This window comes from Marinimicrobium alkaliphilum (assembly GCF_003259155.1).
Classification (GTDB): domain Bacteria; phylum Pseudomonadota; class Gammaproteobacteria; order Pseudomonadales; family Cellvibrionaceae; genus Marinimicrobium_A; species Marinimicrobium_A alkaliphilum.
Genome location: NZ_QGMQ01000005.1, coordinates 288,357 through 346,027, shown reverse-complemented (window position 1 = coordinate 346,027; position 57,671 = coordinate 288,357). Strand labels below are relative to the sequence as shown.

Below are 57,671 nucleotides of genomic sequence, written 5' to 3'. Positions count from 1 at the left end.
GTCACCTCGCCCAGGCTCGCCACTTCATCGAGGAAGGCGTTCAGGCCGGTATCCGGCACTTCCAGGGTGATGTAAATACGTTCCTGGTGGCTATGGCTGTTGTTGATCCAGCCCTGAGCGTCACTCACCACACGGGTGACCCGCTCGTTGGTCGCCTCGGGATCGGTCACCGCAAGGGTCATGGTGGCCGAGCGCGCTACCAGCCGATCACTGCCACCGGGGGACGACATGTCCGCCGACGCCATCATCGCCCGGGATTCCGGCGCGCCCTGGTTGTAGTGCTGGGTGCTGCTGCAGCCGAACAGGGTAAGGCTGAACAGGGCGAGCCAAAGCAGGGGGTTTTTCATGGAGGTCGATTCCTTATTACTGGCTGAAAGCACGGTCTTTGTGACCGACATTATCCCGAATAGTTGTGCTGCTACAATACCCGCTTCTTCCAGCAAACACGACAGGACCTGGCAGCATGATGTTACTCGGCGTGGACACCGGCGGCACCTTTACCGACTTTGTGCTTTACGACGCTGGGCGGCTGCGGATTCACAAGGTGCTGTCGTCCCCCGACGCGCCGGAGCGGGCGATTCTGCAAGGCATTGATGATTTGGGCCTGGATCAGGCCATAGCCGACGGTCAACTCGTGGTGATTCACGGCAGTACGGTGGCCACCAACGCCGCGCTCGAGGGTAAAGGTGTACGCACTCTGCTGATCACCAATGCCGGACTGACCGATATGCTGAGTATTGGCCGCCAGACCCGGGCTGAGTTGTATCAACTTTTGCCCGGACCCCAGCCGATTCCCGTCCCCCGCGACGATTGCCTGGGTGTGGACTGCCGGGTCGATGCCGAGGGCAAGGTGCTCACGGCACTTACCCAGGAAGAGATCGACCGGGTGGCCGCGCGGGTGCGCGAGAAGGCGCCCGAGGCGGTGGCGATCAACCTGCTGTTTTCCTTTTTGAATGACGCCGATGAAAAAGCCCTGGCTGAGGCGATGCCGGAGGGGGTGTTTACCAGCCGGTCGTCCTTTGTATTGCCCGAGTACAAGGAGTACGAGCGTGGCATTGCCACCTGGCTCAATGCCTATTTGGGCCCGCGCGTGCAGGGTTATCTGAGCCGTTTGCAGTCCGGGATCAGCCCCGCACCGCTGGGGGTCATGCAATCCTCCGGCGGTACCATTGATGCCGAGCAGGCCGGGCAGCGGGCCGTGAACCTGTTGTTGTCCGGCCCGGCCGGCGGGTTGGCGGCGGCGCACTTTATCGGGCAACTGCTGGGCCCGGACGAGAAGCTGCTGACCTTCGATATGGGCGGCACCTCCACCGATGTCGCGCTTATTGATGGCGAGCTCAAACTCACCAACGAGGGTCGCCTGGGCCCCTGGCCGGTGGCGGTGCCCATGGTGGATATGCACACCATCGGTGCCGGTGGCGGCTCCCTGGCGCAGGTGGATGCGGGCGGCCTGTTGCAGGTCGGCCCCCAGTCGGCCGGTGCCAGCCCCGGGCCGGCCTGTTACGGCAAAGGCGGTGCGCAGGCGACGGTTACTGATGCCAATGCGGTGCTGGGGCGGTTGCACCCGGACTACTTTCTCGGCGGTGCCATGAGCCTGGATCTGGACGCGGCCCAGTCGGCCGTGGACGCCATCGCCCAAGGCCTGGGTATCGATCGCGAGCGGGCGGCACTGGGCATCGTCGAGCTGGCCAATGAACATATGGTGCGCGCCCTGCGAGTGATCTCGGTGCAGCGCGGTTACGATCCCACGGATTTTCGCCTGTGCTGCTTTGGTGGCGCCGGCGGCCTGCATGTGTGTGCCCTCGCCGAAGCCCTGGGTATGAACAAAGCACTCGTGCCGATTCACGGCGGGGTTCTGTCGGCGTTGGGCATGTTGGTGGCGCCGCGGGAGCGGCAACTGTCGCGCACCCTGCAACAACCGCTGGCGGCGCTGGACAGTGAACAGCTTGAGCGTGAGCTGGCGGCGTTAGCCGCCGATGGGCGTGCGCAACTTGAACGGGAGGGCGTGGAGCCCGACGCGATCCACGCCAACCCCAGCCTGGATTTGCGTTACCAGGGCCAGACTTACACCCTCAATGTGCCTTACACGACTTTGGCTGCTGCGACCGAGGCTTTTCACGAGGCTCATCGTCAACGTTATGGCCATCGTCTGGATATGGCGGTTGAACTGGTGAATGTGCGCCAGCAGGTGCTTGCGCCCAGCGCCGCGTTGACCTTGCCCAGTGGTGATGAGGGGAGCGCGCCGGTGCCGTTGGAAATTCGCGAGTTGCCGGCCATTGGTGCTTGCCCGGTGTATCAGCGGGATCAGTTGCCGTCGGGGGCTTTGGTGACTGGGCCGGCGTTGGTTTGCGAGACAGTGTCGACGACCTTGATTGGGGTGGGGTGGTCGGCTGAGGTGGATGGGTTTGGGAATTTGTTGTTGTCCGGGTTGGGTGCCTCAGGTGTCGGATTACGCCCTGCGGGCTAATCCGACCTACGCAAACATTTCCGACCTACATGGGGCATGTTTGGATATGGTCGGTTTGAATTTAAGGTGGCGGGTGGTTATATTGGTGGGATCGTTGATTCGCAATATGAGAGGCACCTGTTATGCGTAGAACCCTTGTACTGGCTGCGGCCGCGTTGTTTGTGAGCGCTTGCCAACAGGAGCCGGAGAGCCCCGCCGAACCGCCGTCACCCGACACCTTGAAGGGTGCCTATCACGAGGCCTTTCTGTTTGGCACTGCGGTCAATCCGGCCATTACCTCCGGTGAGGATCAGATTGCGCACGATCTGACGGTCAAGCACTTCAACAGCATCACGGTTGAGAACGTGATGAAGACCGAGGAGATCAACCCGGAGTATGGGGTGTATAACTTCGGTCCCGCTGATGAGTTTGTGGAGTTTGGCGAGCGCCACGGGATGCAGATCGTTGGCCATACCCTGGTGTGGCACAACCAGACCCCCGAGTGGTTCTTTCAGGATGAGGACGGTGAAGCGCTGACCCCCGCGGCGCAAGCCGAGCGTATGCGGCGCCATATTGAAGTGGTGGCCGGGCGTTACGCCGGCCGGGTACACGCCTGGGATGTGGTGAACGAGGTTATCGCAGACGATGGTTCCTATCGCCCGACCACCTGGGTCAATGCCATTGGCAGCGGCGACGAGATGGTGCGCCTGGCGTTTAAATACGCGGAAGAGTATGCGCCGGACACGGAACTCTATTACAACGACTTTAACGCCTGGCGACCCGAAAAACGCGACGGTATTGTGCGCATGGTCAAGATGCTGCAAGACCACGGTATCCGTATCGACGGCATTGGCATTCAGGGCCATTGGGGTATGAATTATCCGAAGACCGAATACATTGAAGCGGCGATCGAAGCCTACGCCGAGTTGGGTGTGAAGGTCATGATCACCGAGATGGATGTGGATGTGTTGCCGCTCACCCGTGAGGGTCAGATTATCGGCACGGGCATGCTCCATCCGCAATTCCAGAACGAGGAGTTTATGGACTATTACAACCCCTGGCCCGATGGCTTGCCGGCGGATGTGGAACAGCAGTTGGCCGATCGTTGGGCCGAGCTGTTCGAGATTTTCTATCGCTATCAGGATGTGATCGATCGGGTGGCCGTCTGGGGTGTGACGGACGATATGTCGTGGAAGAATGACTACCCGGTTGAGAATCGTACTAACTACCCCTTGTTGTTTAATCGGGATGGCAGTGCGAAGACGGCGGTAGAGGCTATTTTGGGGATTCCCGGGCGGGAATGAGGTTAATGGATGGAAAGGAAGGGGGCTGTTGCCCCCTTTTTTGTGGTCAATTTTTGGGTTGGGTGCCTCAGGTGTCGGATTACGCCCTATGGGCTAATCCGACCTACTGGATACACTGTGCCGTTTCTGTCGGGTTACGCCCTGCGGGCTGATCCGACCTACGGGGGCTTCCTTTTACTCGCAGGGTTCGCCGCGTAAGGCTCGTTTAACGCCAAAGAACGCGGGCTTGGCCTGCAGGTTATCGTCAAACAACACCGGATAGACCTGGTCGTATTGGGCACCGGTTGCGGAGGCGAATGCACCCATCAGCCAGCTGTCGTCGTCGGTCAGCCCCCAAACGGTGAAACCACCCCGCAGCTCGGCAGGAACGACATCCAGATAGGCCTCGGCAATCTGACAGAAACGTACGCCCTGGGCGTCGGCCAGGGCCTGATCAAACTCCGGCAGCGGCGGTGGCGTGGAGCTGCCATAGGGGTTGACGATGGCAATGTCCAACTCGGTGACTTTGACTTTCAGGTCACGATCTACCACTTCCTGAAAGGCATTGCGAAATTGCGCAATACTCGGGTAATCCATGTAGGCGTGCATCTGAAACCCGATACCGTCGATCACCTCCAGCTCTTTCAGGCGATCTGCAATTTCCAGGGTCTTGTTGAGGCGCGCGGTATTGGCCGTGTTGTCAAAATCGTTGTAGTAGAGGTCCACATCCGGGTTGGCCGCTCGGGCAGCCTGGTAGGCCACTTCAATATATTCCGGTACCTGACCTGCTTCCGGCGGCGCAAAGTTGTAGAAAATCGACCGGCGCCAACCGTCTGATGAGTTGGTCTGAACCGCTTCGTTCACCACGTCCCAGCTCACCACGGTGTCGTCAAACAACGCCATGACACCCTCGACATGCTCGGTCAAAAGCCCCTGCCAATCGTCCCCTTCGTAGTCACGAAACACGTTCGGAACCTGATAATCCGCATGCCAGACCAGTGCGTGGCCGTGCACTTTGATGCCATTGGCGCGGGCAAAATCAACCAACGGGCGCGCAGGCGCGTCGGTAAAACCACCACTGTTGGTGCGCATGTAAGACATTTTCATGACATTGGTCGCGGTCACTTCGGAAAAGTGTCGGGCGACCAGGGCCTGTCGATCAGCGGCATCGGGCGCGGTAAACAGGCTGAAGGGTTCCCAGTTGGCGACCTGAACCGCAACCCCTACAGGGAAGTCCGCCTGGACGTAGAGACTGTCCTGGGTACCGTCGCCCTCAGCCTGGGAGCTGGCGCTGGAGCTTTGGCTGCTCTCGGCGCTGGAGCTCTCGCTGCTCTCAGAGCTGGAAGAGCTGCTGCCCGCATCCGGATCATCCAAGGCGCTACTACTGCTGCCGCAGGCGCTCAACAGCGCAACACACAGAGCCAGGCTGCCAAAACGGCCCAGGGGGGAGGTGAGGGGGTTACTTGGAGTAATTTTCATCAGTATCCGACCATTGGGTTGTGTTGGGGGAAACGGGGTTCGGGCACCCGCTTTCTTGTAGTCATATGCACTATATGATGACGGCAGGATACTTTCAAGTGAATAAAGGCGCAATGATCAACGCCCCGTTAGACCCCCTGGTGTGATGCAGGTCGTGCGGCGGTCCCCGGGAAACGGGGCACCCGAAACGCGAAAACCGGCGAATCGCCGGTTTTCAGAGAGGGAAACAGCGTAAGAAAGAATTACTTGCGGACAAACGCCAAAAAGGCGCCCACAACCACCGCCACTGCACCACCGATAATGAACCACATGGTTTCATCGGTAAAACGACCCGTCACTGCTTCGGTAACCTGATCATCCAACGATTCCGACGACTGCCAACCAAAGTAGAGCAAAATAACACCCACAACCAACAAGATTAAACCCGCTAACTTTGGCGCTCCCATAATAACTCCTCATGTTAATGATGGTTCTTTAAGGTTAGCGTATCCGGCCATATCCGCCAGTTTAGTGCACCAAAGACAGGCGCTTACAGCCGCGATGATTCAGCATCTGGCATGAAAACGGCGCCAAACAGCGAATCAGGCACAGAACTCGGCCATAAAAGCGCTTGGCATAAGTATTGCGGTGTAACGGATGAAGGTAGGCAACGCAAACGGAGTATGACCATGTCAAGCATGCACGCCCCCATCCCCGAGCTTTCATCCGATGCCGAAAAGTTGTTTGTGGTTCTCGACCCCAACGACACCGAGCATCTGGCCCTGAAGCGCGCCATCATCACGGCGCAGTTGCGCGAACCGCAACCGCGCCTGCACGTTTTTATTGCGGTTGACCCCGACGGTAAAAACGGCAGAACCCAGACGCCTCAGAATCTGTTGATTGGTGAGCATTGGCTGGCCGAACATATCCGCCAGCCGCTGGCGGAAAAAAACCTGATGCACGAGATTGAGTTTTCCTGGAGCAATGTCTGGCTGGATACCATTTTGGACGCCGCCAGGCGCTTTGGGCCCGATATCATTCTGCTGCCGGTGCACGAGCGCAGCCGCCGACCACTGCGTTTAAGCGAACGCAAATGGGGTTTGCTCAAACGCGCTTCCAGCCCCGTGCTGTTGGTGCGCCCGGGCGCCGAGGCCAAACGTCGCACCATTCTCGCGGCGGTTAACTTTCAGGCGACCACCGCTGCCCAAAAGGCGTTGAACCAACGCATCCTGATGCATGCCGGACGCATCTCACAACGCTATGACGCGGAACTGCATGTGGTCAACGCCTATTTCGATTCGATGAGTTATCCGTCGCCCGGTGACCTGATCAAGAAAACCGGACTGCCCTGGGAACGCATACACATCGATCAGGGTTACACCGATGAAGTGGTGGCACGGGTAGCCGAGCGCATTGATGCGGATATTCTGACGCTGGGCACGCTTAACCAGAAGGGTGGTCAGGGCAGTTTCCGTCGGGGCAATACCGCGTCGCGCGTGATCGACGCGGTGGACATCGATACCCTGATCGTCAATTGAGTCAGAGCAGTGTCGGGGTGCGACTTTCGAGCTGCAACAGCTGCGACTTGATGGATAGCCCACCGGCAAAGCCCACCAGCTTGCCGCTGGTGCCAATGACCCGGTGACAGGGAACCACGATGGCAATGGGATTGGCGCCGGCGGCGGCACCGACAGCCCGGCTCGCTTTGGGCGAGTCGATCGCGCGAGCAATATCGCCGTAGCTGCAGGTTTCACCGTAGGGTATGGTTCGCAATGCGGACCATACCCTGCGCTGGAACTCGGTTCCCTCCGCCGCGAGGGGTAGATCGAAGGCTCGCCGTCGACCGGAAAAGTACTCGGACAACTGCCGGGCACAGTCACGAAATCGACCATCATCCCGTTGCCAACCGGCTTTCACCACCGAGGGCGCGCGTTCGCCCACAAACGCAATGTGAGTCAGGTAGTCACCATCGCCCGCAATCAGCAGTTGCCCGACCGGTGCGGCGACATAGGTAAAGTAGGCCGCCGCTTGACGTGAAAGGGTCATTGCCATAAACCGATACGCTCGCTGTGGTCCAATTGTCGTTTTAGAAACCGCCGGGTTTTACGCTGGCGCGTAGAGCTGTCGCGCAACCAATAACTGAAGGTCGCAAGATAGATACTGGTCAGGGCCAGCTCCTGGCTGATGCGCTTGAGATGCGTTGCCTTGAGTTCAGCCGCCTCCCGAAACCACTGCACCGTTCGACTGACCCGCAGAACGCCCGCCGCCTGCAGATGAATATGACCGGGCTCAAATTTGTACAACAACATCTGGCCGGTGAGCTTTCGGTGCGGCGCCAGGGCATCCAGCCAACATAACAGAACCTGTTCTACCCGGTCCCGTGGGGAGAACGATGACCAGACGGGGTTGGGCACCTGATCGAGCAGCGCTCGATCAGCCCGGTCAAACCAGGCCTCGACGATATCGTCTTTTTGGGGAAAATGTTCATAAAGCGTTCCCAGCGGTACATCCAGCGCCCGGGCAACGGCGTCGAGGCTGAGCTTTTCCCAGCCGCACCGATGACCGAGTGCCAATGCCTGATCAAGAACCTGTGCGCGGGTGGTCACGTCGATGTCCTCGCAAGCTCTAAATCGAACTGATGGTTTTCACTTTTTCGCGATCCAGCACAGCTTTGGCGCTGCGCAATTGATCACGGTCGCGCGCATGCACGGCGACCACATATTTACCCTGGCGCAGGGCTGATTGGGACACCATGATATAGGGTGCGTGATCCGGGCGCAGAGTTACCAACCCCGCGAACATCAACCCCAGAATAAAACTGAAGGCCACGATCAGCAGCGCCGCCGGCATCGCATTGTGAACGATAAACCCGACATCGGCTGCATACAGAATCCAGAAAAACACCCCGCCGAGCACTGCCCCGATCAGCCCCAACCACAGATGTGACAGCAACAGGGTACGCCAGATGCCTTTGCTCTCCGGCTCAAGTTCAGCACCTGGGTGAGGATCGTCCGGACCGACCACGAAGATCTGATTTTTGCGTACGTCAGTTTCGTTCTGGACTTTATCCGCCGCCGCTTCCGCCGCCGACCTGCTCTCGAAGATGCCGGCGACCTTGTGGTCAAACTTTTCACCGGATACCTGTGTCACGTCACTCATCGCACACCTCCTTATACCTCGGGGACTTTCAGCGTAAAGTACCACGTGCACCTTCCAGTGTAGACCATGACGGGCTTTTAGCGGTGTGCTATATTTTGGCTCCCGGATAAGGTACGCCAGCGCTGGCGGCCAATCCCGTCAAGGACGAGGCGACTTATGCATTTATCTCTCCCGAGCCCGCGAGCCGGCGCCCCGAAGAACCCCGTTCGACGCCTGTGGCGTTGGCTGGCGTTACTGGCGCTACCCCTGAGTGTGTCGGCGAGCGCCGAACGCGTCGGCGACGTCGATTTTCGCGCCTGCACCCTGAGCGCCGAAGGCCGCGAGCGTCAGGCGCAATGCGCCGAACTCACCCTGCCGGAAAACTACGACGTTCCCGATGGCCCCAGCCTCGCACTGTCTATCGTGCGCCTGCCCGCGCGCCGGCCGGACCCGGACGCACCCCGCTCACCGTTGCTGCTCCTTGCCGGCGGGCCAGGACAGGGCGCGAGCGAGGCCTACCTGCACGTTACCCGGGCCTTTCCCCAGCTCGCCCGGGCGCGGGATTTTTACCTGATCGACCAGCGTGGCACCGGGCGCTCCAACCGCCTGGCCTGCCCGGATACCGATCCGGATGCACTGCTCCACGGCGACCTGGACCCGGAACAGGTTCGCGCCCTGACCGAGGCGTGCCTGGCACAGCTGCCCGGCGATCCGCGCTACTACACCACCAGTGTCGCACTGCGGGATTTCGAAGCCGCCCGCGAAGCGCTTGGTATCGCTCAATGGAACCTGTTCTCGGTGTCCTACGGCACCCGGGTTGCGCAACACTACATGCGCCGACATCCGAAGGCCGTGCGCACTGCGGTGCTCGACTCCCCCGTTCCCAGCGAACACACCCTGGGGCCCGAAATCGCTGAGTTGAGCCAGAAGGTGCTGGATACGCTCTACCGGCGCTGCGACCAGGATGAGGCCTGCCAGAAGGCTTTCCCTGATCTGCGGTCGCACGTCGACAACCTGTTCGCGCGCCTGGACGACGCCCCCATTACTTTGAGCGCCGAGCGCTTTGCCGACGGTGAGCTGATCGAACTCACCCTGACGCGCATGCATCTGGAAGCCCTGGTGCGGCTGTACCTTTACCACACCCGATCCCTGGCGCTGCTGCCGCCGATCCTGTACGAGGCCGCGGCCAATGAGCGCTTCGCGCCCCTGGCGCGGGCGGCCATCCGCCTGACTGACGATTTGGGTGACGCCATGGCCTTTGGCATGCACAACGCGGTGGTGTGCACCGAGGACGCACCGTTTTTCCCCGATGCCGACAATGATTCCCCGAGCTACCTGGGCGGCCGTGTCATGGAAACCCTTCGGGAAGTCTGCCGTCACTGGCCTATCGGGTTGATGGATGAAGACTTGAAGGCCCCGTTGAACAGCGCGATCCCGACCCTGCTGCTGTCCGGCGAGTACGATCCCATCACGCCCCCGGCTTATGCTGAGCTCGCCATGACCGGGCTGAGCAACGCCAAACACCTGAGCCTCAAGGGGCAGGGGCACTTTGTCAGCACTGCGGGGTGTATGCCTCATGTGCTGACCCGCTTTATCGATAGCGCCAGCCCAAGCGGCCTGCAATTGCCCTGCCTGGAGCGGATCGAAAGCGCGCCGCTGTTCATCAACTTTAACGGACCCTCGCCATGATTGAAGCCCAGGCACTCGCCAAGCGCTTTCCCCAGAAAGGGCGTAAAGCACCCCTGGTGGCGGTAAGAGACGTCTCCCTGCGCGCCGAGGATGGCAACATCACCGGCCTGCTGGGCCCCAACGGCGCGGGCAAGTCCACGACCTTGCGCATGCTCACCGGGTTGATCCCGCCGGACAGCGGCAGCGCCCGGGTGGACGGCTGGGACATCGGTAGCGATGCCCTGAAGGTGCGCCAGAACATCGGCTACCTGCCTCACAATGCCGGCATATACCCCCGCTTGAGCGCGCGCGAGAACATCGTCTATTTCGCACAACTTTCAGGTATGGGGAAAACGCAGGCCGAAGCCCGTATCGACGAGCTGGTCGAGCTGCTGGGTATGGATGACATCATCGACCGGCGCACCGAGGGCTTTTCCCAGGGGCAGCGCACCAAAGTCGGCCTGGCCCGGGCGCTGGTACACGAGCCGCAAACCCTGGTGCTGGATGAACCCACCAACGGGTTGGATGTGATGGCGACGCGCAAGCTGCGCATGGTGTTGCGGCAACTGCGCGACCGGGGCCACTGCATTCTGGTGTCCAGCCATATCATGCAGGACGTCACCCTGCTGTGCGATCAGGTGGCCATCATCAACGAAGGTGTCATCGCCATGGAAGACAGCGTTGCCGGTATTCTCGAAAAAACCGGCCAGACGGATTTTGAGGACGCCTTTGTGGTGGCCATTGGCGAATCACTGGAGAACCGCTAATGCGACGGATCGGCATCATCGCCCGCAAGGAAATTCGCGATAACCTGCGCGACAAACGCTCGATGTTTTTTGCCTTGGTGTACGGCTCACTGTTGATGCCGGCATTGATTCTCGGGCCGCTTATTTACTCACTCCAGGAAGCCTTCACCGAAGGCTACGAGCAACCCAAAAAAATTCATGTAATCGGCGAGGAGCGGGCACCCAACCTGATCCGACACCTGCACGGGCGCAACATCGATGCCGACCCGGCGCCGGAAAATTTTCGCGAACAGTTGCGCAATGAAGAGCTGGACATTGTGCTGGACATTGCTGAGCACTACCCCGAGCGTTTCAGCAGTGGGCAGCCCGCGCGGGTGACGCTGCACTACAACCGCGACAACGGCAGTTCCCAGAGTCTGTTCTGGCAAATACGGGCCGAGCTGGAAAGCTACAGTCACAGCTTGGCCGCGCAACGGCTGTTGGTACGCGGTCACAACCCGGAAATACTGGAAACCCTTGAGTTGGTGGAGTCGGATGTCTCGCGCGAAGAAGTGGGCGCTGGCATGATCGCCACGATGCTGATGTTTATGGTGACGCTATCCATGACCATGGGCGGTTTCTATCTGGCGGTGGACACCACTGCCGGGGAACGCGAGCGGTTGTCGCTCGAACCGCTGCTCAGCCTGGCCGTGTCCCGGTTGGACATTGCCCTGGGCAAATGCCTGGCGATCATCGCTTTTGTGTTTCTCGCCTATATCGGCCCACTGATCAGCACCAGCGTGCTGCTACCGTTTATTCCCGAAGGCTTTTTCGGTAATGCCGGTCGCCCGACACTCACTACACTGGCCACCCTCTTTACCGTCAACCTGCCCCTGGTGCTGATGATCGGTACCTTCTTAATGGCCGTGGCCGTGCATGCCAAGAGCATCAAGGAAGCCCAGACCCAGTTGGGCTTTGCCATGCTGGTACCCATGGCGCCATTCTTCATTATTCAGTTCACCAACATGGATCTGGACGGCCAGGCGCAGCTGATTCCGCTGCTCAGTCAGTATCTGCTCGCATCGGAGTTACTTATCGACGGTAAACTCAACTGGCACAACGCCCTGCCCGGTATGGTCACTACCAGCGCCGCTGCACTGGTGTTTTTTCTGATATCGGTGCGTGCCTATAAGCGCAATCTGGGGTTGGGTTAATCCGCCACAGCGACCCGATCGCGGCCCTCATTTTTGGCCCGATAGAGGGCCTGGTCGGCACGTTCAACAAGCGACTCGACGGTGTCATCCGGGCGATAGTCAGCCACACCGAAGCTCGCGGTAATGCTCTCGCCGTGGAGCATGGGCGTTTGTCTGATGGCCTGACGCAGAACTTCCGCAAGCACTGCCGCCTCGTCCCGACTGGCTCCTCGACACAATAACAGAAACTCCTCACCACCCCAGCGCCCGAGGGTATCGGCGTGGCGGCAGCGCTGGGACAATACGTTGGCGGCTTTGCGCAGGACGTCATCACCCACCAGGTGCCCGTGGGTGTCGTTCACCTGTTTGAAGTAATCAAGATCAATAAACACAATACTGAATGGCGTTTGCACCCGGGCACAGCGACGCACCTCAACCGCCAATTCGTTCTCTGTGCGCAAGCGACTTGCCAGGCGCGTCAGCCCGTCGGTTTGAAGTTCTTCATCCAGCCCCATGATGGTCGAGCGGGCACTGTTCAACAAGGTGTTGTAATGCACCGCCAGCGATTGCAGTTCAGCAATGCGCTGGCCACCACCCTGCAGATTGAACGGCGCCCAGGCTTCCATAGCCGCCGACAGCCGGCGCAGCGGTTTGGCAATTGAGCGCCGCAACACCAGGTTCGCGATCACCGCCAGGCCAATCAACAAAAGCATCACCATGGCAACAACAAACACCAACGCGCGGCGCGCTTCGGCGACCGCATCGGTATGCAGGGTAATCTCCGCCATCAAAATCACGGGAAGCTGGTCCTCACTCGATAGCCGCATCACGGGTAAGTAGTAGCGCGGCGTGGGACGTCGGCTGATCTGGTAGGGCGCATCTTGTCGGTAGGCGCGCTGCATCCGTCGGGCGGCTTGGCGATTGTGCTCGTACTGATTCGCGAGGGCGAGATTTTTATCGTCGGCCTCGGACAGGTGTCCGCGCAGGGGCAACATCCATTCATCCCACATTAAAAAGTGCAGGTTGATATCGAACAGCGTTCGCTCAGCCAGGTCTTGGTCGAGCGCAGCAAGGCGCGCATTCACATCTTCGGGTATAAACCCCAGCTGCAAGGTATAACCGCTGTCACCAATCGGCGCATAGGTGTAAACCCGAAAGTTGCGCGCCAACAGCTCAAGCATCGGTGGTGCCACCAGGACATCCCCCGTGCGCGCCGCCCGTTCAATCAACATCCTGCCGTCCACCAGGGTCGGATGGTTGAAGTCCAGACCCAGATCAGCGAGGTATGTGGTCTGATGAATCGTCAGGTCGGGGCCGATCAGGTAGATATCAAAGGGGGTGTCGCTGGCGTCGCGCAATTGTGCGTGCAAGCGTTCGACCTCAAGCCCGTCGAGATCGTCACCCACCAGCGCCAGCGCCTCTCGATGCAGAGCCACAAAGGTCGGCCGGTGATTATCCAGCAGGCTGACGACTTCGCGATAGGTAACCTGAAATTCCGCCTGCAGGCTGGCAAACAAGGCCGATTCTGTCTGTTGCTGGAGGTCACGGGCCTGCCAGTTAATAAACCCCACCAGCGCCGACAGGGCCAGCCCGGTGGTCACCACAAAGATCGCCAGCGCCACCAACAACAGGGACGCGACCGACAGGGGCTTGGGCGCTTTCTTAACCACGTTTTAGTCGCCTGGTTGAAAATTTAGGTGCCGCCTTTCAGTGTAGTTCACCACAACCAGGCCAACAGTAAAAGAATACTCAGGAGCCAGGCACTGACGGCCACGGTACCCTGCTGCCAGAAACGGTTCCAGCGACGCTCGCGCTGGCGCCAGGCACGGTAGTGCCTTTTCGCAATCTCGTCATCAGGCAGCCGTGGCCTGTGCAGAAGTGTCCGCAACCAAAGCGAGAAAAAGCGGGCGGGTTCTCCCAGACGGGTCAACAGCGGTGGTAGCGCCCAGCGCCGCCATACCACGAACGCGGACAGGCCCAGCGCCAACGATAACGGCCACAGCAGCGCCCAAAGGACGTAAATACTTGTGCTGTCGAGCCAGGCGGCGCGCAGCGGCGGCCAGAGCCCGGGCCCCAGTAAAGGCGCACTGGCGACAGCCGCCCAACTGGCCAGCAACGGAAGCGAAGGTCTGGCGTGGCTCTCGGGCTGGCTTTGGACCATCAACCACACGGCTCGGGCAATCAGCAGGGCCGTTGCCACCGAGCCCAAGGTGAGTAGCGGCAACGCCGGTGCCAATACCGAGTCGCCCAGCCCGGTTTTGAACAGGGTTTTTACCGCAGCACCGCTGGTTAAAGGCAGGCCCGCGAGAGCCAGGCCAGGCAGTGCCACCAACGCCCACTGCCAGGCCCTGAACCGGTAGTTCGCTGCCAGCCCCGCCGCCATAAAGAGCGCCCCCTTGGCCATACCGTGATGCACCACATACAACGCCAGCACCAGCCCCCAGGCCGCACGGGCCTCGGGCTGGCCCCACGCCAGTGCCAGGAGCGCGAGCAAGTAGCCCACCTGGCTGACGGACGAATAGGCCAGGGCGGCCTTGGCCCGGGTTTGCAGCAAACCAAGAACGACGCCGTAAAACGCACTGACCAAACCGATGCTGAACAACACACTGGCCCAGTCCATCAGCAGATCCGACTGCTCGGGCATAAAACGCCACAAACCCAGAATCCCGGCCTTGATCATGGCCCCGGAGAGCACCGCGCTGGCCGCGGCCGGGGCCGCGGGATGAGCCTGGGGCAGCCAGATATGGAGTGGCCAGAAACCGGCTTTAAGACCAAAACCGACCAACATCAACACCGCGGTGACCACACCCACCGGCGCCTGTTGCCAGGCACTGAACGCCACCTCGCCTCCCGCCTCATGGACCCGCAAGATAAGGCCGGCATAGAGGAGCATTTCGCCAATAATCGCGAGCTGCAAATACAGACGCCCTGCCTGACGCGGACCCGGCCCCCCCTTGTGCACCACGAGGCCGTATGCCGACAGGCTCATCAGGGTGAAGCCGACATAAAAACTCGCGCCATCCTGGGCGATAATCAGCAGCAGGTTGCCGCACAAGGTCAGCAGCCAGAAGGTCCAGAAGCGCATCCGGCGGGGGTCATTGTGGTGGCTCGCCCAGGCGTACACACTGGCGGCCCCCCACAACAGAGCGCTAAAACCCAAAAAGGCCCGGGTCAGGGTATCTGCCGCGCCCCAGTGGGCCCCCGCCAGGAGTGCACCGAGGGACGCCCCCGGTGCCGGCCAAATTGCCAGCGCCAGCGCCGGTACACAACTGAGCCAGAGCCAGGGGGTGGCCCGGTCGCGCAAGGCCAGCAGCGCCAGCCCCGCGAGCAAAGGCGCCAGAGGTACAGATAGCCATAACAGGGCACTCATGATTCAAACTCCCGCGCCACGATCAGTTCAGCCCAAGCCAGAGGACTGATCCCCGTACTGGCGAGGATCCCGGCCAACAGCGCCAGTGCCGCGGTAAACAGGGTGGGCCAAAGCAGCATCCAATGGGTCTCGCGGATGCCGCCGCGCCCACCACCCAGGCCGGTATCCTCGGGCCAGTGCTCCGGCGGCGGTGCAAACCAGCCCCGATACACCATCGGCAAAAAGTAGGCGGCGTTGAGCAGGCCCGAGGCCACCAGCACCCCGAGCACCCAGTAGTACTCCGTCTCGAGCGCCCCCAGCCCGAGATACCATTTGCTGATGAATCCGGCGATTGGCGGCACCCCCATCATCCCCAGCGCCCCCACGGTAAAGGCGGCCATGGTCAAAGGCATACGTCGGCCAATGCCGTCCATCTCCCGAATCCGGTGTACGTGCAAGGTTTCGGCAAAGTTACCGGCACAGAAGAACAACGTGATTTTCATCAGCCCCTGATGCACCAGATGCACCAGCGCACCAATGGCACCGATAGGCCCGAGCAAGGCCACCCCCAGTGTGATGTAGGACACCTGGCTGACGGTCGAGAACGCCAGACGTTTCTTGATCTCCCGCTGCTGCAGTGCCTTGAGCGAACCGTAAATAATGGTGGCCGCCGCCAACCAGAGCAGCGGCTCATTGAGCTGCAGAAGGGCCACCGGCTCGACCCCGAAAACGTCGTAAACCACCCGCACGATCCCAAAGGCGCCCGCCTTGACCACCGCGACCGCATGCAGAAGGGCACTCACCGGGGCCGGCGCCACCATCGCTTTGGGCAGCCAGCTGTGCAGTGGGATGAGCGCGGCCTTGACCCCCAGCCCGGCGATCAGAAGCGCGAATGCCAGCGTCAGGCCCGCGCGATTATCATCCACCAGCGGCGCCAGATAGCCGCCAGGCGTGAAGTCCGGGCTGCCCGCCAACAGATGCAGAAGTGCCGCGCCCATCAGTACCAGGGCGCCGCCCCCCAGGGTATAAGCCAGGTACATGCGCCCGGCGCGCAACGCCTCCGGCGTGCCCCGGTGCACCACCAGGGGAAAGGTCGCCAGCGTCAGCAGCTCATAAAACAGCAGAAAGGTCACCAGGTTACCCGCCAGCGCCAAACCCACCGTGGCACTGACACACAAGCTGAAATAACCGAAGAAGCGCGAGCGCAGCGGCGCACCTTCCAGATAGCCAATGGCGTAGAGTGTGGTCGCCGCCCAGAGGATGGAAGACAGCGCGACAAACTGTAGCGACAGGGCATCCCCCTGCAGCACCAGCTCACCTCCGGGGATAAACGGCAGAGCAAAGCGGAAGCTCAGCCCCTGGCTCACCCCCCACAGCATCAGCCCCACCAGCAACAACTTGAGCAGGACACCGCCCAGGTTCAATGCCGTGCGCAAGCCCACTTGGTGCTCGCGCAACGTGAAGATCAACAGCCCGGGCACCAGGGAGCTGAGCACCACCGCGACCGGCAACAGCTGAGTCCACTCGGGCGCCATCAGTGGGTCACCCCCGTCAGCCAGAGGATCAGTGGCTGACTCACCAGCGCCATGCCCCACACCAACAAGGCGGGGATCAACGCAAGCCACTGGGCCAGAACGTGGGGATCGAAGTCGGGCCGGGTCGGTTTGGCGCGGTCAAAGGCCAGCGCGACCACCCGGAAGACGTAGACAGCACTGGCCAGGGTCCCCAGCAACACGGCAAAGGCCCAGAACCAATTGGCCGGCTCGGCAAACAGCGGTTGCAGCAGCAGCCATTTGGCCAGAAAACCGCCGCTGGGCGGCAAACCGATCAGGCTGCCCCCCGCCACGGCAAAGGCAAACATGGCGACCGGCATGGTCTGGGTGGCCCCGGTGAGGGCACTGATGCGTTTACTGCCCAGGGTCGCCTGCATTTCGCCAGCCGCGAGAAACATCGACACTTTGGCCAGCCCGTGGGAGAGGACAAATAACCACAGGGCCACATGCAGTTCGGGCAGTTCCCAGTAGAGCAGCAGACCGAGTGCCATCAGGGCATAGCCCAACTGTGCCACCGTCGAGTAGGCGACCAGGGTCTTGATATACGGGGTACGCATGGCCGACCAGCCTCCGGATAACAAGGCTGCAACCCCGGCCAGCGCCATGATAAAGCCCATGTCCCGGGCCAGCGCCGGTGGGGCGATTTCACTCCAGATCAGCCACAGGATAAACAGCGGCCCTTTGACCACCAAAGCCGAGAGCAGGGCGCTGACCGCGGTGGGCGCACCGGCATGGGCCGGCGGCAGCCACAAGTGCAGAGGCCAGAGTGCGGCCTTGAGCATCAGCCCCAGGGTCATCAGCAGCAGGGCTGTGTGGGTGGTGGCATCCGCCTCCGTCAGTGACGCCAACAGCGCCACGTCGAGTACCCCGTAGCGCCCGTAGAGCAGCGCCACGCCGAGCAGGTAGAAAAGCGACGCCACCAGCGACAGAATCAGGTAACGCATGGCGGCCCGGTAAGCCTTGGGGCCCGCCAGCGTCACCAGTGCCACTGCCACCAACCCCAACAGCTCCAGGGTCACATACCAGTTGAACAGATCATTGGACAGCCACAGTGCCACCAGACTGGCGTGCAACAGACCGGACAAAGGCCAGTAATCGGTATGCCGGGTCTGGCTGTGACGGCTCGCAGCCGCATAAAACGCGACCAACAAATGAATCAGGGCGGTAAAAACCAAGAGCAGGCCCGATAGCGGTGTAAGCCGGAAACGGATACCCAGAGGCGGCTCCCAGCCCCCCAGGGCCAGAAGTTGTTCGCCGCCGTCGACCACCTGATAGAGCGCTCCCGCAGCAGCGATCAGACTGCCCAAGGTGGCCAGTATCATCAGCACTGGGCTGCGCGCGCGCAGCACCAACAATACCAGAGCACTGGCCAGAGGCAGCAACAGACTCATCAGCGCCAGGGTCACGGGCGCGACTCCCTGCGACGCGTGCAATGCGCTTCAGCCGAAGCCAGCCGCAGCGCAAAGGCCGTGGCACTGACGGCCACCACCAGCCCGGTCACCACCAGTGCCTGAAACACCGGATCGACCGGGTCGGTGCGCACAGCGATGGCCACCATGACAGTAAACGCACCTCCGCCCATGATATTCACCGCAATCAGACGACGGATCACATGGCGCACGCGCAACAGTCCGTAGAGGCCAATGACCCAAAGGCAGACGCCGACGACGAGAAAAAGCAGGCTCTGGGTCACGGGTGCACCTCCTCGGGTTCACCGACGACCAGCAGTGCCAGAGTCAGCGCAATGGAGAGGGTAGCGGCCACTTCAATAGCCACAATCAGGGGGGTATTCCAGGCAACGGGATAGGTCAGCCAGCCGGCGCCGAAGGCGTGGGTCAGCGCGGCCACCGCCAGAAACACCGTGACACCCAGGAGCACTCCGAGGCGCACCGGCCATTGCCGCCAACTGAGCGCCGGCAGGACACCGTTCAAGCGCAGCACCACCAGGCCAGCGGCGAGCAGGGCGCCGCCCTGAAAAGCGCCCCCGGGAGCCGAGGTGCCGCGCCAGAGCAAGTAACCGCCAATGACCAACGCCAGGGGCGCCAACAGTCGGCCCCAGGCGGCGAGCAGCGGCCAGGGCTCGGTGTGTGCCAGCGGCGCCAGCCGCAGCTGACGCAAACCCAGGAAGGCAAAGAGCACAACCAGTAATTCCAGCAGCGTATCCCAGGCCCGGAAGTTGAGCAGTACAGCGGTCACCGGATGGGACACACCGCTGGCCTCAAGCTCGGTCATCACCTGAGCCGGCAACGGTTGGGTGGTTTCAGCCAGGGGCCAGACGGCTCTGATCAACAGCGCCGCCAGGGCCATCGAGACCAGAGCCGCAGGCCAGCGATACCCGTACAGCGTGTTCGACGGACGTTCGGGCCGCGCATGCGCCAGTGCACCCAGTAACAGGACGCCAGTGAGCCCGGCGCCAATGGCGGCCTCGGCGAGTGCCAGATCAGGCGCGCCCAGCCGCGCCCAGGTGAGTGCCAGAAGCAAACCGAAGGCAATGAACAATACAACGCTGGCGTAAAGTCCTGACGCACGAATCACCGCGATCGCCAGTATCAACAAGAGCGCCGCCAAGGTGCCATCCAGGAGCCACTCAATCACGGTCCCGGCCCTCCTGCTGGGCTTCGTGTTCGCGCTGGTAGCGACCCAGAAGTTGGCAGGCCGTGGCGCCCGAACCCATGACCAACAGCCAGATCAGGAGCATCACAGCCACCGCCTGAACAGAGTCCGCACGCACACTCAAGCCCGCCACCACCAGACCCAGGCCGAGCGTATCGGCCTTGGTTACCGCGTGCAGGCGCGTGTAGACATCGGGAAAGCGCAACATGCCCACCGTTCCGGCAATGAAAAAGAACGCCCCCGCCAACAGCAGCGGCCAACTCAGCCATACCAGCCACTCAGTCATCGGGCGCCTCCCGCAGCAGCTGTACCAGGGCCGCCGACACGACCGCCGCGAGCAGCGCCAGGACCAAGGCAACATCGCGCAGCGCCGGTTGCCCGAGGCTTTGAGCGAGTATCAGCAATACGGCGGCACCGGTTGTGCCAAAGAGTTGAATCGCCATCAGTCGATCGGCTCGCGTCGGGCCGCGCAGCACCCGCCACAGACCCGCCAAAATCGTCAGTGCCAAAAGGGTCGCCAAGAGCATCATCGATCAGTCCCCCCCAAGAGCTGCGCCAGTTGGGCTTCGAGCTGGCGCACCAGCGCCGCCCAGGGCTGGGTGTGATCGAGTACGTGAATATACAGATGTTCACCGTCATAGTGAGTGGCAAAGGTACCGGGCAGCAGACCCACCAGGGCAGACAGCCACAAGCGCACTCGGGGGTTGGCGCAGGTACAGGTGTAACTCACCCAGTCGGGCGCCAAAGGCAGGCGCGGGTGCAGCGCGCGGCGGGCTACATCCCACCCCCCCGCCCACAAGGCGCGTAAATACCAGCCGATGAACACCGGCAAACGGTGCCAGCGCAGGGGCGGAAGGCTCGACCCCAGGGCGACGCTCACGGCGCTCGCCGCCGGGACCAGAACCAGGGCAAAACCCCAACCCCGCGCACCGGTCAACAACACCCAGAGCAGGGTATAAAACAACAACCAGGGTAGGGCCAAACGCCACCATCCGGGTACATCTGTGGTTTTCACTCGGGCTCCTCGCACAGTGACCGTGTTTTGATACTAGGAAAAGAAAGGCGCTAAATCAAACGCTTGCACATTTGTCGGGCTCTGGGGCTGGCACTTGCGGCAACAATGCGTAAAATGCGCCTTTCGTCGGAGTGCTGGTGTGCATCAGCGCTCGCAGTCGGCAGGAAGCACAATAACAATTCTCAGGAGCACGCCATGCACTTCCCCCTGACGCGCCTGGGCTTTGCGGCCCTCAAACGCCACCGCCACTGGCTGGTGATTATTCCACTCGCGCTGGTCGCGCTGATGTTTGTCGCCCTGGCGATCGGCAAGCTCTACCAAAGCTGGGACCGCGACCCGGAGCGCGGTGCCATCGGTGTCGAGAACGGCGGCTACGGCGAGAGTTTTCCAACCCCCGTCTATCTCGACCAGGGCTGGAGCGCCAACGACAGCTTGTGGTTTTACAACACCACCCAGGGCTCGGGCCTCTTACCCTACGATTTTTTCATCGCCCTGGAGCAGGCCGACAACGAGACGCTGTTCCGCAGCGACGCGAATATCGACCGCTATCGCTACCTCCCCCAGAAGCCGACCTTTTTCAACCCGGATGGCCTGCCGGTGGGTTTTGTTAAAGACACCCATCGGGGCCGGGACTACATGGGGTTTACCTGCGCGGCCTGCCATACCGGTCAGATCAACTACCAGGGCCAGGCCATCCGTATCGATGGCGCTCCGGCCATGGCCGATATGGATGCCTTTCTGCACGGGCTGGAAAGGGCCATGAAAACGACCCTGACCGAAAGTGACAAGCGCGCGCGTTTTATCGACGCAGTGCTGGCGCGGCGCAATGATTACCGCCATGCCGACGACGTGATTGAAGATCTCGAGTACTGGAGCCAGCATATCGCGCTGTACAACACCATCAACCACAGCAACGTCAATTATGGCCACGGCCGGCTCGATGCCTTTGGCCGCATCTACAACCGGGTGCTGCAGCACGTGCTCAACACCGACCAACTGCGCAGCGTGCTCCTGTCGGTGCTTTCGCCGGTGGGCGAACCGATTCTTTCCGAGGCCCAAGTGGACAATGTGCTGGCCGGGATCGACGGCAGCACCATCATTCGCGACCGGGAGTTTCTGACCATTCACGACCGCCTGCTGTCGAGCGCACCGGGCTACCCGAACCTCAATCAACGGGACATGCTGCGCATTCGCAATGCCCTGTTCAACACCCCCAACGCCCCCGTAGCCTACCCTGTGCTGTGGGACATTACCCACACCGATTACGTCCAGTGGAACGGCCTCGCGGGCAACGCCAACATGGGTGCACTGGGACGCAATACCGGTGAGGTACTGGGCGTTTTTGCGCAACTCGATTTTGAACCCAGGCCGCCGGGCTTCAGTTTGTCCGGGCGCGCGTCCGGGCAGCGCAAACAACAGGACCGCATCGCCTTTACCTCCTCGGTGAAGCTCACCAACCTGGAGCGCCTGGAAGCGCACCTGCGCAAGCTCACCTCACCCCAGTGGCCCGAGGACATTCTCGGCCCCATCGACCGGGACAAGGCGGCGCGCGGCGCGCGGCTTTACGCTCAGCACTGCCAGAGCTGCCACGAACTGATTGAACGTGACGCCTGGGACCGGTTGGTGATCAGCAAGATGACCGCGCTGGAACATATCGGCACCGACCCGGCGGCCGCCGAGAACTCCGTGCGCCATACCGGCAAATCGGGCAACTTCAAATACACCTATCAGCGAACCTCGGCCGGGGTCGTCGTGATGGAAGAGAATGCCCCGGTGGTGCAGATACTGACCGCCGTGACCTCAGGCGTGGTGGCCACGCCGGAAGCCGACAAGAATTTCATCCGCCGGCGTCTGGATTGGCTCTACACCCTCGCTCTGTCGCTGTTCGAGAACGAAGTCAAACCCAGCGTCAAAGCCGGGCACTACAACCCGGATACCTCCGCCGAGCCCTATGCATCGCTGCTGGCCTACAAGGCGCGCCCCCTCAACGGCACCTGGGCCGCCGCCCCCTATTTGCACAACGGCTCGGTGCCCACGCTGTATGACCTGCTCTTGCCCGAGCGCCGCGACGGCGACCCGGACAACGGTAAGTACCGACCCGACGAGTTTATGGTCGGCAGCCGGGAGTTTGATCCGGTGCGGGTGGGCTTTCGCACCGAGGGCTACGACGGCACTTTGCGGCGCACCCATCAACGGGGCAATTGGAATAGCGGCCACGATTACGGCGCCGTGCCCACGACAACGCCAGACGGGCGCACCCTGGCGCCGCTCACCGAACAGCAGCGCTGGGAATTGGTAGAGTTTCTCAAAACCCTGTAATACATCGGCCCCGGGGCAGAGAGACCCGGGGCCGATGTTTGTGCGTATACTGAGACTCGGACCCGAGAGACACAGGCACTATGCACTGGGAATTTGTCGACACTATTCACGCCCTCAGCCCCGCGCAGTGGGATCGCCTCTGCCCCGATGACTACCCTTTTACCCGGCACCGGTTCCTGGCCGCGCTGGAGGACAGTGGCAGCACCAGCGCCGAGCGCGGCTGGCAACCGCACCACCTGATCGGTCGAAGCGCTCAGGGCGATGCCACCGTGGCGCTGCCCCTGTACCTCAAACAGCATTCCTACGGCGAGTATGTGTTCGACTGGAGTTGGGCGGACGCTTACCAGCGCTTCGGTCTGGACTATTACCCCAAACTGGTCAACGCCATTCCTTTTACCCCCTGCGTCGGGCCGCGCCTGCTGTGTGGCGCGGCGGCGCCGGAAGACTATGCCGACGGCGTCGCAAGAGCTCTGACCGACGAGTGCGAACGCCTGGGATTGTCGGGCTGGCATTGCCTGTTTCCCGACCCCAGCCTGAGCCGAGCGCTCGCCACCCAGGGCGCAGCGCAGCGCCACGGCTGCCAGTTCCACTGGCACAACCGGGGCTATCGGGATTTTGACGAGTTCCTCGCGCAACTGGCGTCGCGCAAGCGCAAGAATCTGCGCAAGGAACGTCAGGGGGTTGAGGCGCAAGGGCTGCGTTTTCGCTGGCAGACCGGGGCCGAGCTGGGCCCCGAAGACTGGCAGCGGTTTCATGTGTTCTACCAGATGACCTACCTCAAACGCAGTGGTCACGGCGGTTATTTGACCGGCGATTGCTTTCGCCGTCTGGGAGAAACCTGTGCCGATCAGAGCTTGATGGTGACTGCGCTGTCAGGTGATCAACCCGTGGCCGCGGCGCTCTACTTTTTCGACCGCGATACGCTCTACGGGCGCTACTGGGGGTGTCTCGACGAGTTCAATGGCCTGCATTTTGAAACCTGTTATTACCAGGGCATCGACTTTTGCATTGCCCGCGGGCTAAAGCGCTTTGACGGCGGCGCCCAGGGCGAACACAAAATTGCGCGCGGCTTCGAGCCGGTCGCCACCTGGTCAAATCACTGGCTGCGCGCACCCGAGTTTGCGGAACCGATTCGCCAGTTTATGCGCGAAGAGGCTCACGCGGTGGCCGCGTATCATGCCGAGGCACAGACGTTGCTACCCTACAAATCGTCGACGACCTCGTCGTCAAACTCCCAGGGGTGAACACCCCGGGTGGGCAGGTGCCAATAATTGCGGGTCTGGTACGGCGTCTGGTCGGGCATGTCCGGATGGGGAATCAGGATCGGCCGTCGCTGATTCAGGTTCAACTGTGCCAATGCGTCGCGAATGGTCGGATAGGCAAAAAACCGCGCGTCAAACGCACCGCTGGCGTGCATTGCCTCCAGCCCTGTGGCCAAACGCTCGGCAAGCTGTGGAAACCTTGGATCGACAAAGAAGTAATAGGGGGCAAGGTAGACAAACACCAGATCTCGCTCAAGGACAATGTTCATATCCTTGTAGGCGTCCAGCTCTGCTAACACTTCGCTGGCGTTGCGCACCAGAAAGTCAAAACGTCCGGCCTGGAGCATGCGGAATCGGGATTCAAAATTGCGCGCGGATACGATGTCAAAGCCCTGCGCCTGAAACGCCCGGCTGATTGGCCAGCGGGGGTCGCCACCGACGCGCAGGCTTCCAAAATCGTTGAACGTTTCGATGTCTGAGAAACGCGCTTGATCCTCCGGGCGGATCAGGAGCAGACGATAGGTGGCCAGGCCCTTGGTCAGCGGAATACGCACCGGTAACAACTGCGTTTCGCGCTCGCGGCTGGTTTCGCCCCAGAAAACATCCACGCCACGGAAGTCTTCTGTGCCCATCAGGGCTGGCAGACGGACGTGAGGGTTGCTGGTGTACTCAAGGGTACAGGCGCCGAAGCTATCCTCGGTGTGCTCGAGGATATATTGGAGCAGGTCGTGGAAGTAGCGGTCGCGTCCCGCGTTTATCTCTCGCTCCGCCGTTACCAGCAGACGGGCGTCGTTCGGGGCGCTAGCGGTATCCGCGCCATCGGCGCAGGGATGAGGCGTTGCCATAGAGGCATTGGCCGTGGCCCACCAAGCCAAGCCAGCGCACAGGAGCAGAGCCCTTATGGCACAACAACGCTGCATCATCGGCGCCTCTATTAGGATTATTGTCAGCTGCAAACTCAGTCAATGAACAGTATAGTGACCTTCCGGCGTTTGACGCCAGCCTAAATAACGATTTAAATGCCACGCCCGTCACAGAAACGGAACTCCACCATGTCGTTACTGCGTTTTATCGATCCCCGCCAGATTCTTGTTGCGCTCGATCGCATCGATGCCGGCCCCGAGTCCTGGACCCTGGATCGCCGGGCCAGCCTGCGCCGGATTCTGATTGTTCTGGCCTGTGTTTCGGTGTGCCTATTGCTGCTCCATTACGCCAAGTTCGGGCGCAATTTTTACAACCTCCTGCAGTGGCTGGCAACGCTCCAGGAGCTGCCTGGCAATCATTACATTCAGCCCATTCACCAGGCTGGCTGGTACCCCATGGTGGTCAACGCCTGGTGGGCGGGCTGGCATTTAATCGCGTTTTTGCTGATCCCCTGGCTGGTGTGTCGCTACCTGCTGAAGACCTCGACACTGGATATGGGTTGGCGCTGGAACGACACCCACCGCCACTGGCTGGGCTATGTCATGTTGCTCACGCCGATTCTGTTTTTTGTCTATCTGGTGAGCCTGGGGGACGAGTTCGTCGATCACTATCCCTTCTACGTCCACGCCGGGCGCAGCTGGGTCGACTTTCTCGGTTGGCAGCTGCTCTACATGAGTCAGTTTGTGGTGCTGGAGTTTTTCTTTCGCGGCTTTATGCTCAACGCCCTGCGCCCGGCCATGGGTGCCAATGCCATCTGGGTAATGATTGTGCCCTATATGATGATTCATTTGCCCAAGCCCTGGCTGGAGGCCACGGGCTCGATTCTGTTCGGGTTGTTTCTGGGCATATTGGCGCTGCAATCGCGTTCGATCTGGGGCGGGGTATTGGTGCACGCGGGGGTCGCGTTGAGTATGGATATGGCCGCACTCGCGCGCAAAGGGCAGTTCCCCACCCAGTGGTGGCCGTTTTAGGGATCAATAGTCCCGGCGTTCGCCATTAGCGAGCCAGGCATCGAAGGGCGCTTCGGCGCTGTCCAGCGCCACCGGATGGAAGGGGATTGACCGCTCCGGGCCGGGCAGGGGAATCTGTTCGTAGATAAAACTGTCGTCAAACCCGGCCTTGGCTGCCTGGGCATGGGTCGCGGCGTAGTAGACCGCGTCCGGGCGCGCCCAATAGATGGCCCCAAGGCACATGGGGCAGGGCTCGCAGCTGCTGTAGAGCACGCACCCGGCCAATTGAAAGTCATTGCGCTGGGCGCAGGCATTGCGGATCGCCACCACCTCCGCATGGGCGGTCGGGTCATTGCTGCCGGTGACCTGATTGACCCCTTCGGCCACCAGCTCGCCGGCGTGCACCACCAGGGCCGCAAAGGGGCCACCCCCCGGCGTGCGGCTCTGCTGCTCGGCCAGGTCGATACAGCGCTGCAACCAATAGCGGTGCTGAGAGTTGTTGTCATTCTTAGTCACGATTCACCGCCTTCGCCGTGATCCCTGGCAACGCTTGCAGATAACGGATGGCATCCTCGACCGGCATGGGCCGGGCAAAATAATACCCCTGTGCACTGTCGCACTGCATCTGAGCCAACAGCGCCCCGATATCGGCCTCTTCAATGCCCTCGGCGACCACCGTCAACTCCAGCGCGCGCGCCATGGAGATGATCGCCTGCACCAGGTGGCGATTGGTGTCGCTGTGGATGATTTCGCGCACAAACGATTGATCGATCTTGATCACCGAGATCGGGAAACGGTGCAAATAACTGAGGGACGAATACCCGGTACCGAAATCGTCGAGCATCAATGGACAACCGAGACTGTCCAGCTCTTTGAGCCGCTCAATCAGCTGCGGGCTGTCCTCAACCAGAATGCCTTCGGTCAGTTCGAGACGCAGTTGCCCCGGACGGATACCGTGGCTGTGCAACAGAAAAGTCACATTGGTAAGCAGATCGGTCTGGAAAAATTGCAGCGATGACACGTTGATACTGATATAACCGCGCTCGGCAAATACCGGCAGCTCGCGATTCCACTGCTCGATCTGCTGACACGCGGCTTCCATCACCCAGTTGCCGATGGACCCGATCAGGCCGCTCTCTTCGGCCACCGGAATAAATTCTGCGGGGGACACAAAACTGCCGTCGTCGCGCCGCCAGCGCAGCAACGCCTCGAAACCCTGCCAGCGCCCGTCGGGCAACGCCACGATCGGCTGGTAGTAAAGACTCAATTCGCGTCGGGCCATGGCCCGGCGCAGGTCGGTCTCCATCTGCAGACGCTGCTGAGCCTGTCGCTGCATGCCGGTGTCAAACACACAACTGCCGCCTTTGTTTCGTCGCTTGGCGGTGTGCATGGCCGTGTGTGCGTCGCGGTACAATTCCTTGGCGCTGGTGTAGCGTTTGGCGCTCATGGCGATGCCGATACTGATCGACACAAAGACTTCTTTCTGCGCGATAAAGAAGGGTTTGATAAAGCTGTTCTGCAAGTCCTGAACCAGCGACATCACGCCCGACTCGTCATCGGTGGTTTCCAACAGCAATCCAAACTCGTCACCGCCTACCCGGGCCAGCACAAACGGCGGTTTGAGTCGCTGGGTCAGGCGTTCGGTTACCATGCGCAAAACCTGATCGCCACCATCGAATCCAAAGTTGTCGTTCACCAGTTTGAAGTGGTCCAGATTGATCAGCAACAGCGCCCCAAAACGCTTGTCAACCGCGAACTGTTGCTCCACCTGCTCCATGAAATAACTGCGATTGGGTAGGCCGGTGGTTTCGTCAAAAAAAGCGCGCTCGCGCAGTTCCTGTTCCAACTGGATGCGCTCGCTGATATCAAACATATTACCCATGAAGGCTTCGCCGTCATCATCCGCCAACGGCGTGATGGTGAGGTATACCCAGCGCTTTTCACCAGTGCGCGTCGTGATCTCAACCTCACGCAACAAGTCGGCGTGCCCGGAAAAGGTTTTCAGCGTTTGAGGGTCGACACCAAACAGTTCGGCGACCGCCATAGTCTGTAACTCGCGCGGACTATAGCCGGTAATCTCACTCACGGCAGGGTTGGTATAGGTAAAATGTTTGTCGAACGAAAAGATACCGTTGTTGCTGATTTCCGCCAGCAACCGAAAGCGGTTTTCACTCACGCTGAGCGAACGACTCATCTCGGCCAGGCGTCGATCCACGGTGGTCGCAATCAGTAACAGGCCGACAATAATCGCCACCGCGAGGGCAATCAGGATGCTCATCAGGCGGGCGTCCAGACCTGTCCCTGTAAAACTCTCCGCGGCGGGATCCGGATAGAAATCGGTCGCGGCCATGGCGACATAATGCATGGCCGTCACCGCCAGACCGAGAATCACACTGCCACTGATATTACCCAGCCAGTAGCGTCGGGCGCGCAACGCCAAGCGGACGTTGGCATGCAACGCCAAGCGCGCCAACGCCAGAGCGACCAGCAGCGACAAGAGGAACAGGCCCGGATGGTAAACCATGACCACCGGCGCAATAAGGGCTTCCATACCGCTGTAGTGCATGGCGCCGATTCCCAACGCAAGAGCACCGGCTGCGACCCACAGGCGCTTGCGCCATTGAAGCCCACTGCGCGACGCCATGATGGTGATCGCCGCCGCGAGCATGACGGGCACAACAGAAAAAAGCGTTATCCAGGGACTGTAGGCGACCTCAACCGGCAGTCGATGGCCGAGCATGGCGGTAAAGTGCATACCCCACACGCCGAAGCCCATGGCCAGCGCGCCCGCCGCCAACCACCAAAAGCGCACCCGCCGGGAGCCGCTCGAGCGATAGCGTTCGATCACCGGCAGGAGCGTCGAGGCCGCCAGAATGGCGACCAAGGGTGCGAGCAGCACCATCAGGGGATCGTGGTGGGCATGCAGGGGATCGCCGAGCGCCGCGAGGTCGGCCTCGAAACGCCAGAAGCTCATGCTTCGCCCCTCAGAGCGACGTTACATCTGGGCAATATATTGCGACAAGGCTTCATACTTGCTCGCGTCCTTATCCACAAAACGAATGACCAGCTTGAGCACCTGACTGCCGGGCTTGGGCTCGCCCGCCTGAACACTGTGCACATAACCGTTGATGCGCGCGGGTTCGCTGCCTTCGCCCAGGTCCAGGTCGACCACGACCTGCTCAAAGACGGTCGGAATATCCTGACTGCGCTGGATGAGACCGCTCAGTGCCTGCAACGACAACTCCCGCACCACGCAACCCACGGAACCTTTGCGCGCACTGAAACGCAACTGCGCCCGCCCCTTGCCGCGGGCGGCGGTGGGAGCAGCGGTCGACTCAACGGCGGTGCGGTTGCCCGTCAAAGCCGCCACCGAGGCCGAGGCAATCCCCTGAGTGGCACCCTGCCGCCCCGAGGGTGCGACGTCGATACCCGCCGCCTTCAGTTGCTTGAACACCTTGCGCAGCAACTCATCGGGCGTGAAGGGCTTGGTCAGGTAGTCGGACACACCTGCTTCCACCGCCTTGATCACATGGTTGCGATCGCCGCGGCTGGTGACCATGACGAAGGGCAGGTCTTCGGCGCCTTCGAGCTCGCGCACCGCACGCAACAGCTCGTCGCCGCCCATACCCGGCATCTCCCAATCCGAGAGCACCAGATCAAAACTCTGTTTCTTGATCAACGCCAGAGCCCGCTGGCCGTCCACCGCCTCGGCGATCTCCACCCCCGGTAGCCGCTCGCGCAGGTGCTTCTTCACCATATCCCGGATGAAGGAGGCGTCGTCGACGACAAGGATGCGGATGGCCATAGTGCGCTCTCTATTCTTTAATTAAACAGGGTAGCTGATACCACCGAAGGTTGGCAGCAAAATTTGCATAAATTAATGCTCGATCGGGGCTTATTCGTCCGCGTTATCACGGGTATACACCCATGTATTCCCTTTCGATAAGTCTTCGTTATAAGCATAGCCACCATCGGCAAAGTTTTTCAGGGTTTGGGCCTTCTTGACCTGTTTCCTCGCCGCCCAGGCCGACATCATGCCCCGGGCTTTTTTGGCGTAGAAACTGATGATCTTGTACTGGCCGTTTTTCCGGTCCTTGAACACCGGGGTAATGATATCGGCCTCAACCTGCTTGGGCTTGACCGCTTTGAAGTATTCATTGGAGGCCAGATTGACCAACTCCCGGCTGCCCAGCGCCGCCAGCTGCGCGTTGATGGCGGCGGTAATCTGCTCGCCCCAGAAGGTGTACAGGTCCTTGCCGCGGTCGTTGGCGAATTTGGTGCCCATCTCCAGGCGGTAGGGCTGAATCAGGTCGAGCGGGCGCAACAAACCGTACAGGCCGGACAGAATACGCAGGTGATCCTGCGCGTAGGCCAGGGCTTTCGGGGACAGGTTTTCCGCATCAAGGCCGGTATAGACATCGCCCTTGAACGCCAGCACCGCCTGCTTGGCGTTGTCCGGCGTAAAGGGGGCGTGCCACTGGGCAAAGCGATCGTAATTGAGCTGACCGAGCTTGTCGCTGATGCCCATCAGGTCGGAAATATCCTGGGGCGCCAGGTGGCGCAACTGCGTAATCAACTGTTCGGACTCACGTAAAAAATCCGCCTGACTGTATGTGTCGGTCACCGGCGGGGTCTCGAAGTCGAGAGTCTTAGCGGGGGAAATCAGTAGCAACATAGCGTTGAATCCAAATATCGTTCGACGTTATTCCGGCTGCAGGACATCCTGCCACCAGTTCAGAGGCGTAGTGCCGTCGGTGGGGTCGTAGACGTTGCCGTAGAGCCAGGCGCTGTCTTCATCCGGCCCGACAATGCGGTTGAGAATGGCTTCGATGGCCTGAAAGCCGCAACTGACGTGGATGCTATACACCAGCATACGCGGAGTTTCGGTATCCAGCTCACCCCCGAGCTTTTCCAGCTCGCCGGTCAGCTGGTTCGCGAGGGCGGCGGTATCGCCGCGGCTGAACACGCGTATACTCAGATTACCGCTACGCTGAACCAGCTCAAACTGGGTCTTGTCCGGGCCCAGGCGAATCATATCGCCACTGGCCACGCCCTTGATAAACGCGGGGGATTGCACCAGTTGCAGATCGCCGTTGTCCAACTCCCGCACCCGCAGGCGCTCGACAAAGGGTTTTCCGTCCGGACCGATGCCGGCAAATAGTTCGATATGTTGCAGGGCTTTCATGCACAAGTCTCGCTGTTTTAGGGGTGGTCTGTTCTATAATGGCAACAGTATAAAGGTCTTGAGCTCCAGGAGGGCAACGTGAACACATTTCAAACACTCGTAGCCGGCGCATTGATCACGGTCGGCGCTGCCGGCTGTGCGGTCAACCCGGTCACCGGGGAGCGCCAATTTTCAGTGATGTCCGCCGAAGAGGAAATCGCCATCGGCCGCCAACACTATGTTCCCAGCCAGCAATCCCAGGGCGGGCGCTATGTGGTCGACCCGGATCTGGAGGTGTATATCCGGGATATCACCCTGAGCTTGGCCGAAGTCAGCGGTCGGCCGGGGCTACCCTACGACATTGTGGTACTGAACAGCAGCGTGCCCAATGCCTGGGCCATGCCCGGGGGCAAGATGGCGATTAACCGGGGGCTGCTGATGCACCTGGAAGATGAGGCCCAACTGGCCTCGGTGCTCGGGCACGAAGTGGTGCATGCCGCCGCGCGCCACAGCGCCACCCAAGCCAGCCGCAACCTGCTGCTGACCGGCGCCCTGACCCTGGCGGGGGTCGCTGCGGCCACCCGGGAATCCGATTACGCCGCACTGGCGGTGGGCGCCCTGGGCGTGGGAGCCATGGCCTGGCAGGCCCGTTACAGCCGCAGCCACGAGCTGGAGGCCGACTACTACGGCGTGCAGTATATGCTCGATCTCGGCTACGACCCTCAAGGGGCGGTTGAGCTCCAGGAAACCTTTGTGCGCTTGTCCGAAGGCCGCCAAAGTAACTGGCTCGACGGACTGTTCGCGAGTCACCCGCCGTCCCAGGAGCGGGTGCGCGCCAATCGCGAGCTGGCCGAGCAAAACCCCGGCGGCAAGCGCAATCGCGAAGCCTACCAGCGAGCCACCGCGCAGCTGCGCCAGGACGCCCCCGCTTACGAAAACTATGATCAGGCCCTGAAGGCCGCCAACGAAGGCGGCTACGATGAGGCCATGAATCTGGTGCAGCGCGCCATCGACCATCAGCCCCGGGAAAATCTTTTCTGGGAACTGAAAGGCCAACTGCACATGCAGAAAGAAGAACGTTCGGAGGCGATCAGCGCTTTTGACCGCTCTCTTAGCGCCAATCCCGAATTTTTCCGCCCGTATATTTACCGGGGTATTTTGCACAAAGCCGCGGACAACCGAAGCCAGGCGGAAGAAGACCTGCTCGCCAGTCGCCGCCTGCTGCCCACGCAACTCGGCAGTTACCATTTGGGCGAACTGGCCGAAGCGCGCGGCGCCCGGGACGAAGCCGTCAGCTACTACCGCGAGGTGATCGAAGCCGGCGGCGAACTGGGCGAGCGCGCCCAGCAACGTATGAGCGGCTTGCAATAGCGGGCCCCTTTCTTCCTTTAAGTCGTACCCGAGGAGCAACACACCATGGCCATGCATGGATTGGACGATCAGCCCACCCCCAATGGCACGCTGACCCTGCAGACCCTGTCGATGCCCAAAGACACCAACCCCTACGGGGATGTCTTTGGCGGTTGGCTGATGTCCCAGATGGATCTGGGCGGCGCCATCCTCGCCCAGGAGATTGCCAAAGGGCGGGTGACCACGGTGGCGGTCAGCAGTATGGGATTTTTACGCCCGGTACCGGTGGGCGCCACCATCAGTTGCTACGCTGAATGTATTGAGATTGGCCGCACCTCGATCAAGGTCATGATCGAGGTATGGATCAAGGATTGGCACAACGGCGACGCCGGCAAGGTCACCGAGGGCGAGTTTGTCTACGTCGCCATCGACGATAACGGTCGCACCCGCCCGGTGCCCAAGTAGTCAGTAACGCCGCTTGGGTGCCTCAGTGTCGGATTACGCCCTTCGGGCTAATCCGACCTACTCAGACAATGGCGCCAGCCAAATCCGACAAGCCTCCACTGCATCCCGTAGGTCGGATTAGCCGAAGGCGTAATCCGACAAAACGGCACGATTCTCCATCAATGCTGCCCCGCCGAGGCAGCGGACCCGATCAGACCTACCACCCCCTGCCTGACCACCTATCGCTTTACTATTCTTAACGCTGCCTCGGCAAAAACTCTGGTACGTTTGCATGACAAGTCCTTGGTTTATCTGGATTTGAAGCATTTGACGACCCACAGAAAACCTGGATATAACGTAAAGTTATGTTAACCGATAAGCGCTCCGGCTACGGCCTTGTCAGCATTCTGTTCCACTGGATCACCGCCATTTTGGTGGTGGGTCTGTTCGGACTCGGTCTGTATATGGTCGGTCTGAGCTATTACGACGCCTGGTATCAGAAAGGTCCGCCGCTGCACATCAGCCTTGGACTCACGCTGATGCTGCTGATGGTGGCGCGAGTGCTCTGGCGCCTGATCAACTGGCGCAAGCCGGCACCGCTTCCAGAGCATAGCCGCGCGGTTATCTGGGGTTCGGGAGCCGTTCAACTGCTGCTCTACATAATGATATTTACGGTCATCATCACCGGTTATCTGATGACGACATCGGACGGAAGGCCGGCACGGCTATTCGATCTGATGCGCTTCCCGGTATTGATCCGTCTGGGGCCAGACGGCGTAGACCGAGCGGGCCTGATCCACTTTTGGTGTGCCTGGGGCATTATTGTCCTGGCCAGCCTGCACGGAATCGCCGCGTTGATACACCATTTTGTCTGGCGCGATCGCACGCTCATGCGCATGATCAAGCCGGCACGACGCGAACAACCATGACGACTTACACAAACTGGAGATCCACCATGAAACGTCAACTCGCAACGCTGTTACTGGCAACCATCGGCCTGGTCGCACTGCCGGCCACCGCGGCCGACTACAAAATTGATACCGATGGCGCTCACGCCTTTATCAACTTCAAGGTCAACCACTTGGGCTTCAGCTGGCTGACCGGCCGCTTCAACGACTTTGACGGCGACTTCACCTGGGATGCCGACAAGCCTGAAGAAAGCCAGATCACCGTCAACATCCGCACCAACAGCGTCGACAGCAACCACTCCGAGCGCGATCGCCACCTGCGTAGCGACGACTTCCTGCACGTTGAGCGCTACCCGACCGCCACTTTCGTGAGCACCGCGGTCCACGCCGGTGAAGGCGACGAGCTGACCATTGTGGGCGATCTGACCCTGCACGGCACCACCCGCTCAATCACCATCGACGCAGAAAAAGTCGGTGAAGGCGAAGACCCCTGGGGCGGCCAGCGTGTCGGTTTTAAAGGCACCACCGAGTTTGTCATGGCCGACTTCGGCATGGACTACGACCTGGGCCCGCAGTCGCGCACTGTATACCTGGAGCTGCATGTAGAAGGGATTCGTCAGTAACGCGGACGCTGTTCCTTCAGACAAAAAAACGGCCACCCTCGGGTGGCCGTTTTTTTAGCGATCAAGACTCACTCGCAGACCGCGCCGGTAACGTCCGGGATCTGGGCCTCGCTACTGCCCTTGCTCACCTGGAAGCCAAACTCCACCGACTGCCCCGGTTCGATACGCCGGTTCCAGGTCAGATGGCTGGCGGTATAGGGATTGGAGCCGCTCAGCTCGGCGTTCCAGACATGCAACAGGGTCGAGCCGTCGGTGAAGGCCCACTCGACCTGCCAGCCGTCTATCGCCTGGCTGCCCTCATTGTTGATCACGATGGCGCCCACATAGCCCTCGCCCCATTCGGACTGGATCGCGAAGGTGCACTGCCCCTCACCGGGTCCAGGACCGGGATCAGAGTCCAGCTCGACCGTGAACTGACGGCTGTCGCTGATACCCAGGGTCTGGCCCTCGGTACCGAGCGCCTCCATGGTCACCACAAAGTCGCCTTCCTGCTCTGGCGCTGTGAGCGGAACGGTCTGGCTGGCCTCAAACTCGCCAACCTCGGTGCCATCAATATCCACGCGCAGGGCGTCAATATGGCTCACGCTCAGGTGCAGCTCAAAACCCTCTTCCGGCGCAAAAACGGTGCCCACACCCGGGCCGCTGATGCTCAGACTGGGTACCGCCGCCTGGCCCACCTGAATGGTCACAGTGGCCGGCTCGGACGCTGCGCCGTCGTCATCAATGGCCCGGTAAGTGAACTTGTCGGTACCGCTAAAACCGCTCTCGGGGCTGTAAGTGCGCTCGGCCCCCGCACCACTCAGGCTGCCATTGGCGGGTTGGCTGACAATCTCATAATCAACTACGACGCCGTCGCTGTCAGTGCCCTGTAACTCGACAGCGACAGGCGTTTGGTAGTCAGTGCTCAGCGTCAGGTCCTGAGCCTGGGGCGGACAATTGATGCCGGTCTCGGGGCCACAGCCCTGGCCGGGCTCCTGCCCCCACAAGAGGCCTTCACTGCTGTAGAGCGCCATGCCGGTCGCGGGCGCGCCGTACTGCTGGCTGGGGTTCTGGAAGGCGGGATCCCAGGAGGGATCATTGCTGTGGTCCCACGCATCGGCGGGCAGTGAATCCGGCAGCGCGGCGCGGAACTGGACTTCACGACGATGATCGGATTGACCGCCGGGGTAGACCCAGTCGCCCGCAAAGCTCACTTCGGCATAGTAAATGTGCGATGAGCCATCACCCCAGGCGTGCAGCCCGGTCACCGAGGAGGCCTGAGAAAAGGCCGTGGTCAGGTTCACGTCGTTGACGGTGTAGCCCGCATCGTAGAGTTCGGACAGGTCATAAAAGTAGCGGAAGTAGAGATCGTCCCGACCCTGTGCCGGGGTCGTGGTGCGGTTTTGCAGAACGGCGCGGATTTCCATGTGACGCGAGCCGCTACTGTTGACCGAAGCGCCGATCAACCACTCATCGTCCTGCGGATCCACCGCCGGCGGGAATTCGCTCTCGGGCAGCGCATCACCCCCGTACAGGCTGTACAGTGCGGCAGCCGCACCGGTAAAGCCGGCGTTATAGTCGATGGCCACTTCGTTCATGATGTAGTCGCCGCGGTCTTCCGTGTAGTTGGTGTCCGCGTCGGGGCCCGCCACCACGGCACCGATCAGTTCGTGACGCTGCTGCGCCGGCACGCTCAGGCTATCCGCCCAGGAACCGTGTGAGCCGCGATGATGAACATTGATCGGGTAGTCGTCGCCGTAGCCAATCAGGTAACTGAGATTGAGCGGATTGTCCCCGAGGATGTAATCAATCTGGCGTTTGCCAAACGCGTGATAGCGGTTATAGAGCGAGTGGTCCTCCCCCAGAGTGTCGGCATAATGCAGGGCCAGGAACGCCAGATTGGCGGCGTAACGGTTGACGCCCCAGCCTGAGCCGTCGACCACGGCGAGACCGGCGGCGGTACGCTGGCCATCGCCCACGCTCCAGTGATCCAGGTAGCGCTGGGCATCTGTGTGAAAGCGCTCGTCCCCAAGCAGGCCGGCGAGCAGTACGTAGACGCCGTAAGCCTTGTCGTTCCAGCTCAGTGACCAGGTGTACACGGGCGTGTCACTCTGGGTTTCAAAACCCATAAGGTCGTAGTAATAGAGTGCGCGATCCAGGTAATGATCGTCACCGGTAGCGCGCCAGAGCCAGACTGCGCCCCAGGCCATCTCATCCCAGTACACGCCGTGGGTCGAATTGTAGAAGGATTGTGCATCGGTGATGCAGTTGGAGTAAGCGTTGTCGGTGCCGTCTTCACCGGTGGTGGCCTCGGCAAAATCGTAGAGATCGACCGCGTGACTCATCAGGGTCTGTGCGTAGGTGGCGTCCGTCGGCTCGAACACCATGGACGACGCTGCCATAGCCGCGGCGGTTTCCGCTGCGAGATCCGGACCCGGACAGTCGAGATCAATTTTCATCGACGCGCGGGAATTGGGGATCTTCAAGTGAACGACTTCCGCCGGACCCCAGAAGCCGTGGTCTTCGTGCCCGAGCCCCACCTGGCCGTAAAACTCGTTGGGCGAGACGTGGGCATTGATAAAGTAATCGTTGACGAAACGGAGGTTGTTCAGCAAGTGCGGCAACTGGCCCGAGGCCTCATAGGCTTCGCGATAGTCAACGCCGCCCCAGGCCAATAGCGTTGTTGTCGCTGCCATAGGAAAGCCGAATTTGACATGATCGCCAGCGTCGAACCAGCCACCGCGCAGATCGACACCGACATCGGCGCCGTCGTCCGGAACCGAGTCGCCGCGCCAGGCGATGCGATTCCACTCGGGGAGTGGGCCCGCCTGCTGGGCTTCGTAAAACAAGATGGATTTCTGTAACGCCTCGCCGTAGGAATGCGCATCGGCCGGCCCTGCGTGTATCAGCCCGGCACTCAGCACAAACGCTGCGGCGGCTTTGAAGGTGTGATGTATCACAATGGGATCTCCTGCAATTATTTTACTGTGAATTCAAAACCTCGCCCGCACTGCCATGAGCGACGCGCCGATTATCCGTGTTAGCCCACGACACTCCCGTTAACTGGTTCACGAAGACCCGAATGCTTTTTGCGGTGTGAATCAAAACCCGAAGCGGGTTGGCATTATCGGTGTGATAAACAGATGACGTGTGTTAGTGGATTTCGCCGCAAGCATTTCGTCCCATGGCAGCCAACTCTTCCACAAAAATGATTTTAACGAAGTGATTTTCCTTCGGTGTTGGTATCGACGACAGAATGGCGCGGAAGTTATTTTAAACCTGTCGTTGAATACTTTTCGGTTGGCACAGCAATCTCTTTGCAAAACCCTGGATCGTCTCTTTCAATGTTAAATCCTTTCGATTTGCAGCTAATCACAAACCTGAAAAATAGTTGCTCCTTGCGCGCACAACTTGAAGGCGATCACTTTTTATTTTCTTGTGGTTGTTATGGTGCGAGTGCGTTTTAGGCAGTACGCATACAAATATCCAATAAGGAGAAAACACCATGTTCGACAAAAAATCGAAGGCAAACCCTTTTGCGTTGTCACTCCTGGCAGCAGGAATCGCGCTCGCCAGTCACAGCGCTTCTGCGCAGACAGCGTCGTGCGAATACATCGTCAATGACGACTGGGGCAGCGGCGCCGTCGCCACCATTCGCTTGACCAACACCGGCAGCTCGACCATTAACGGATGGGATGTCAGCTGGGGTTACGACAACAACACCATTTCCAACCTTTGGAATGCCAACCTCTCGGGCAATAACCCGTACAGCGCATCCAACCTGACCTGGAACAGTGCCATCGCGCCCGGCCAGTCCGTAGAGTTTGGCATGCAAGTCAACAGCAGTGGAACCGCCGAAGTTCCCGACATCTCTGGCGATATCTGCGATGACAGCGCTGACAATGGCAATGGGAACGGCAACGGAAATGGCAATGGAAATGGAAATGGCAACGGCAACGGCAACGGCAACGGCAACGGCAACGGAGACAATGGTAATGGCAACGGCGAACCGACTGCCGGTGTCTTCCGTGTCGACGAAAGTGGTAACGTGACCAAGAACGGCGACGTGATGCCGGTTCAGTGTGGTAGCTGGTTCGGTCTTGAAGGTCGCCACGAGCCCGAGAACGATCCGGACAACCCGGGCGGCGCTCCCATGGAGCTGTTTGTCGGGAACATGTGGTGGGCCAACGACGGACAAGGCACTGGCCGGACCATCCAGCAAACCATGGATGAGATCAAGGATCTCGGCATCAACGTGGTACGTCTCCCGATTTCACCCCAGACCCTCGACCCGAACGATCCGCAAAGCTCAGGCGACGGCATTCTGAAAAACCACGAATCCGTGCGTCAGGACAATGCCCGTCAGGCGATGGAAGACTTTATTGTCCAAGCGGCCGAGAACGACATTCAGGTGATTATTGGTATTCACTCCTGCTCCAACTATCTGGGTTGGCGTGCCGGCCGTCTGGACGCCACTCCGCCCTATGCTGATACCGAGCGTGTCGGTTATGAGTTCTTCCGTGACGGCTATGCCTGCGGCTACGACGGTGTCGGACCGGATGTGGTTGTCCACGAGTACAACGAAGAGTTGTGGCTCAACGACCTGCGTGAAATCGCTCAACTGCAACACGATCTCGACGTCGACAACATCCTGGGTATCGATATCTTTAACGAACCCTGGGACTATACCTGGGATCAGTGGAAGGGCATGGTTGAGCGCGCCTATGAGGCCATCAACGAGGTCAACCAGGACACGCTCATCGTCGTTCAGGGTATCGGCTCTACGCTTTCCGACGACACCCATGTTCCCCACGGAGATACTGCCTACAACCCGAACTGGGGGGAGAACTTCTACTCCTTTGGCGAGAACCCGATCGACATTCCCCGCGATCGCCTGGTGATTTCACCGCATACCTACGGGCCGTCCGTGTTCGTACAGAACCACTTCCTGGATCCGAGCCAATCCGAGTGTGAAGGCCTTGAAGGGAACGCCGCAGGTGAAGCCGGTTGTAACGTTGTGTTGAATACCGCCACTCTGCGCGCCGGCTGGGATCAACACTTTGGCTATCTGGCTGGTCAGGGTTACGCGATTTTGATCGGTGAGTTTGGCGGTAACGCCGATTGGCCGCTCGAAACACCCCAGGCCCAACAAGACCTGTGGAGTCACCAGGCACCGGGCACTGACCTGCAATGGCAGGAAATGCTGGTCGACTATATGGTCGAAAATGATATGCAGGGTTGCTACTGGTCAATCAACCCGGAGTCGACAGACACCTGGGGCCTGTACAACCACGCTTACGAGCCGGAAACCAACGAAGGTGGCTGGGGCACCTGGCTGGACTTCGATGAGCGTAAAGCTGACCTGCTCAGAACCCTCTGGGGCGAAAACCAATAACAATTATCCTCGGTAGGTAGATTGCGGGGGCGCTAAGCAGGCCCCCGCCTTTTTTCTTTCACTCCCTCCAACAGACTGTAGGCCGCCGGAACCACTAACAGCGTCAAGGCCGTCGATACCGTCATGCCGAAGATGATCGTTACCGCCAATGCGTTATTCCCCTGGCCACCCGGTCCGCTATCAAAGGCCGCCGGAATCATCGCCAGAATCAACGTCAGTGACGTCATCAGTACCGGGCGCAAACGCACCGGACACGCTGACTGCAATGCTTCATTAATGCTCATGTCCCGATGGCGTCGATACTGGTTGGTGAGGTCGATCAACAGGATCGAGTTCTTCGTCACCACGCCAATCAAAAGCACCATGCCAATCATCGAGAAAATATTGAGCGTGTTGCCGGTAATCCACAAGCCTAAAACTGCACCCATCATCGCCAAGGGCATCGCCAGCATGATAATCAGCGGTTGCAAAAAGGAATTGAACTGACTCGCCAGCACCATGTAGACAAGCAGCACGGCCACGACAAAAACAAACACTATGGCATTCACCGTTCGGCCCAACTCTTCCGCCTGTCCGGCCAGCGCGATATTGAACCCCCCAGGCAAGAATTGATCGGCCACTTCGTTGACCGATGCCACCGCGTCGCCAAGATTTTTCTCCGGACTGACATAAAATGGCGCGGCGTACTGCAGGTCGTAACGGCTGATTACCGCTGGCGCGCGCCCCGCGTCAAAACGGGCGACGCTGTCGAGCCGAATGCGCTCACCGCCGGGATTGCGCAGCCAGATGCGGTTGATATCTTCCGGCCGGGTGAATTGGTCTTCCCGACCTTTCATGCGCACGCGGAAGCGCTCGCCACCCCCAAAATCATCATCGTAGCGCGCGATATCCGAGCCGCCGATCAGAATGTTCACCGTCTGCACGATTTCCTCGGTACTCAGGCCTGCCAGGAGCGCACGCTCGCGATCGACATTCAGGCGCAGTTCCGGCTGCTCCAGGCGCAGATCCATATCGATATTGCCCATTCCCTCACGCGCCTGCAGTTCACTCAGGAATTCATCGGCCACACCGGCCAGATCATCGAGACTGGGACCGCGCACGAAAAACTGCAGCGGCTCGCCGCGCTGACCACCAACCATCCCCGGACTGGCAGTGAAGATACGCACCCCGGGAATGTCAGCAAACTTGTCGTTGAGGCGCGCCATCACCGCCTGCTGTGAAGTGCCGCGCTCATCCCAGTGCTTGAGGCGCACAAAACTGATGGCCTCGTTGACTGCATCGCCTCCGCCAATACCAATCGCAGCGAAAAAGTTTTCCACTTCATCCTGCTCCGCCAGAATCGCTTCCACCTGGGCGAGCTTCTCATCCATATACTCGATCGAAGAGCCAAGCGGCGCACGCATATTGACGACGATCTGCCCTTCATCTTCCTCTGGCGCAAACTCCCCGCCGAGCTGGGTGACAATCAGGCCGCTGGCGATCAACAACGCGCCGCAGGCGAGCAGGGTTTTGGCTCGCCCGCGCAAGGCAAACGCCAGGGTCCGTCGATAGCCATTGTCCAGGCGCTGGAACGCCCCCTCAAGGACGTGATACACCTTGCCGTGAGATTCGGGAATACTCAGGTAGCGGGAGCAGAGCATGGGTATGAGCGTGAGGGCAACAAAGGTGGATACCGCCACCCCGAAGACCACCACCACGGCAAAGGACTCGAAGAAGCGCCCGATCATCCCCTCCATAAAGAACACGGAACCAAAGATGGCAATCAGAGACAGGGACGACGCAATGACGGCGGTATACACTTCGTTGGCGCCTTTGGCCGCGGCTTTTCTTGCGTCTTTCTCGCCCCCTTCCCGGTGGCGCCAGATGTTTTCCAGAACCACGATGGCATCGTCCACCACCAGGCCGATCAGCAACAGAATGGCGAGCATGGTCATGGAGTTGAGGGTATAGCCGGCGAAGTACATCACCGCCGTGACCGCCAGCAGGGACACCGGAATGGACGCAGCAATCAGAAAGGTCGAGCGCAGACTTTTGAGAAACAGCCACATGACCAAGGCCGCCAATAACACAGCGAGCAACAGGGTGCGCTCGAGGTTGTCGATCATACTGCGGATAAAAATCGACTCATCGGAGGAGATACGGATATCCACGCCGGAAGGCAGCAGCGGTTTGATCTCCGCCTCCAACCGACGCTGCACCTCATCGATGATCTCGACCGTATTGGCGCCGGCAATTTTGACCACCCCCAGACCGACACTGGCTTCGCCATTAAAGCGTGCCAGGCGGCGATAGTCCGAGAGCCCGTCCACCACATCGCTGACGTCCCGCAGGCGCACCAGGCGCTCATCGCTGCGGGCCACTATCAGCTCCGCCAGCTCGTCGACGTCGCTGTATTCCAAATCCAGGTTGAGCATCTGCTCCTGACGCCCGCCCACCAGAAAGCCGCCCGGGGCAAGCACATGCTCGCGCTCGAGTGCGGCCATAACCTCGGGCACGGTGACCGCCTCGCGGTTCATGGCATCCACATCCAGCTCGATGCGGATGCGTCGATTGCGACCACCGCCCAGGCGGGCCTCACCGACACCGGAAATCTGTTCCAGCTGCGGGCGCACCGTGTTGCGCGCCAGCTCCGTCAGTTGCTGCTCGGTGCGATCGCCCTGGAGCACCAACCACATGATCGGTCGGGCATCGGCCTCGACTTTTTCAACAATGGGTGCTTCGGCATCGTCAGGGAGGTTGGCGATCTCCTCGCTCACCCGGGTCTGAACCTCGGCAAAGGCGGTGTCGATATCCCGACCCAGCTCAAAGGTGATACTGACCACCGAGGTGCTGGGCGAGGATGTGGAATTGATATTGTCGATCCCGGGCACCGTATTGACCGCGCGCTCGATAAACTGGGTCACGCTCGATTCGACGGTGCTGGGGTCCGCACCGGGCAGGGCCGTGTTAACCGAGATGATGGGGAAATCGACATTGGGTACCCGGTCATTGCCAATATCGTTGTAACCGATGATACCGAAGAGCACCAGCACCAGACTCATCATCAGCGCCATCACATGGCGCCGGATGGAAAACTCGGGCAGGGTCATATCAGTCGGCCTCCTGCACCCGAACCTCGGTGCCGTCGCTCAAAAAGTCGGCGCCATCGACCACCACCCGTTCGTCAGCATCGACACCGTCGAGTATTTCAATCACGTCCGCGGAGTGGTAGCCGGTGCTCACCTCCCGCTCTTCCACCTCGGCGTTCTCACCTTCGCCAGGCACCACATACACGACCTGCCGCCCCGGGCGATCCACCACACTGCCGGCGGGCACCTGGATCGCGCCCTCGCGCCGGTCCACCTCCACCAGTGCTTCGAGCAGCGCGCCCAGCGGCCACGTCTCAGGCGCTTCGAACTCCACCACGGCGACACCGCCCGAGCCTTCATCCACGGACGGCCGCAAACGTGTCACCTCGCCCTCGAGCCAATCGTCGTCGCTGTCGAGCCGGCGCAGGCGCGCGGGCATCCCCTCGGCCAGGCGCCCAATAACCTGCTCGGGAAACGGTAAGCGTACCCGTGCCGCGGTCTCCGGCACCAGGCGAAAAGCGGGCTCTCCCGCACTCAGGGAGTCACCCTCAGAGAGTTCGCGGGCGTCGACGCGACCCGCAAAAGGGGCGCGGATCTCGGTTTCGCGCAACTGGCGCCGGGCCTCATCCCTCTCACTCATCGCCGCCTCGCGGCGTTCGCGCGCAGATTCCAGCTCGGTGCGTGCCCCCTCCAGCTCCGAATCACTGACGTAGCCACCCTCGGCTACCTCGGTCATGCGCTCCAGATCCCGCTGGAGCTGCTCCAGCTCTGCGTCGAGTGCCGCCACCTCGGCCTCGGCCGCGCTGAGCGCCGACTCGTAGCGCTCGCGCTCTATCTCCGCTAGCACATCCCCGGCGTCGACCCGGTCGCCCACATCCTTGTGCACGCGCACGACACGGCCTCCGACCTCGGCCGCAACATAGGGGTCGGACAAGGCCTCGCTGCGGCCCAGGGAGCGCTCGGTTTCCACCACGGTGGCGCGCTCGGCCAGCGCCACTCTGACCGGTGTCGCAGAGGAGGAGTCATTGTCCGCTTCATCGTCGGCACCGGAAGAACAACCAAGCAGCGCAAGAGCACCGGACAGCAGTAGGAATGAGAAGGGGCGGAAGGGCATGCGTGACAACGCATTACACGGCATGGGCGGGAACACCTTTTTTGAGGAACACTGCCATAAACCCTAGACCGTGAATCCCGAGGCGTCCAGAAATTGGGGCGGGCAAATCAGCCGAGGGTTGACATAAATTAAGGTTTTAACGCCACGAGCCGATACACTTTTACCCGCCCAGCAATCCGATAAACGCCCACCCAGAGCGGGCAGGGGAGAGACCCGATGGAGACTGTGATCGCCGTGTACCAGTGGATTGAAAAGACCTTTTTCGGGACCCTTGCCCGCAAACTAACCGGAAATATCGCCTTTCTGGCGGTATTTTTTGGCCTGGCCTTGACCCTGGCCTACCCCGAGAACGGTGCCGATGGCCGCTGGTGGCTGCTGGCCACAGCCGGTGCAGGGGCCTTCGTCTTTACCTTGTTCTACCTCTATATGCTGATCGTGCGCCCGGTACACGCCCTGGTGGATGCCCTGCACCAGGCCAACCGCAAAGGTGCCGACCTCCATTACCGATTGCCCGCCTTTACCTTTGACGAATTCCGCACCCTGTCCGAGGAGTACAACCAGTTTGTCGCTCAGTTGGCAGAGATGCTGGCCGGGATTCACGGCAACGCCCAGGACAACTGCGATACCAACCAACAAGTCGCCAGCACCGCCCAGAGTGCTCGCCTACAGCTCCGGGATGTCGAAACCCGCAGCCGGGCGATTCGTCAGGATAGCGAAGAGGTTGTGAGTCACCTGGGCGATATCGTACGCACCAGTGATGAGGTGGGTGAGGTCAGTCGCTCAACCGTTGAAAAAGCCGGCACCGCCAACCGCCAGCTACAACACCTGTCCGACCAGCTCGCCGACATCGTCAAACTGCTGTCGTCCTTTGGCGGCACGGTGGAGGGCCTGCAGAAGAACGGGCAGGATGTGCGCCAGATTCTGAGTATGGTGGAAAACTTTTCCGATCAGACCAACCTGCTGGCTCTGAACGCCGCCATCGAAGCGGCCCGGGCCGGAGACGCCGGACGCGGATTTGCGGTGGTCGCCGATGAGGTGCGCAGCCTGGCGGCCAAGGTCAACGATGCCACCGGACAGATTTCCGGGTTTCTCAACGACATGGAACGGCTGGTGGCGGACACCCGGGCCGAGTCCGACCGCCTCAACGAACAGGCGGAGCGGGCGCGCAACCATATCGGCAGTACCCACGCCGAATTTGCCGAGTTGCAAACCAGCCTCACCGACGCCCAGCAAGGTACCGAACGCATCAATGAAACCGTCACAGCGCTGGAGCAGCGCTACCGGCAGACCCATCAACACGTCACCGCCATTGAAGCAGTAGCTCAGGAAGCCTACGCCCAGATGGGCAGTATCGACGACGCGACCAAAACCCTCCTGACCGGCACCGATCGTACCCGGGCGCAGCTGACGCGTTTCGCTAGATAAAGATCAGGAGGCCCAGGGCAATGATGGCCGCCAGGGCCAAAAACAATTTGCCCAAATTGGCGTTGCCCTCATGGCGCTCCTTGAGATCCTGCTTGAGCAGAGCGACCTGCTGATCGGTCAAATGGCCGCAGTGGGGACACAGTGTTTCCTTTTTACTGTACTGCTGACCGCAGCGCTCACATTTATTGAGCTTGCGCGGAAGAATCGGTGGAGGAAGAAAGGGGCCGGCCATAGGGTCACACAGAGGTAGACGATGAGTGAGCCGCTATTGTCGGGCATCGGCTCCACCGCCGCAAGCGGGCGCCGGTCAGTCCAGGGCTTCGAGATCCACCGAACCGTCATCCCGCCAGGCCTGTTGATCCAGATGCACTTCGTCAATTTCGCCGATGATGAGTTCGGTATCGTTCAGTTCAATCAACTTGGACTCGCGCCAGCGTAGGCCGATACGCAGGGCACTCTCGGCGACGTAGGGCGCCGGGAAGGTGCCGCTGTACCAGGGCGTCAGGCCCACCTGGGCGAATTCCGACTGCTCCCGGGGGTAGCGCGCCGAGGTCTGGTGCGCGGCCTCGACAAAATCCGGGCGCACATGATTGAGAGTAAATACCCCGGTGGCCATCAGGTTGTCTACCGTATGCCGCTCCACGGAGCGGGGCCGGGTCACCATGGCCATCAGGGGCGGATTGGCGCCCAGGTGAATCACCGAACTGACAATGGCCAGATTTTCCCGCCCGTCGGCGTCGACCGTCCCCACCAGGTTCAGGCTCTTGAAACCCGACAGTGAGTTGATGAACTGCACCCGAAAGCGCGGGTCCATGGCATCGATCTCGGCCCGACTGACCGGTGTGCGCGAATCCATTGGTTCCACTACTCCGCCTTGAGCGCTTGCAACTGCTTGTAGATCACATCGGCCTCAGCGCTCAGTTCACTGTAGCGCCGGATGTCGCCATTTCGTTGGCTCTGCATCGCCTGCTCGAGTTTGGCTTCATAGGCCTTCTGCAATTTCTTGCTGGGGTCGCTTTTGAACAGGTTGAACATTGAGTACCTCATGCCATTGGCTGAATAAGTGTGTTCGGCAGAGAGTACGCGCAATCGCGGCCGATAGATCCCCACACTCACTCATTCTCTGCCGAGGTCAGGCGCGCTCGCGCTTCCTGGGCCGATTCCTGCTCTTCCGGCGAATGGCCATAGCGCTCGGCGTTGCTGACAAACTGTTCGGCCAGGTCAGGGCGCTCCAGATCCATCAGGTCGTTGGCGAGCAGCAGGTTTACCGTCACGCTGGCGGGAAACTGCTGATAAATGGCCATCAATGCCCGCAGGGCCTCTTGCGGCTGGCCGGCGGCCTTGTGCAATAGCGCTTTGTAGTAAAGGCTTTCGGTGTCATCGGGCACCTGCGCCAACGCGGCATCAGCATAAGTCAGGCCCCGCTTGGCGTAGGGTGCCTCAAAGCCCGCTTCGGTCGCGGCCTCGTGCCGGTCATGGTAAAAGTGCGCGGCATTGGCCTTTACCCGCAAGTGCTCGGGGTCGAGGGCCAGGGCCTTTGCCAGGTCTCGTTCGGCGTCGGTGAGGTTGCCGGCATGATTGACCAGTACCGCGCGCAACGCCAAGCCCCGCGCAGCATCGGCCCGCTCCTCATCAAGCTCCGCCAAATATTCCCGTGCGCGCTCCTCCTGGCCGAGGCGCCAGAGCAGGTCCGCCAGGGCAAACTGACGCTCATTGTCGGACAGTGTCCGCTTGTCAATCGTCCCCTCGTAACGGGCGACGGGCAAGCTGAGCACCCGGGTAAACCGGTTAGCCCGATAGCGCCGAATCTGGCGATCCATATCCCGCAACGGCATATCAAAGGCCTGCTCAAACGCCGTCGGCGAGTCCACCCCCTGGTTGTAGAGCATCAGGTATTCCCGGGTTTGGGCGCTGTAGTCGGGGCCATCAAACAGGGGCGCCAACTCCAGGTAGTGCACAGTGAGCCAGGACGATGCATAAAACTGCATCCAATAACGCGCGCGCTCCGACTCGTAGTCCGGCGCCATCAGGTCATCCAGACGATGCCAGCCGGGGGCGTTGAGCCAATGGCGACGCCAGGGGTGGAGCGCGCCGAGCAGCACCCGATCCTCCTCGATCACCATCGAGGCCAGCACCTCGGACAGGCCCTCGTTGTACCAGCGCGGATACCGTATCTGGCTGTGTTCCGCCAGCAGGTAGTGCACGTACTCGTGGAAAAGCACCACCGAGCTGTCCTGAAAATTGTCCATCGGCCCTACAACCATGCGCGGCCCGGCGTCGGTGTTGGCATAGAAGCCACCAATCATCGGATTGTCGGTGAGCGCCTGAAACTGATCTTTGTCCGCATACATGAGCACCTGCATGCGCTGATTCTCGGGCCGGTCTTCGAGCTGCATATACTGCAACACGGCCGCGCGATACTGCTCAAATTCCCGCAGTAGGGACTTGGCGACATCAGCTGGCTGATCGGAGAGAATGGCGAAGTTGGTCGACCGGTATTCGGTCCAGGCGGTGGCCCTGGCCGGGTCGGCGAGCAGCATCAGAAAAACGGCGATACAGAATAAACGGTAGATGGTTGCCATGGTGTACATTCCCTGGTGGTTGGCGTTTAAATCCCTGATCGTGTGACGTCAGACTTTATCGTTGTCATTCTGACTGCAGCCTAGCAAAAAATGCCGCCGGCGTTAACCGGTCTGGTCAGAAACGAGGGGGTTTGACACCCCTCCCACAAAACTGTACGTTTAACCAGTTATTTTGTGACGGACACGCCTGAAATCCGTGCCCAAACCCGGTAAACTGCGCCTCCCTGAATTCATCAATACCGAGAGCTTTACTCCATGGACGCTTCGCCCCTGCTCGACTCCCTGAACGACGCCCAGCACCAGGCGGTGGCCGCCCCGGCGGGCAACCAGCTGATTCTGGCCGGGGCGGGCAGCGGCAAGACCCGGGTGCTGGTGCACCGGATCGCCTGGCTGATTCAGGAGCAGGGGGTGTCACCCCATTCGATCATGGCGGTGACCTTTACCAACAAGGCCGCACGCGAGATGCGCGGGCGCCTGGATGAGCTGTTCCGCGAACTGGGCCGCCCCCTGAATACCCGCAGCCTGTGGGTGGGCACCTTCCACGGCCTGGCCCATCGCCTGCTCAAGGCCCACTGGCAGGACGCCAATCTGCCCCAGAACTTCCAGATTCTGGACTCGGACGACCAGTTGCGGCTGGTCAAGCGGGTGTACCAGAACCTGCAGATCGACGAGACCCGCTGGCCGGTCAAACAGGCCCAGTGGTTTATCAACGGCCAGAAGGACGAGGGTCTGCGCCCGGACCATATTCAGGAAACCGGCGACCTGTTTATCAAAACCATGATCCGGGTCTACAGGGCCTACGAGGAAGACTGCCAGCGCGGCGGGCTGGTGGATTTTGCCGAGCTGTTGCTGCGCGCCCACGAGCTGTGGCTGCACAAGCCGCACATCCTGGAGCACTACCGGGAGCGCTTCCCCTTTATTCTGGTGGACGAATTTCAGGACACCAACGCCGTGCAGTACGCCTGGCTGCGGGTGCTGGCGGGGGAGCGCTGCTATGTCACCGCAGTCGGGGACGACGACCAGTCCATTTACGGCTGGCGCGGCGCACGCATCGAGAATATCCGCCGCTTTACCGACGAGTTCGCAAATGTGCAGACCATTCGCCTGGAGCAGAACTACCGTTCCACCAGTACCATCCTGAATGCCGCCAATGCCGTGATCGCCAACAACTTTGGGCGCATGGGCAAGGAGCTGTGGACCGACGGTGTCGAGGGCGAACCCATCAGCCTGTACGCGGCCTTTAACGAGCAGGACGAAGCGCGCTTTATCGTCGAGCGCATCGAGGACTGGGTCAAACAGGGCAACAGCTACAGCAGTTGCGCGATCCTGTACCGTTCCAACGCCCAGTCCCGGGTGCTGGAAGAGGCGCTCCTGCGCGAGGCCATCGCCTACCGCATCTACGGCGGCCAGCGCTTCTACGACCGCCTGGAGATTCGCAATGCCCTGGGCTATCTGCGCCTGATCGCCAACCCGGACGACGACGCCGCCTTCGAGCGGGTCATCAACACCCCCACCCGGGGCATCGGTGGCAAAACCGTGGACGAGATCCGCCTGTTCGCCCGGGAGCAGGGCTGCTCGCTCTGGCGCGCGGCGCACCAGATGTTGCTCAACAAGGCCATGAGCGCGCGCGCCGGCAATGCCCTGAAGGGTTTTATCGAATTGGTGGAAGCCCTGGCCGACGAGCGCGTCAACGTCGAGGAGCAGGGCCTGGATTACCTGGCCGACCGGGTGCTGGAAGGCACCGGGCTGTTGCGCTTTCACGAAAGCGAAAAAGGCGAAAAGGGTCTGGCCCGGGCAGAGAACCTACGCGAGCTGGTCAACGCCTGTGGCGCCTTCGACGCCGACGAGGCGCTGGAAACCGACCTGCTGCAGCAGTTCCTGGATACCGCCGCGCTGGATGCCGGCGAAAATCAGGCGGACGAATTTGAAGACGCTGTGCAGCTGATGACCCTGCACTCCGCCAAGGGCCTGGAGTTCCCCCGGGTGTTTATGGCGGGTATGGAAGAAAACCTGTTCCCCCACCGCATGTCCATGGAAGACCCGGATCGGCTCGAAGAGGAGCGTCGCCTGTGCTACGTGGGCCTGACCCGCGCCATGGAGCAGCTGACGCTCACCTACGCCGAAACCCGGCGCCTGTACGGCAACGAAACCTTCAATGCCCTATCGCGCTTTGTGAAGGAAATCCCGGAGAAGTATCTGCAGGAAGTGCGGGTCAAATCCCAGATCAGCCGCCCGATCAGCTTCCAGCGGGAAGCCCCGCGCGAGCGCCTGAGCGACTCGGGGGAGGACACCGGCTTTTATCTGGGCCAGCGGGTCAGTCACGGGTTGTTCGGCGAGGGCGTGATTCTGCACTTTGAAGGCAACGGCGCCGCGACCCGGGTGCAGGTCAAGTTTGAGAACGAAGGCAGCAAGTGGCTGGTGTTGCAGTACGCCAAGCTCTCACCACTCTAAACAGCCCCTACATTGGAGCGTCGAGGTCGGGTATCCCCTTTTGGGACCGTCTGCCGCCTGGATGGCGGCAGTCGAGCCCCCAGGGATGGGTTTACGGCGTGTCCCAAAAGGGGATACCCGACCTCGACTTGCACTCAGTCCTCACCCTTTGACGCGGCTAGCGCCTCGAGTAATGCGTCCATGACCTGCTCGTCATGGAGTGTAAGGTTGTTCCGGTCGAACAGGCCGAAGGCGTTATTGCCCAGGCCGCCGTTATCCCAGTAGAAAGGCAGCAGGCCGTTGGCGAAAGCCTGCTCGGTGACGTAGCGATGGTAGTAGGCGCGGGAGGCGTTGTGCAGCTCCAGGGCTTCGCCTTCAAGGTGAGTGCGCCGTACGGCGGAGTATTCACCCAGCAGCACCGGAATGCCCTGATCCACAAACTGGTGGCGCATCAATGCCATCAGGTCATCGATATGGGCCTCTTCGCCCCAGGTCGGGTTGTGGTCGGTGTCGGTGGACGAGCGATTGCCTTCGCCCCAATAGAAAAAGCGGTTGCCCCAGCTCTGGTCTTCGGGCATCAGGGCGAAGTTATAGGGGGTATAAAAGTGGACCTCCATCATCAAGCGGTCGGGCACGCTGTCTTCCGGCATGCGGGTCCACAGCTCGCTGGTGAGTTCAATATCGGTAAGCGGCCCCTGCACCACCAGGGTCCGGTAGGCGTTGCGGCCTCCGGTGGCGCGCACCGCGTCGATGAACGTCTGGAGATAGACCATCAGCGTGTCCATCTGGTCGGCGTTTTCCACATTGGGCTCATTGGTGCCGGCGAAGATCACCTTGGCATCGAAATCCCGCAAGTGGGTGGCGATCTGCTCCCAATAGGCGCGCTGGCGATCATTGATTTCATCGTCCACCTCGGCGCCGATATTGTTTTCCAGCCAGCCACCGTCCCAGTGGATATTGACCACGGCGTAGAGGTCTTCATCAACCACCATCTGCACCACATCCCGCACCCGGTTGAGCCAATCGGCATCGATTTCCGCCGTGGCCTCATCGGCGTACTGGTGCCAGGCGACCGGAATCCGGATAGCGTTAAAGCCCGCCTCCTTGACCAGCGCGATCAGCTCAGGCGTCACCTCAGGGTTGCCCCAGGCGGTCTCACCGCCAATGGCTTCCAGGGTGTTGCCGATATTCCAGCCCAGACCCATACCGGCGGCCAGGTCACTGGCGGTCGCCGTCATCCCGGCGTCGTCCGGGGGCAGGGGGTCGCTGTTGTAGTCCGGGAAAATTGACGCCACAGGCGGCTCCGTGGGCGCGCTCGAGCTGGAGCTGGAAGAGGACTGGCCATCGTCCGATACCGGTGGTGTCACCGGGGTGGAACTGCTACTGCCGCAGCCCGCCGCCAATAGAGAGGCCAGAAAAATGACCAACGGTAGAATCGAAAGCCTGCGTATCCGCATCTGCTCCTCCAGGGTTGGGCGTGAGTGGCCCATCGTTATTATCGGAGGTCTGAAATTACCACAGGATAAATTATCTGTAAAATCATATTTATCAGTGCAAATGACACCGACCTTTCCGTTTACTCAGAGCGCCGGCTCTGCTGCAACGCCCAGAGCCGGGCGTAGCGCCCGCCCTGAGCCAACAGCTGCTGATGGCTGCCTTGCTCGACCAGTTGTCCGTCGTCGAGCACCAGGATCCGATCCGCGTCGACGATGGTGGAGAGCCGGTGGGCGATCACCAGGCTGGTGTGACCGGTGGAGACTTCGCGCATGGCGTCGACGATGGCGCTTTCGGCGTTGGAATCCAGGGCCGAGGTGGCTTCGTCAAACACCAGTATGGGTGCGCCTTTGAGCAGCACCCGGGCGATGGCGATGCGCTGCTTTTCGCCACCCGAGACTTTCAGGCCGCGCTCGCCCACCAGGGTCTGGTCGCCCTCGGGCAGGCTGGCGATAAAGGCGTCCAGATTCGCCATGCGGATGGCCCGCTCGATGGCGGCGTCGTCGGCCGCCGGGTTGCCGTAGGCGATGTTCTCGCGAATGCTGGTGTTGAACAGCACCGTGTCCTGGGGCACCACCGCAATGGCCCGGCGCAGGCTGTCCTGGGTGACGGTGCGGATATCCTGATCGTCGATACGGATGCTGCCGCCATCCACATCGTAAAACCGATAAAGCAGGCGGGCGAGGGTGCTTTTACCGGCACCGGAAGCGCCGACAATGGCGACCCGCTCTCCCGGCTCGATACTCAAGGTCAGACCTTTGAGGATGGGGCGCTCGGAGTGATAGCCAAAGTGGACCCGATCAAAACGGATGGCGCCGCGGCTGACCACCAACGCCCGGGCATCCGGAGCGTCAGCGATGGCGGGTTGGCGACGCAACAGGCCGAGCATATTCTCCAGATCGGTCAGCGCCCGGCGGATTTCCCGATACACGAACCCGAGAAAGTTGAGCGGAATAAACAGCTGAATCATGTAGGCGTTGAGCATCACCAGGTCACCGATGGTCAGCTCCCGCTCAACCACACTGGCGGTGGCCATAAACATCAGGGCGGTGATGGCCAGGGCGATGATCAGCGCCTGACCGGAGTTGAGCGCCAGCAGTGACATCCGGTTTTTGAGTTTGGCCTGTTCCCAATGAGCCAGAAAGTCGTCGTAGGTCCTGGCCTCAAAACGCTCGTTGTTGAAGTATTTGACCGTCTCATAGTTGAGCAGGCTGTCCACCGCCCGGGTGTTGGTGGAGGAGTCCGCCTGATTGGCGGCGCGCACAAAGCGGTTGCGCCATTCCGTGGTGATGACGGTAAACAGGATATACACCACCACGGCGACCAGCACGATCAGGGAATACCAAGGGGAGAAGGCATAGGCAAAAATCGCCGCAACCATGGCGATCTCGAACAGGGTCGGGACGATATTGAACATCAGAAAGCGCATCAGGAAGCTGATGCCGCTGGTGCCGCGCTCAATGTCCCGGCTGACGCCGCCGGTCTGGCGGTTGAGGTGAAAGCCCAGCTCCAGATTGTGCAGGTGTTTGAACACCCGCAGCCCGATGCGGCGCATGGCGTGTTCGGTCACGCGACTGAAGATGGCGTCGCGCAGCTCGCCGAAAAACACCCCACCAAAGCGCAACAACCCGTAGAACAACAGAAAGGCCACCGGCAAAACCACCTCCGGCTGCAGACTCCGATCCACACCGTCGACGATGTGTTTGAGTGCCCAGGGCATGGTCAGGGCGGCGCCCTTAGCGGCCAGGAGTGCCAGCAGTGCGAGCATCACCCGGCCCTTGAACTCCCACAGGTAGGGCCAGAGGTAACCCACGACTTCTCTCAGGTTAAGGCGGGGCACCTGAGGGTCCCGGGACGCGGGCGGGTAACGGCGGCTATATCCTCGCATGGGACAGACACTGGCTCCTGACGGAAAAGCTGCTAGCTTAACAGGAAGCATCAACGCTTCGGTGAAATGATCAACCCCGCAGTGGCAGCCCTGACCCAACAGAGGAGAGCGCCATGAGAAGCATCCCGTCACTGATCGTATGTTCGATCCTTGTCCTCGCCGCCTGCGGCAATCAGGCATCCGAGGAGCCCGCACGCGCGTCCACCGACAGCCGCTGGCAGGCCCCAACGCGGGTCGCGGAGGGTCCGGCAAGCACGGGCCCATGGCGAATGAACGACTCTGAATTTCACTATCTCGATGACGCCACGGTAGCCCTGCTGGACGACAACGAGCTGGTCGTCGTCTGGGCCGACAACGAGCGTCAGACACTGTATCTGCAACGCTATGACGCCGACAATCAACCCCGCTTCGACGACCCGGTGAGCATTTCCCGCAGCCCTTCCGTGTTCTCCTGGCTCCCCAGGGTCGCCTTTACCGACGACGACCACATCTACGTCCTGTGGGAGGAAATCGTGTTTTCCGGCGGCTCTCACGGCGGAGACATCTTTTTTGCCCGCTCACGCGACGGTGGCCGCAGCTTTGACGAGCCTTTGAACCTGTCGCGCACCCCCGAGGGAGCCGGCAAAGGCCGACTGACGGAAAACCGCTGGGATAACGGTAGCCTGGACCTCAGGGTTGCCGCCAACGGCGACCTCCTGGCGGCCTGGAGCACCTACGAGGGCGGTCTCTACTTTCGCCGCTCGGTCGATCAGGGGCAGCGCTTTTTGCCCAGGGTCACCGTCAGTGCGTCTGAACAGTACCCCGCCAGAGCGCCAGCCCTGGCGGAGGGCCCGGATGGCACCTACTATCTGGCCTGGGCTGTGGGAGAGGACCCTGGTGCCGACCTGCGCCTCGCGCGCTCCGGCAATCAGGGTGAAACCTTTGGCCCGCCCAGAACGCTGCTCGCTAGCGCTGGTCACTCGGATACCCCGGCCCTGGGCGTGGACAGTCGCGGCCAACTACACTTGGCCTACGCCGAAAGTCCCGATGGCCCCTTTGGCCCGGCCCAGATCCATTACGCCCAGTTGAACGGCGACGGCGACGTGCTAAAGTCGCCCCGTCGCCTCAGCAATCCCGAGGACAGCACCCAATCCGGACGCGCGCCCTCTCTGGCACTGGACCCGGAGGACAGGCTGGCAATTCTTTGGGAACATCAACCCGACCCCGGCAATCGCCCCCGGGGCCTGGGCATTGTGTTTTCCCCTGACGCCGGGGAGCGACTGACGCCCATGGTCGTCATACCGGGCAGTGACGATGCTGGCGGCGGTGTCAACGGCAGCCTGCAGGGCCAGCTGGCGCGCAAGCTGAGTATGAACAGCAATGGCCAGGTCGCCGTGGTCAACAGCCATTTTTTACCCGATGACTACAGCCGGATTGTCCTGCTTCGGGGGTCGGCGCCAGACCCCTAAGCCACAATCAACGGCCATGGCGCTCGGGAATGTTGGCTTTTCTTAACCAAAAAATGCAAATATATGTGCCATAATAGCGGCAACAATGCCGTCCACGGACGAATAAGAGACACTAAGGCAACGACATGGCGAAGCACGGGTTTCCGAAGCGCAGGCAGCCATTCTATCGGTGGTTACTGACCTTATTGGCCGTTTGGGCGGCAACCGGGTATGCCAGTGATTGGCCCATCATTGATATCACCGATTTGTCGATAGCACCCGTGCGAGCGCCGGCCGAGTTTCTCGCTCGGGCCGAGCCGGCGACCTTTGATGAGGTCCGCCGGCAGGATTTTGCTCCCCTGCGCCCGCGGGATATCAACCAGGGCATCAGCGACGGCCATTACTGGATCAAAGCTCGGCTGGTCAATGACAGCACCCAGCCCCGAACGTGGTTTATTCACAACGAAACCAGCTATATCGACAACCTGGTGGTTTATGCCCGCGACAACGATCAGTCAGACTTTTCTCACACGCACCTCTCGGACCGCCAACCCTTTCACCAACGCCCTGTCGATTACCGCAATCTGACCTACCGTCACACAACACCCGCTCGCGGCCACACCGACGTGTACCTGAACGTCTACTTCGATCAAGCGGACTCCATCAGTTTGAATTTCATGCTTGCAGACGAAGACGCCTTTCACCAGCGGGTACGCGAGGAAAACCTGTTTTACGGCGCCTACTACGGCATTCTGGGGCTGCTTGTCCTGCTTGCGTTGATCGTCTACTGCCTGCTTCGACAAAGCAGTGCGCTCTACTACGCCCTCTTTTTGTTCAGCACAGGGATGTTGTGGCTACTCCTGAACGGGTTTGGCTTCCAGTACCTGTGGCCCAACAGCGTGGCACTCCACAATGAAGGCTTTCATATCGCTTTTCTGTTATTCGCCATTGCCGGATTACAGTTTTCCAAATCTTTCCTGAAAACCGAGCGCCATTTTCCCCGGACCCATCGCGCCTTTACCGTCCTCCAGTGCATCGCCCTTGCCGGTATTGGTCTGCGTCTGCTTGGCAACTACGGCATCGTGCTGCACCTGGCGTTCGGTATGTTGGCGCTGCTCGCGGTCGCGATTCCGGCCATCAGCTGGATGGCCTGGCGACGGGGCCTTCAGTACGCACGCTGGTATCTTTTTGCCTGGCTGATCTATTCCATCAGTCTGCTCGTTGCGATTACCAGTGCCTACCTGGGGTGGTTTACCTGGGGCATGGCATCGCTGAACTATCTGCAAATCGGCAGTCTGCTGGAAGCGCTGTGCCTGACTGTCGCCATGACCGAACGCCTGATGAGCCTGGAAACCGACCGGCGCGATGCCATCGCCCTGGCCCATCAGGATCCGCTGACCGGCCTGGGTAATCGACGGCTACTCCAAAAACACTACGAATCAATGCGTACGCGCTTTGCGCAGGAAGGCATACCCGTATTCCTGATCATGATCGACCTGGACTACTTCAAACAGGTCAACGATACCTACGGGCATGAAGCCGGCGACAATGTACTGCAGGAAATGGCCAAGCTCCTGCGCCAACACAGCCGCAGCGATGACGTCTGTATCCGCTACGGGGGCGAGGAGTTCGCCATGCTGCTGAGAGCCAATACCCTGGCGGACGCCGAACACATCGCGGAACGGGTTCGAGAACAGTTTGCAGACAACGCCACCCACTTTCAGGGTCAGATCATCCATCACACCTTGAGTGCGGGCATCACTGAGGTGTTATCGGATCAGGAAACACTCAGTGTCCGTGACATGATGGCCAGAGCCGATGCCGCCCTCTATCAGGGCAAAACCACCGGTCGGAACCGCACGGTCATCTATCGTGCCGAAGACCCTTCCTCCCTCGAGTCAGGCGATGGCGGTGACGCCCGGCAGAAAAAATGCTAGCGTAACGGGGACGGACTGCCCCGGCCCACGATTTCAACGAGGATACCTGTGACCCCCGACGCCAACCCCCCCCTCAAACCCTGGTGGCAACCGCGCCTGCTCGACCGGGGCGAGTGCTGGCACACCGCCATTGGCCCCTTGTCGATTTATCTGTACCGCTTCAGCAGTCAATGGCTTTTGGCCACCCAAACTCTGGGCGATGAGGCCGACCACAGCCAACTGATCAGCGAAGAAGTCCAGGAGATTCCCGAAGAGCTCAACCTCAGCCGCTATGTGTTTACCGAATCGCCCAAGGGGTTCGTTCTGCGCCCACGCACTCTGGATCGACCGCTGGTGGTGAAGACCATGCAACCGGTCCACGTCCCCCCGGGGGAGAAGGTGACCTTTTATATCAGCTCGCCGGTGACCGTCGAAATTGATCTGGTAGAGCCCGACACGATTCTCCAGGAGACGCCCGTGTTGCGCCTGTCCGACACCTGGTTCGGGCCCTCCACCCGGGTGGGTGAGCTCTGTTACGCGGCCCGCACTCATGCCCGCAACAGCCGGG

Annotated in this window: 49 protein-coding genes (2 of these 49 cut by a window edge); 19 read left to right on the top strand and 30 right to left on the bottom strand. The window is 60.7% G+C overall.

All coding sequences use genetic code 11. From position 1 onward, the window contains the following. Positions 1–347, bottom strand: the 5' portion of a protein-coding gene (locus DKW72_RS10620) for a DUF4349 domain-containing protein (RefSeq protein WP_157960460.1). The gene continues 325 nt to the left of window position 1, outside the view; 347 of the gene's 672 nt are visible here — the first part of the coding sequence; the start codon lies at positions 345–347; the stop codon falls past the left edge of the window. Positions 348–463: 116 nt separating this feature from the next. Between DKW72_RS10620 and DKW72_RS10615 the strand changes: the two genes are divergently transcribed. Continuing rightward, positions 464–2,467 carry a hydantoinase/oxoprolinase family protein gene (locus DKW72_RS10615; RefSeq protein ID WP_111642326.1) on the top strand — a complete coding sequence of 668 codons (2,004 nt, stop codon included), beginning with the start codon at positions 464–466 and terminating at the stop codon, positions 2,465–2,467. 122 nt (positions 2,468–2,589) lie between these two features. After that, positions 2,590–3,750 (top strand): endo-1,4-beta-xylanase, encoded by a 1,161-nt coding sequence (locus DKW72_RS10610; protein ID WP_111642325.1) that lies wholly within the window; start codon positions 2,590–2,592, stop codon positions 3,748–3,750. A 174-nt stretch (positions 3,751–3,924) separates the two neighbouring features. Here the strand turns inward: DKW72_RS10610 and DKW72_RS10605 are convergent, their stop codons facing one another. Together DKW72_RS10605 and DKW72_RS10600 are read right to left on the bottom strand one after the other, a co-directional pair. Continuing rightward, positions 3,925–5,208, bottom strand: a complete 1,284-nt coding sequence (locus DKW72_RS10605; protein ID WP_111642324.1) for an endo-1,4-beta-xylanase — start codon at positions 5,206–5,208, stop codon at positions 3,925–3,927. 242 nt (positions 5,209–5,450) lie between these two features. Beyond that, positions 5,451–5,654 (bottom strand): DUF3185 family protein, encoded by a 204-nt coding sequence (locus DKW72_RS10600; RefSeq protein ID WP_111642323.1) that lies wholly within the window; start codon positions 5,652–5,654, stop codon positions 5,451–5,453. A 222-nt stretch (positions 5,655–5,876) separates the two neighbouring features. Between DKW72_RS10600 and DKW72_RS10595 the strand changes: the two genes are divergently transcribed. After that, a complete protein-coding gene (locus DKW72_RS10595) occupies positions 5,877–6,725 on the top strand; it encodes a universal stress protein (protein ID WP_232522375.1) in 849 nt (282 codons plus the stop codon). Position 6,726: 1 nt separating this feature from the next. On the opposite strand, the gene DKW72_RS10590 is transcribed toward DKW72_RS10595, so the two are convergent. Genes DKW72_RS10590 through DKW72_RS10580 form a run of 3 tightly spaced genes read right to left on the bottom strand, consistent with a single transcriptional unit; the run spans position 6,727 to position 8,346 of the window. Beyond that, positions 6,727–7,233 carry a methylated-DNA--[protein]-cysteine S-methyltransferase gene (locus DKW72_RS10590; RefSeq protein WP_198411308.1) on the bottom strand — a complete coding sequence of 169 codons (507 nt, stop codon included), beginning with the start codon at positions 7,231–7,233 and terminating at the stop codon, positions 6,727–6,729. Further along, positions 7,230–7,793, bottom strand: a complete 564-nt coding sequence (locus tag DKW72_RS10585; protein ID WP_111642321.1) for a TetR/AcrR family transcriptional regulator — start codon at positions 7,791–7,793, stop codon at positions 7,230–7,232. Before DKW72_RS10585 ends, DKW72_RS10590 begins: the two co-directional genes overlap by 4 nt. Positions 7,794–7,812: 19 nt before the next feature. After that, positions 7,813–8,346: a hypothetical protein gene (locus tag DKW72_RS10580; protein ID WP_111642320.1), complete on the bottom strand. Its 534-nt coding sequence runs from the start codon at positions 8,344–8,346 to the stop codon at positions 7,813–7,815. A 156-nt stretch (positions 8,347–8,502) separates the two neighbouring features. Here DKW72_RS10580 and DKW72_RS10575 point away from each other — a divergent pair, with 156 nt between their 5' ends. From DKW72_RS10575 to DKW72_RS10565, 3 genes are read left to right on the top strand one after another with little or no spacing between them, the layout of a single operon-like run. Continuing rightward, positions 8,503–10,014, top strand: a complete 1,512-nt coding sequence (locus DKW72_RS10575) for an alpha/beta hydrolase (protein WP_111642319.1) — start codon at positions 8,503–8,505, stop codon at positions 10,012–10,014. Continuing rightward, complete coding sequence (locus tag DKW72_RS10570; protein WP_111642318.1) at positions 10,011–10,760, top strand: ABC transporter ATP-binding protein; 750 nt, start codon at positions 10,011–10,013, stop codon at positions 10,758–10,760. The genes DKW72_RS10575 and DKW72_RS10570 overlap by 4 nt, the downstream gene beginning before the upstream one ends. Next, positions 10,760–11,932 carry an ABC transporter permease gene (locus DKW72_RS10565; RefSeq protein WP_111642317.1) on the top strand — a complete coding sequence of 391 codons (1,173 nt, stop codon included), beginning with the start codon at positions 10,760–10,762 and terminating at the stop codon, positions 11,930–11,932. Before DKW72_RS10570 ends, DKW72_RS10565 begins: the two co-directional genes overlap by 1 nt. Here the strand turns inward: DKW72_RS10565 and DKW72_RS10560 are convergent. Genes DKW72_RS10560 through DKW72_RS10520 form a run of 9 tightly spaced genes read right to left on the bottom strand, consistent with a single transcriptional unit; the run spans position 11,929 to position 20,441 of the window. Further along, positions 11,929–13,581 carry a GGDEF domain-containing protein gene (locus tag DKW72_RS10560; protein WP_111642316.1) on the bottom strand — a complete coding sequence of 551 codons (1,653 nt, stop codon included), beginning with the start codon at positions 13,579–13,581 and terminating at the stop codon, positions 11,929–11,931. The two genes, DKW72_RS10565 and DKW72_RS10560, sit on opposite strands and share 4 nt — an antisense overlap. 47 nt (positions 13,582–13,628) lie before the next feature. Further along, on the bottom strand, positions 13,629–15,281 hold the full coding sequence (locus DKW72_RS10555) for a complex I subunit 5 family protein (protein ID WP_111642315.1): 1,653 nt from the start codon (positions 15,279–15,281) through the stop codon (positions 13,629–13,631). Beyond that, positions 15,278–16,795, bottom strand: coding sequence for a complex I subunit 5 family protein (locus DKW72_RS10550; protein ID WP_111642314.1), 1,518 nt, complete (start codon positions 16,793–16,795; stop codon positions 15,278–15,280). Before DKW72_RS10550 ends, DKW72_RS10555 begins: the two co-directional genes overlap by 4 nt. After that, positions 16,795–18,219 (bottom strand): complex I subunit 5 family protein, encoded by a 1,425-nt coding sequence (locus tag DKW72_RS10545; protein WP_111642313.1) that lies wholly within the window; start codon positions 18,217–18,219, stop codon positions 16,795–16,797. The genes DKW72_RS10550 and DKW72_RS10545 overlap by 1 nt, the downstream gene beginning before the upstream one ends. Further along, positions 18,216–18,506: an NADH-quinone oxidoreductase subunit K gene (locus DKW72_RS10540; RefSeq protein ID WP_111642312.1), complete on the bottom strand. Its 291-nt coding sequence runs from the start codon at positions 18,504–18,506 to the stop codon at positions 18,216–18,218. The genes DKW72_RS10545 and DKW72_RS10540 overlap by 4 nt, the downstream gene beginning before the upstream one ends. After that, entirely contained in the window at positions 18,503–19,408 is a 906-nt protein-coding gene (locus tag DKW72_RS10535; RefSeq protein ID WP_111642311.1) for a hydrogenase subunit MbhD domain-containing protein, read from the bottom strand. Before DKW72_RS10535 ends, DKW72_RS10540 begins: the two co-directional genes overlap by 4 nt. After that, positions 19,401–19,712 carry a cation:proton antiporter gene (locus DKW72_RS10530; RefSeq protein WP_111642310.1) on the bottom strand — a complete coding sequence of 104 codons (312 nt, stop codon included), beginning with the start codon at positions 19,710–19,712 and terminating at the stop codon, positions 19,401–19,403. Before DKW72_RS10530 ends, DKW72_RS10535 begins: the two co-directional genes overlap by 8 nt. Next, on the bottom strand, positions 19,705–19,956 hold the full coding sequence (locus tag DKW72_RS10525) for a monovalent cation/H+ antiporter complex subunit F (protein ID WP_111642309.1): 252 nt from the start codon (positions 19,954–19,956) through the stop codon (positions 19,705–19,707). Before DKW72_RS10525 ends, DKW72_RS10530 begins: the two co-directional genes overlap by 8 nt. Then, positions 19,953–20,441 carry a Na+/H+ antiporter subunit E gene (locus tag DKW72_RS10520; protein ID WP_111642308.1) on the bottom strand — a complete coding sequence of 163 codons (489 nt, stop codon included), beginning with the start codon at positions 20,439–20,441 and terminating at the stop codon, positions 19,953–19,955. Before DKW72_RS10520 ends, DKW72_RS10525 begins: the two co-directional genes overlap by 4 nt. Before the next feature lie 195 nt (positions 20,442–20,636). Here DKW72_RS10520 and DKW72_RS10515 point away from each other — a divergent pair, with 195 nt between their 5' ends. Further along, the gene (locus DKW72_RS10515; RefSeq protein WP_111642307.1) at positions 20,637–22,760 is read left to right on the top strand and encodes a di-heme-cytochrome C peroxidase; all 2,124 of its coding nucleotides are present in this window, start codon (positions 20,637–20,639) and stop codon (positions 22,758–22,760) included. 80 nt (positions 22,761–22,840) lie between these two features. Next, positions 22,841–24,004 carry a GNAT family N-acetyltransferase gene (locus DKW72_RS10510; RefSeq protein ID WP_111642306.1) on the top strand — a complete coding sequence of 388 codons (1,164 nt, stop codon included), beginning with the start codon at positions 22,841–22,843 and terminating at the stop codon, positions 24,002–24,004. On the opposite strand, the gene DKW72_RS10505 is transcribed toward DKW72_RS10510, so the two are convergent. Then, entirely contained in the window at positions 23,962–24,945 is a 984-nt protein-coding gene (locus DKW72_RS10505) for a transporter substrate-binding domain-containing protein (protein WP_111642305.1), read from the bottom strand. The two genes, DKW72_RS10510 and DKW72_RS10505, sit on opposite strands and share 43 nt — an antisense overlap. 129 nt (positions 24,946–25,074) lie before the next feature. Between DKW72_RS10505 and DKW72_RS10500 the strand changes: the two genes are divergently transcribed. Then, positions 25,075–25,917: a CPBP family intramembrane glutamic endopeptidase gene (locus tag DKW72_RS10500; RefSeq protein ID WP_111642304.1), complete on the top strand. Its 843-nt coding sequence runs from the start codon at positions 25,075–25,077 to the stop codon at positions 25,915–25,917. A gap of 3 nt (positions 25,918–25,920) precedes the next feature. Here the strand turns inward: DKW72_RS10500 and DKW72_RS10495 are convergent, their stop codons facing one another. The 5 genes from DKW72_RS10495 to DKW72_RS10475 all read right to left on the bottom strand — a co-directional run bounded on the left by DKW72_RS10495 (position 25,921) and on the right by DKW72_RS10475 (position 31,087). Continuing rightward, positions 25,921–26,412, bottom strand: coding sequence for a nucleoside deaminase (locus tag DKW72_RS10495; protein ID WP_111642303.1), 492 nt, complete (start codon positions 26,410–26,412; stop codon positions 25,921–25,923). After that, on the bottom strand, positions 26,405–28,870 hold the full coding sequence (locus tag DKW72_RS10490) for an EAL domain-containing protein (protein WP_111642302.1): 2,466 nt from the start codon (positions 28,868–28,870) through the stop codon (positions 26,405–26,407). The genes DKW72_RS10495 and DKW72_RS10490 overlap by 8 nt, the downstream gene beginning before the upstream one ends. 21 nt (positions 28,871–28,891) lie before the next feature. Further along, positions 28,892–29,701, bottom strand: coding sequence for a response regulator (locus tag DKW72_RS10485; protein ID WP_111642301.1), 810 nt, complete (start codon positions 29,699–29,701; stop codon positions 28,892–28,894). Positions 29,702–29,791: 90 nt separating this feature from the next. Then, a complete protein-coding gene (gene yaaA, locus DKW72_RS10480) occupies positions 29,792–30,571 on the bottom strand; it encodes a peroxide stress protein YaaA (RefSeq protein ID WP_111642300.1) in 780 nt (259 codons plus the stop codon). 27 nt (positions 30,572–30,598) lie between these two features. Then, positions 30,599–31,087 (bottom strand): DUF4265 domain-containing protein, encoded by a 489-nt coding sequence (locus DKW72_RS10475; protein ID WP_111642299.1) that lies wholly within the window; start codon positions 31,085–31,087, stop codon positions 30,599–30,601. 72 nt (positions 31,088–31,159) lie between these two features. Here DKW72_RS10475 and DKW72_RS10470 point away from each other — a divergent pair, with 72 nt between their 5' ends. The 4 genes from DKW72_RS10470 (at position 31,160) to DKW72_RS10455 (ending at position 34,385) form a co-directional block, all read left to right on the top strand. Then, entirely contained in the window at positions 31,160–32,431 is a 1,272-nt protein-coding gene (locus DKW72_RS10470) for a M48 family metalloprotease (RefSeq protein WP_232522374.1), read from the top strand. Positions 32,432–32,476: 45 nt separating this feature from the next. Next, positions 32,477–32,875: an acyl-CoA thioester hydrolase YciA gene (yciA, locus tag DKW72_RS10465; protein WP_408631107.1), complete on the top strand. Its 399-nt coding sequence runs from the start codon at positions 32,477–32,479 to the stop codon at positions 32,873–32,875. 344 nt (positions 32,876–33,219) lie between these two features. Then, the gene (locus DKW72_RS10460; RefSeq protein ID WP_111642298.1) at positions 33,220–33,783 is read left to right on the top strand and encodes a cytochrome b; all 564 of its coding nucleotides are present in this window, start codon (positions 33,220–33,222) and stop codon (positions 33,781–33,783) included. Positions 33,784–33,809: 26 nt separating this feature from the next. Continuing rightward, entirely contained in the window at positions 33,810–34,385 is a 576-nt protein-coding gene (locus DKW72_RS10455; RefSeq protein ID WP_111642297.1) for a YceI family protein, read from the top strand. Between the two features lie 68 nt (positions 34,386–34,453). Here the strand turns inward: DKW72_RS10455 and DKW72_RS10450 are convergent, their stop codons facing one another. Next, complete coding sequence (locus DKW72_RS10450) at positions 34,454–37,324, bottom strand: glycoside hydrolase family 9 protein (RefSeq protein WP_232522373.1); 2,871 nt, start codon at positions 37,322–37,324, stop codon at positions 34,454–34,456. 545 nt (positions 37,325–37,869) lie between these two features. Here DKW72_RS10450 and DKW72_RS10445 point away from each other — a divergent pair. After that, positions 37,870–39,759 carry a cellulase family glycosylhydrolase gene (locus tag DKW72_RS10445; protein ID WP_111642296.1) on the top strand — a complete coding sequence of 630 codons (1,890 nt, stop codon included), beginning with the start codon at positions 37,870–37,872 and terminating at the stop codon, positions 39,757–39,759. Positions 39,760–39,791: 32 nt separating this feature from the next. On the opposite strand, the gene DKW72_RS10440 is transcribed toward DKW72_RS10445, so the two are convergent. Further along, entirely contained in the window at positions 39,792–42,848 is a 3,057-nt protein-coding gene (locus DKW72_RS10440) for an efflux RND transporter permease subunit (protein WP_111642295.1), read from the bottom strand. Position 42,849: 1 nt separating this feature from the next. Further along, complete coding sequence (locus DKW72_RS10435; RefSeq protein ID WP_111642294.1) at positions 42,850–43,965, bottom strand: efflux RND transporter periplasmic adaptor subunit; 1,116 nt, start codon at positions 43,963–43,965, stop codon at positions 42,850–42,852. 192 nt (positions 43,966–44,157) lie between these two features. Here DKW72_RS10435 and DKW72_RS10430 point away from each other — a divergent pair, with 192 nt between their 5' ends. After that, on the top strand, positions 44,158–45,366 hold the full coding sequence (locus DKW72_RS10430) for a methyl-accepting chemotaxis protein (RefSeq protein WP_111642293.1): 1,209 nt from the start codon (positions 44,158–44,160) through the stop codon (positions 45,364–45,366). Here the strand turns inward: DKW72_RS10430 and DKW72_RS10425 are convergent. The 4 genes from DKW72_RS10425 to DKW72_RS10410 all read right to left on the bottom strand — a co-directional run bounded on the left by DKW72_RS10425 (position 45,359) and on the right by DKW72_RS10410 (position 47,948). Further along, the gene (locus tag DKW72_RS10425) at positions 45,359–45,598 is read right to left on the bottom strand and encodes a hypothetical protein (protein WP_111642292.1); all 240 of its coding nucleotides are present in this window, start codon (positions 45,596–45,598) and stop codon (positions 45,359–45,361) included. The genes DKW72_RS10430 and DKW72_RS10425 overlap by 8 nt on opposite strands. A 75-nt stretch (positions 45,599–45,673) precedes the next feature. Further along, entirely contained in the window at positions 45,674–46,222 is a 549-nt protein-coding gene (locus DKW72_RS10420) for a flavin reductase family protein (protein ID WP_111642291.1), read from the bottom strand. An 8-nt stretch (positions 46,223–46,230) separates the two neighbouring features. Beyond that, positions 46,231–46,401 carry a DUF6435 family protein gene (locus DKW72_RS10415; RefSeq protein ID WP_111642290.1) on the bottom strand — a complete coding sequence of 57 codons (171 nt, stop codon included), beginning with the start codon at positions 46,399–46,401 and terminating at the stop codon, positions 46,231–46,233. A 77-nt stretch (positions 46,402–46,478) separates the two neighbouring features. Beyond that, positions 46,479–47,948, bottom strand: a complete 1,470-nt coding sequence (locus DKW72_RS10410) for a tetratricopeptide repeat protein (protein ID WP_111642289.1) — start codon at positions 47,946–47,948, stop codon at positions 46,479–46,481. A gap of 255 nt (positions 47,949–48,203) precedes the next feature. On the opposite strand from DKW72_RS10410, the gene uvrD reads away from it, so the two are divergent. Next, complete coding sequence (gene uvrD / locus DKW72_RS10405; RefSeq protein WP_111642288.1) at positions 48,204–50,399, top strand: DNA helicase II; 2,196 nt, start codon at positions 48,204–48,206, stop codon at positions 50,397–50,399. A gap of 134 nt (positions 50,400–50,533) precedes the next feature. On the opposite strand, the gene DKW72_RS10400 is transcribed toward uvrD, so the two are convergent. Together DKW72_RS10400 and DKW72_RS10395 are read right to left on the bottom strand one after the other, a co-directional pair. Then, positions 50,534–51,835: a glycoside hydrolase family 5 protein gene (locus tag DKW72_RS10400; RefSeq protein WP_111642287.1), complete on the bottom strand. Its 1,302-nt coding sequence runs from the start codon at positions 51,833–51,835 to the stop codon at positions 50,534–50,536. A gap of 119 nt (positions 51,836–51,954) precedes the next feature. Next, a complete protein-coding gene (locus DKW72_RS10395; protein WP_111642286.1) occupies positions 51,955–53,760 on the bottom strand; it encodes an ABCB family ABC transporter ATP-binding protein/permease in 1,806 nt (601 codons plus the stop codon). A gap of 113 nt (positions 53,761–53,873) precedes the next feature. Here DKW72_RS10395 and DKW72_RS10390 point away from each other — a divergent pair, with 113 nt between their 5' ends. The 3 genes from DKW72_RS10390 to DKW72_RS10380 form a co-directional block, all read left to right on the top strand. Further along, positions 53,874–55,208, top strand: coding sequence for a sialidase family protein (locus DKW72_RS10390; protein WP_157960459.1), 1,335 nt, complete (start codon positions 53,874–53,876; stop codon positions 55,206–55,208). A gap of 125 nt (positions 55,209–55,333) precedes the next feature. Next, on the top strand, positions 55,334–57,124 hold the full coding sequence (locus DKW72_RS10385) for a diguanylate cyclase (protein WP_111642284.1): 1,791 nt from the start codon (positions 55,334–55,336) through the stop codon (positions 57,122–57,124). 48 nt (positions 57,125–57,172) lie between these two features. Continuing rightward, on the top strand, positions 57,173–57,671 hold the 5' portion of the coding sequence (locus DKW72_RS10380) for a DUF432 domain-containing protein (RefSeq protein ID WP_111642283.1). It continues 308 nt past the right edge of the window; 499 of the gene's 807 nt are visible here — the first part of the coding sequence; its start codon is at positions 57,173–57,175; its stop codon lies beyond the right edge, outside the window.

What these genes read in the sequence shown, in the direction of transcription:
- DKW72_RS10615 (WP_111642326.1), top strand. Translation starts at nt 464, where the DNA reads ATGATGTTACTCGGCGTGGACACCGGCGGCACCTTTACCGACTTTGTG.
- DKW72_RS10610 (WP_111642325.1), top strand. Translation starts at nt 2,590, where the DNA reads ATGCGTAGAACCCTTGTACTGGCTGCGGCCGCGTTGTTTGTGAGCGCT.
- DKW72_RS10605 (WP_111642324.1), bottom strand. Translation starts at nt 5,208, where the DNA reads ATGAAAATTACTCCAAGTAACCCCCTCACCTCCCCCCTGGGCCGTTTT.
- DKW72_RS10600 (WP_111642323.1), bottom strand. Translation starts at nt 5,654, where the DNA reads ATGGGAGCGCCAAAGTTAGCGGGTTTAATCTTGTTGGTTGTGGGTGTT.
- DKW72_RS10595 (WP_232522375.1), top strand. Translation starts at nt 5,877, where the DNA reads ATGTCAAGCATGCACGCCCCCATCCCCGAGCTTTCATCCGATGCCGAA.
- DKW72_RS10590 (WP_198411308.1), bottom strand. Translation starts at nt 7,233, where the DNA reads ATGACCCTTTCACGTCAAGCGGCGGCCTACTTTACCTATGTCGCCGCA.
- DKW72_RS10580 (WP_111642320.1), bottom strand. Translation starts at nt 8,346, where the DNA reads ATGAGTGACGTGACACAGGTATCCGGTGAAAAGTTTGACCACAAGGTC.
- DKW72_RS10575 (WP_111642319.1), top strand. Translation starts at nt 8,503, where the DNA reads ATGCATTTATCTCTCCCGAGCCCGCGAGCCGGCGCCCCGAAGAACCCC.
- DKW72_RS10570 (WP_111642318.1), top strand. Translation starts at nt 10,011, where the DNA reads ATGATTGAAGCCCAGGCACTCGCCAAGCGCTTTCCCCAGAAAGGGCGT.
- DKW72_RS10565 (WP_111642317.1), top strand. Translation starts at nt 10,760, where the DNA reads ATGCGACGGATCGGCATCATCGCCCGCAAGGAAATTCGCGATAACCTG.
- DKW72_RS10555 (WP_111642315.1), bottom strand. Translation starts at nt 15,281, where the DNA reads ATGAGTGCCCTGTTATGGCTATCTGTACCTCTGGCGCCTTTGCTCGCG.
- DKW72_RS10550 (WP_111642314.1), bottom strand. Translation starts at nt 16,795, where the DNA reads ATGGCGCCCGAGTGGACTCAGCTGTTGCCGGTCGCGGTGGTGCTCAGC.
- DKW72_RS10530 (WP_111642310.1), bottom strand. Translation starts at nt 19,712, where the DNA reads ATGACTGAGTGGCTGGTATGGCTGAGTTGGCCGCTGCTGTTGGCGGGG.
- DKW72_RS10525 (WP_111642309.1), bottom strand. Translation starts at nt 19,956, where the DNA reads ATGATGCTCTTGGCGACCCTTTTGGCACTGACGATTTTGGCGGGTCTG.
- DKW72_RS10515 (WP_111642307.1), top strand. Translation starts at nt 20,637, where the DNA reads ATGCACTTCCCCCTGACGCGCCTGGGCTTTGCGGCCCTCAAACGCCAC.
- DKW72_RS10510 (WP_111642306.1), top strand. Translation starts at nt 22,841, where the DNA reads ATGCACTGGGAATTTGTCGACACTATTCACGCCCTCAGCCCCGCGCAG.
- DKW72_RS10505 (WP_111642305.1), bottom strand. Translation starts at nt 24,945, where the DNA reads ATGATGCAGCGTTGTTGTGCCATAAGGGCTCTGCTCCTGTGCGCTGGC.
- DKW72_RS10500 (WP_111642304.1), top strand. Translation starts at nt 25,075, where the DNA reads ATGTCGTTACTGCGTTTTATCGATCCCCGCCAGATTCTTGTTGCGCTC.
- DKW72_RS10490 (WP_111642302.1), bottom strand. Translation starts at nt 28,870, where the DNA reads ATGAGCTTCTGGCGTTTCGAGGCCGACCTCGCGGCGCTCGGCGATCCC.
- DKW72_RS10485 (WP_111642301.1), bottom strand. Translation starts at nt 29,701, where the DNA reads ATGGCCATCCGCATCCTTGTCGTCGACGACGCCTCCTTCATCCGGGAT.
- yaaA (WP_111642300.1), bottom strand. Translation starts at nt 30,571, where the DNA reads ATGTTGCTACTGATTTCCCCCGCTAAGACTCTCGACTTCGAGACCCCG.
- yciA (WP_408631107.1), top strand. Translation starts at nt 32,477, where the DNA reads ATGGCCATGCATGGATTGGACGATCAGCCCACCCCCAATGGCACGCTG.
- DKW72_RS10460 (WP_111642298.1), top strand. Translation starts at nt 33,220, where the DNA reads ATGTTAACCGATAAGCGCTCCGGCTACGGCCTTGTCAGCATTCTGTTC.
- DKW72_RS10455 (WP_111642297.1), top strand. Translation starts at nt 33,810, where the DNA reads ATGAAACGTCAACTCGCAACGCTGTTACTGGCAACCATCGGCCTGGTC.
- DKW72_RS10445 (WP_111642296.1), top strand. Translation starts at nt 37,870, where the DNA reads ATGTTCGACAAAAAATCGAAGGCAAACCCTTTTGCGTTGTCACTCCTG.
- DKW72_RS10440 (WP_111642295.1), bottom strand. Translation starts at nt 42,848, where the DNA reads ATGACCCTGCCCGAGTTTTCCATCCGGCGCCATGTGATGGCGCTGATG.
- DKW72_RS10435 (WP_111642294.1), bottom strand. Translation starts at nt 43,965, where the DNA reads ATGCCGTGTAATGCGTTGTCACGCATGCCCTTCCGCCCCTTCTCATTC.
- DKW72_RS10430 (WP_111642293.1), top strand. Translation starts at nt 44,158, where the DNA reads ATGGAGACTGTGATCGCCGTGTACCAGTGGATTGAAAAGACCTTTTTC.
- DKW72_RS10425 (WP_111642292.1), bottom strand. Translation starts at nt 45,598, where the DNA reads ATGGCCGGCCCCTTTCTTCCTCCACCGATTCTTCCGCGCAAGCTCAAT.
- DKW72_RS10420 (WP_111642291.1), bottom strand. Translation starts at nt 46,222, where the DNA reads ATGGATTCGCGCACACCGGTCAGTCGGGCCGAGATCGATGCCATGGAC.
- DKW72_RS10415 (WP_111642290.1), bottom strand. Translation starts at nt 46,401, where the DNA reads ATGTTCAACCTGTTCAAAAGCGACCCCAGCAAGAAATTGCAGAAGGCC.
- DKW72_RS10410 (WP_111642289.1), bottom strand. Translation starts at nt 47,948, where the DNA reads ATGGCAACCATCTACCGTTTATTCTGTATCGCCGTTTTTCTGATGCTG.
- uvrD (WP_111642288.1), top strand. Translation starts at nt 48,204, where the DNA reads ATGGACGCTTCGCCCCTGCTCGACTCCCTGAACGACGCCCAGCACCAG.
- DKW72_RS10400 (WP_111642287.1), bottom strand. Translation starts at nt 51,835, where the DNA reads ATGCGGATACGCAGGCTTTCGATTCTACCGTTGGTCATTTTTCTGGCC.
- DKW72_RS10395 (WP_111642286.1), bottom strand. Translation starts at nt 53,760, where the DNA reads ATGCGAGGATATAGCCGCCGTTACCCGCCCGCGTCCCGGGACCCTCAG.
- DKW72_RS10390 (WP_157960459.1), top strand. Translation starts at nt 53,874, where the DNA reads ATGAGAAGCATCCCGTCACTGATCGTATGTTCGATCCTTGTCCTCGCC.
- DKW72_RS10385 (WP_111642284.1), top strand. Translation starts at nt 55,334, where the DNA reads ATGGCGAAGCACGGGTTTCCGAAGCGCAGGCAGCCATTCTATCGGTGG.